General features: G+C 61.7%; 46 protein-coding genes (2 of these 46 cut by a window edge). 23 read left to right on the forward strand and 23 right to left on the reverse strand.

Annotated elements, in window-relative coordinates; genetic code table 11:
* The 5 genes from BSZ35_RS06580 to BSZ35_RS06600 form a co-directional block, all read left to right on the forward strand.
* Nucleotides 1-555: the end of a solute carrier family 26 protein gene (locus BSZ35_RS06580; RefSeq protein ID WP_105011691.1), read on the forward strand. Its footprint begins 1,176 nt before the window's first position; the window shows 555 of its 1,731 coding nt (coding positions 1,177-1,731); the start codon falls outside the window, past its left edge; its stop codon occupies nt 553-555.
* Between the two features lie 26 nt (nt 556-581).
* Nucleotides 582-1,199 carry a hypothetical protein gene (locus tag BSZ35_RS06585; RefSeq protein ID WP_258096103.1) on the forward strand — a complete coding sequence of 206 codons (618 nt, stop codon included), beginning with the start codon at nt 582-584 and terminating at the stop codon, nt 1,197-1,199.
* A 409-nt stretch (nt 1,200-1,608) separates the two neighbouring features.
* Nucleotides 1,609-2,055, forward strand: a complete 447-nt coding sequence (locus tag BSZ35_RS06590; protein WP_146110015.1) for a hypothetical protein — start codon at nt 1,609-1,611, stop codon at nt 2,053-2,055.
* 130 nt (nt 2,056-2,185) lie between these two features.
* On the forward strand, nt 2,186-2,392 hold the full coding sequence (locus BSZ35_RS06595) for a hypothetical protein (protein ID WP_105011693.1): 207 nt from the start codon (nt 2,186-2,188) through the stop codon (nt 2,390-2,392).
* Nucleotides 2,367-3,275, forward strand: coding sequence for a CPBP family intramembrane glutamic endopeptidase (locus tag BSZ35_RS06600; RefSeq protein ID WP_105011694.1), 909 nt, complete (start codon nt 2,367-2,369; stop codon nt 3,273-3,275). Before BSZ35_RS06595 ends, BSZ35_RS06600 begins: the two co-directional genes overlap by 26 nt.
* 993 nt (nt 3,276-4,268) lie before the next feature.
* Here BSZ35_RS06600 and BSZ35_RS19825 read toward each other — a convergent pair.
* A complete protein-coding gene (locus BSZ35_RS19825) occupies nt 4,269-4,682 on the reverse strand; it encodes a hypothetical protein (protein WP_258096104.1) in 414 nt (137 codons plus the stop codon).
* 541 nt (nt 4,683-5,223) lie between these two features.
* Between BSZ35_RS19825 and BSZ35_RS06610 the strand changes: the two genes are divergently transcribed.
* Nucleotides 5,224-5,646, forward strand: coding sequence for a hypothetical protein (locus tag BSZ35_RS06610; RefSeq protein WP_105011695.1), 423 nt, complete (start codon nt 5,224-5,226; stop codon nt 5,644-5,646).
* On the opposite strand, the gene BSZ35_RS19720 is transcribed toward BSZ35_RS06610, so the two are convergent.
* Nucleotides 5,628-5,912 carry a hypothetical protein gene (locus BSZ35_RS19720; protein ID WP_105011696.1) on the reverse strand — a complete coding sequence of 95 codons (285 nt, stop codon included), beginning with the start codon at nt 5,910-5,912 and terminating at the stop codon, nt 5,628-5,630. The two genes, BSZ35_RS06610 and BSZ35_RS19720, sit on opposite strands and share 19 nt — an antisense overlap.
* 40 nt (nt 5,913-5,952) lie before the next feature.
* Between BSZ35_RS19720 and BSZ35_RS19830 the strand changes: the two genes are divergently transcribed.
* Nucleotides 5,953-6,195 carry a DsrE family protein gene (locus tag BSZ35_RS19830; RefSeq protein ID WP_258096778.1) on the forward strand — a complete coding sequence of 81 codons (243 nt, stop codon included), beginning with the start codon at nt 5,953-5,955 and terminating at the stop codon, nt 6,193-6,195.
* Between the two features lie 537 nt (nt 6,196-6,732).
* Here BSZ35_RS19830 and BSZ35_RS06625 read toward each other — a convergent pair.
* From BSZ35_RS06625 to BSZ35_RS06635, 3 genes are read right to left on the reverse strand one after another with little or no spacing between them, the layout of a single operon-like run.
* Nucleotides 6,733-7,353, reverse strand: coding sequence for a methyltransferase domain-containing protein (locus BSZ35_RS06625; protein WP_105011697.1), 621 nt, complete (start codon nt 7,351-7,353; stop codon nt 6,733-6,735).
* Nucleotides 7,354-7,408: 55 nt separating this feature from the next.
* Nucleotides 7,409-8,023 (reverse strand): class I SAM-dependent methyltransferase, encoded by a 615-nt coding sequence (locus BSZ35_RS06630; protein WP_105011698.1) that lies wholly within the window; start codon nt 8,021-8,023, stop codon nt 7,409-7,411.
* Nucleotides 8,024-8,066: 43 nt separating this feature from the next.
* The gene (locus tag BSZ35_RS06635) at nt 8,067-8,867 is read right to left on the reverse strand and encodes a hypothetical protein (RefSeq protein ID WP_258096107.1); all 801 of its coding nucleotides are present in this window, start codon (nt 8,865-8,867) and stop codon (nt 8,067-8,069) included.
* Nucleotides 8,868-9,055: 188 nt separating this feature from the next.
* Between BSZ35_RS06635 and BSZ35_RS06640 the strand changes: the two genes are divergently transcribed.
* From BSZ35_RS06640 to BSZ35_RS06655, 4 genes are all read left to right on the forward strand, one after another.
* Entirely contained in the window at nt 9,056-9,658 is a 603-nt protein-coding gene (locus BSZ35_RS06640; protein WP_105011700.1) for a DUF3365 domain-containing protein, read from the forward strand.
* A gap of 125 nt (nt 9,659-9,783) precedes the next feature.
* Nucleotides 9,784-10,707: a DUF1641 domain-containing protein gene (locus BSZ35_RS06645; protein WP_105011701.1), complete on the forward strand. Its 924-nt coding sequence runs from the start codon at nt 9,784-9,786 to the stop codon at nt 10,705-10,707.
* Between the two features lie 64 nt (nt 10,708-10,771).
* On the forward strand, nt 10,772-11,971 hold the full coding sequence (locus BSZ35_RS06650; RefSeq protein WP_105011702.1) for an FAD/NAD(P)-binding oxidoreductase: 1,200 nt from the start codon (nt 10,772-10,774) through the stop codon (nt 11,969-11,971).
* 272 nt (nt 11,972-12,243) lie between these two features.
* Nucleotides 12,244-13,218, forward strand: coding sequence for a universal stress protein (locus BSZ35_RS06655; RefSeq protein ID WP_105011703.1), 975 nt, complete (start codon nt 12,244-12,246; stop codon nt 13,216-13,218).
* On the opposite strand, the gene BSZ35_RS06660 is transcribed toward BSZ35_RS06655, so the two are convergent.
* Entirely contained in the window at nt 13,170-13,976 is an 807-nt protein-coding gene (locus BSZ35_RS06660) for a GntR family transcriptional regulator (protein WP_105011704.1), read from the reverse strand. The two genes, BSZ35_RS06655 and BSZ35_RS06660, sit on opposite strands and share 49 nt — an antisense overlap.
* Before the next feature lie 330 nt (nt 13,977-14,306).
* On the opposite strand from BSZ35_RS06660, the gene BSZ35_RS06665 reads away from it, so the two are divergent.
* Nucleotides 14,307-15,248: a universal stress protein gene (locus tag BSZ35_RS06665; protein ID WP_105011705.1), complete on the forward strand. Its 942-nt coding sequence runs from the start codon at nt 14,307-14,309 to the stop codon at nt 15,246-15,248.
* 369 nt (nt 15,249-15,617) lie between these two features.
* Here the strand turns inward: BSZ35_RS06665 and BSZ35_RS06670 are convergent, their stop codons facing one another.
* Nucleotides 15,618-16,712, reverse strand: a complete 1,095-nt coding sequence (locus tag BSZ35_RS06670) for an FAD/NAD(P)-binding oxidoreductase (protein WP_105011706.1) — start codon at nt 16,710-16,712, stop codon at nt 15,618-15,620.
* A gap of 321 nt (nt 16,713-17,033) precedes the next feature.
* On the opposite strand from BSZ35_RS06670, the gene BSZ35_RS06675 reads away from it, so the two are divergent.
* A complete protein-coding gene (locus tag BSZ35_RS06675; protein WP_105011707.1) occupies nt 17,034-17,831 on the forward strand; it encodes a hypothetical protein in 798 nt (265 codons plus the stop codon).
* A 113-nt stretch (nt 17,832-17,944) separates the two neighbouring features.
* On the opposite strand, the gene BSZ35_RS06680 is transcribed toward BSZ35_RS06675, so the two are convergent.
* From BSZ35_RS06680 to rho, 4 genes are all read right to left on the reverse strand, one after another.
* Nucleotides 17,945-18,694, reverse strand: coding sequence for an HAD hydrolase-like protein (locus BSZ35_RS06680; RefSeq protein ID WP_105011708.1), 750 nt, complete (start codon nt 18,692-18,694; stop codon nt 17,945-17,947).
* A 104-nt stretch (nt 18,695-18,798) separates the two neighbouring features.
* Entirely contained in the window at nt 18,799-22,053 is a 3,255-nt protein-coding gene (locus BSZ35_RS06685; protein ID WP_258096111.1) for a S41 family peptidase, read from the reverse strand.
* Between the two features lie 150 nt (nt 22,054-22,203).
* Nucleotides 22,204-23,250, reverse strand: a complete 1,047-nt coding sequence (locus BSZ35_RS06690; RefSeq protein ID WP_258096112.1) for an AI-2E family transporter — start codon at nt 23,248-23,250, stop codon at nt 22,204-22,206.
* A gap of 312 nt (nt 23,251-23,562) precedes the next feature.
* Entirely contained in the window at nt 23,563-25,041 is a 1,479-nt protein-coding gene (gene rho / locus BSZ35_RS06695; protein ID WP_105011710.1) for a transcription termination factor Rho, read from the reverse strand.
* Nucleotides 25,042-25,706: 665 nt separating this feature from the next.
* On the opposite strand from rho, the gene recJ reads away from it, so the two are divergent.
* Both recJ and BSZ35_RS06705 read left to right on the forward strand, forming a co-directional pair.
* Entirely contained in the window at nt 25,707-27,473 is a 1,767-nt protein-coding gene (gene recJ / locus BSZ35_RS06700) for a single-stranded-DNA-specific exonuclease RecJ (protein WP_105011711.1), read from the forward strand.
* A gap of 241 nt (nt 27,474-27,714) precedes the next feature.
* The gene (locus tag BSZ35_RS06705; RefSeq protein ID WP_105011712.1) at nt 27,715-28,527 is read left to right on the forward strand and encodes an undecaprenyl-diphosphate phosphatase; all 813 of its coding nucleotides are present in this window, start codon (nt 27,715-27,717) and stop codon (nt 28,525-28,527) included.
* A 114-nt stretch (nt 28,528-28,641) separates the two neighbouring features.
* On the opposite strand, the gene BSZ35_RS06710 is transcribed toward BSZ35_RS06705, so the two are convergent.
* Nucleotides 28,642-29,031 carry a 2Fe-2S iron-sulfur cluster-binding protein gene (locus tag BSZ35_RS06710; RefSeq protein WP_105011713.1) on the reverse strand — a complete coding sequence of 130 codons (390 nt, stop codon included), beginning with the start codon at nt 29,029-29,031 and terminating at the stop codon, nt 28,642-28,644.
* 427 nt (nt 29,032-29,458) lie between these two features.
* Between BSZ35_RS06710 and idi the strand changes: the two genes are divergently transcribed.
* On the forward strand, nt 29,459-30,010 hold the full coding sequence (gene idi / locus BSZ35_RS06715) for an isopentenyl-diphosphate Delta-isomerase (protein ID WP_105011714.1): 552 nt from the start codon (nt 29,459-29,461) through the stop codon (nt 30,008-30,010).
* 192 nt (nt 30,011-30,202) lie between these two features.
* Here idi and BSZ35_RS06720 read toward each other — a convergent pair whose 3' ends face one another.
* The 3 genes from BSZ35_RS06720 to BSZ35_RS06730 are packed head-to-tail and all read right to left on the reverse strand — an operon-like array spanning nt 30,203 to nt 36,087.
* Nucleotides 30,203-31,333, reverse strand: a complete 1,131-nt coding sequence (locus BSZ35_RS06720; RefSeq protein ID WP_105011715.1) for an alkaline phosphatase D family protein — start codon at nt 31,331-31,333, stop codon at nt 30,203-30,205.
* A 42-nt stretch (nt 31,334-31,375) separates the two neighbouring features.
* Nucleotides 31,376-32,881: a SusD/RagB family nutrient-binding outer membrane lipoprotein gene (locus BSZ35_RS06725; RefSeq protein ID WP_105011716.1), complete on the reverse strand. Its 1,506-nt coding sequence runs from the start codon at nt 32,879-32,881 to the stop codon at nt 31,376-31,378.
* 53 nt (nt 32,882-32,934) lie between these two features.
* Nucleotides 32,935-36,087, reverse strand: a complete 3,153-nt coding sequence (locus tag BSZ35_RS06730; protein ID WP_105011717.1) for a SusC/RagA family TonB-linked outer membrane protein — start codon at nt 36,085-36,087, stop codon at nt 32,935-32,937.
* A 721-nt stretch (nt 36,088-36,808) separates the two neighbouring features.
* Between BSZ35_RS06730 and uvrA the strand changes: the two genes are divergently transcribed.
* Complete coding sequence (gene uvrA, locus BSZ35_RS06735; RefSeq protein ID WP_105011718.1) at nt 36,809-39,871, forward strand: excinuclease ABC subunit UvrA; 3,063 nt, start codon at nt 36,809-36,811, stop codon at nt 39,869-39,871.
* A 6-nt stretch (nt 39,872-39,877) separates the two neighbouring features.
* Here the strand turns inward: uvrA and BSZ35_RS06740 are convergent, their stop codons facing one another.
* Nucleotides 39,878-40,090: a hypothetical protein gene (locus BSZ35_RS06740; RefSeq protein ID WP_105011719.1), complete on the reverse strand. Its 213-nt coding sequence runs from the start codon at nt 40,088-40,090 to the stop codon at nt 39,878-39,880.
* Nucleotides 40,091-40,468: 378 nt separating this feature from the next.
* Here BSZ35_RS06740 and BSZ35_RS06745 point away from each other — a divergent pair, with 378 nt between their 5' ends.
* Together BSZ35_RS06745 and BSZ35_RS06750 are read left to right on the forward strand one after the other, a co-directional pair.
* Nucleotides 40,469-42,799 (forward strand): TonB-dependent receptor, encoded by a 2,331-nt coding sequence (locus BSZ35_RS06745; RefSeq protein WP_105011720.1) that lies wholly within the window; start codon nt 40,469-40,471, stop codon nt 42,797-42,799.
* The gene (locus BSZ35_RS06750; RefSeq protein WP_105011721.1) at nt 42,796-43,686 is read left to right on the forward strand and encodes a DUF4249 family protein; all 891 of its coding nucleotides are present in this window, start codon (nt 42,796-42,798) and stop codon (nt 43,684-43,686) included. The genes BSZ35_RS06745 and BSZ35_RS06750 overlap by 4 nt, the downstream gene beginning before the upstream one ends.
* A 34-nt stretch (nt 43,687-43,720) precedes the next feature.
* On the opposite strand, the gene BSZ35_RS06755 is transcribed toward BSZ35_RS06750, so the two are convergent.
* The 5 genes from BSZ35_RS06755 to smc all read right to left on the reverse strand — a co-directional run bounded on the left by BSZ35_RS06755 (nt 43,721) and on the right by smc (nt 49,546).
* Nucleotides 43,721-44,167: a VRR-NUC domain-containing protein gene (locus BSZ35_RS06755; protein WP_181149213.1), complete on the reverse strand. Its 447-nt coding sequence runs from the start codon at nt 44,165-44,167 to the stop codon at nt 43,721-43,723.
* A 452-nt stretch (nt 44,168-44,619) separates the two neighbouring features.
* Entirely contained in the window at nt 44,620-44,874 is a 255-nt protein-coding gene (locus BSZ35_RS19725; protein WP_219846598.1) for a DUF6122 family protein, read from the reverse strand.
* A 209-nt stretch (nt 44,875-45,083) separates the two neighbouring features.
* Nucleotides 45,084-45,440, reverse strand: coding sequence for a DUF5615 family PIN-like protein (locus tag BSZ35_RS06765; RefSeq protein WP_105011723.1), 357 nt, complete (start codon nt 45,438-45,440; stop codon nt 45,084-45,086).
* Nucleotides 45,441-45,443: 3 nt separating this feature from the next.
* A complete protein-coding gene (locus tag BSZ35_RS06770; RefSeq protein ID WP_105011724.1) occupies nt 45,444-45,686 on the reverse strand; it encodes a DUF433 domain-containing protein in 243 nt (80 codons plus the stop codon).
* Nucleotides 45,687-45,994: 308 nt separating this feature from the next.
* The gene (gene smc / locus BSZ35_RS06775) at nt 45,995-49,546 is read right to left on the reverse strand and encodes a chromosome segregation protein SMC (RefSeq protein WP_105011725.1); all 3,552 of its coding nucleotides are present in this window, start codon (nt 49,544-49,546) and stop codon (nt 45,995-45,997) included.
* 389 nt (nt 49,547-49,935) lie between these two features.
* On the opposite strand from smc, the gene BSZ35_RS06780 reads away from it, so the two are divergent.
* Nucleotides 49,936-50,178: a DUF6364 family protein gene (locus BSZ35_RS06780; RefSeq protein WP_105011726.1), complete on the forward strand. Its 243-nt coding sequence runs from the start codon at nt 49,936-49,938 to the stop codon at nt 50,176-50,178.
* Nucleotides 50,179-50,200: 22 nt separating this feature from the next.
* On the opposite strand, the gene BSZ35_RS06785 is transcribed toward BSZ35_RS06780, so the two are convergent.
* Nucleotides 50,201-50,728, reverse strand: a complete 528-nt coding sequence (locus BSZ35_RS06785) for an SgcJ/EcaC family oxidoreductase (protein ID WP_258096114.1) — start codon at nt 50,726-50,728, stop codon at nt 50,201-50,203.
* 815 nt (nt 50,729-51,543) lie between these two features.
* Here BSZ35_RS06785 and BSZ35_RS20195 point away from each other — a divergent pair.
* Nucleotides 51,544-51,918: a transposase gene (locus BSZ35_RS20195; RefSeq protein ID WP_146110016.1), complete on the forward strand. Its 375-nt coding sequence runs from the start codon at nt 51,544-51,546 to the stop codon at nt 51,916-51,918.
* Nucleotides 51,919-52,042: 124 nt separating this feature from the next.
* Here the strand turns inward: BSZ35_RS20195 and xseA are convergent, their stop codons facing one another.
* Nucleotides 52,043-53,293: an exodeoxyribonuclease VII large subunit gene (gene xseA / locus BSZ35_RS06795; RefSeq protein WP_105011728.1), complete on the reverse strand. Its 1,251-nt coding sequence runs from the start codon at nt 53,291-53,293 to the stop codon at nt 52,043-52,045.
* 252 nt (nt 53,294-53,545) lie between these two features.
* Here xseA and BSZ35_RS06800 point away from each other — a divergent pair, with 252 nt between their 5' ends.
* Nucleotides 53,546-56,470, forward strand: coding sequence for a SusC/RagA family TonB-linked outer membrane protein (locus BSZ35_RS06800; RefSeq protein ID WP_105011729.1), 2,925 nt, complete (start codon nt 53,546-53,548; stop codon nt 56,468-56,470).
* A 164-nt stretch (nt 56,471-56,634) separates the two neighbouring features.
* On the forward strand, nt 56,635-57,671 hold the 5' portion of the coding sequence (locus BSZ35_RS06805) for a RagB/SusD family nutrient uptake outer membrane protein (RefSeq protein ID WP_181149214.1). 358 nt of this gene lie beyond the right edge of the window; 1,037 of the gene's 1,395 nt are visible here — the first part of the coding sequence; its start codon is at nt 56,635-56,637; the stop codon falls past the right edge of the window.

Below are 57,671 nucleotides of genomic sequence, written 5' to 3' on the forward strand. Positions count from 1 at the left end.
GCGACACTTGCACTCGGCATCGAGCAGGGCATCCTGGTTGGCGTGATCGTCTCCCTCATTGTCGTCATCTATGAGAGCTCGACGCCCCACACGGCCGTCATGGGCCGCCTGCCCGACACGGAAACGTACCGCAACCTGCGCCGAAATCCGGAGGCGATGACCCGCAGCAACATCGTCATCCTCCGGATGGACGCAAATCTCTATTTCGCCAACGTGTCGACCTTCCAGGACCTGGTGCTCGACCTCGACGTGAACGATCCGGCGCTGCAGGCGGTGGTGCTGGACATGTACCCAGTCAACCAGATCGACTCGACGGCAACCCACGCCCTTCAAGAGGTGATCGAAACGTGCCGCCGGAACGGGATCGAGCTGTACCTGGCGGGCGTGAAGGGACCGGTGAAAGATGTTCTCGACGCCGCCGGCCTGTCTGACGAGCTGGGGGAGGACCGGTTCTTCCTCGAAGTGCACGACGCGGCGGAGGCGGCGGAAGCGAACATTGAGGAGGGGAAATCGGTCTCTTCCTCCTCCGCGGAGCCGGCATCGTCTCCCTCGTAGTTCGACCTCAATACTTCTTCGTCTTCGTGCTTGCCTTCTCTACCCGTGTCGCAGTTCTCGCCCTGGCAGCAGTTATCACCGTCGGCCTGAACGGTCCGGCAACGGCCCAGCCCCCCCCTTCCCATCACGCCGGGCAGGAGAAGCAGCAGCCGGCGACCGCCCCGACAACGGACAACACGGTCCTTCAGGCTCCGGGGCAATCCGTGTTCGGGGCCGTGCAGGAGGCCATCCGCCACCTGGAGGCCGACTCCACAACCGACTGGTCACAAGTAAACGTGGACCGGCTGCGTCAACATCTTCTCGACATGCATCACGTAGCGGTACACGTGGCAGTCGAGGAAAAAACCCCGATCGAGAACGGCCTCCGCCTTCGCGTTCGTCCGACGCGCGAGGCGGCCCGCGCCTCGCTCGACCGCGTGCTCGATGCCCATCCGCACATGCTTAAGCGGGAGACCGGCTGGACGATGGCCGTGGACGACCGGGAAAACGCGTACGTGCTCCGCGTCACGACGAGCGACGCAGACGACATTGCCAAAATCCGGGCGCTGGGCTACATGGGCCTGCTCGCCTACGGCCAGCACCACCAACGCCACCACTGGCACCTGGTAAAGGGCAAGCATCCACACCACCACGGAGAACAGTAGGAGATCTGTCTACTCCGCAAAGAACGGGCACGACAAATGTGTGCCAGCCCCTGAGGGGGACGAGCGCGATCCCACGTGCATCACACCCCACCTGTATCTTCACGGTCGAGAATCCCATTCCCTCTCGTCTCCCCCTCTCTGGGATTCTTTTCTCTTCCGATCGCCCCCTGCAACGGAGCCTCAGTCCTTATCCCTCATACCGGGACAAGCCAGCGTCGTGACGAAAACAAGCGAAGGGAGCAGCCCTTTCTTCCCTCCTCCTGTACGCCACACCCCTACAGGGCCTGTAGAGATCACAGGGCATGATGCCGGGCCGACTCTCCTTGTGTCCCGTCACTGACTGAACGATCTTACATATTACAGAACGACGGAATGGCAGCAGACGAGCCTACAGAAGGAGACGGTATCTATGACGGATCACAGAACGTCTAAAATCAGGTACGGGCTCATAGCGGCGCTTCTGGTGCAGGGCATCAGCGGCATCATCGGCGGACTGGGGCTCGTCGGCGACCCGAGCGGTCGCAGCATGCAGATTCCGTTGCACTGGCTTCAGGGGTCGCCGTTTGACAATTACCTAATTCCCGGCCTCGTGCTTCTTTTCGTGCTTGGGGTCGTCCCGCTGACTGTGTTGTACGGCCTTTTGCAGCGGTATTCCTGGGCACGGCTCGCCGCCCTCGGCGTCGGAGGAGCCCTCGTCGTGTGGATCGGGGTGCAAATCCTCATCATCGGTTACCACGCGCGGCCGCCCCTCCAGCTCATCTACGGGGCGCTCGGCATTGTCATCGCCGTGCTGGCATGGCGCTCCTCTTCGGAAACGGGCTCGTCATCGCGGTCGTTTGGCGGAGTCCTCTCCTGAGCGCCCTGGCCACGGAACAACCGCCGGAGCGGGGCGACATCCACACGAGCCGGGTTACCGACGCGCTGAACCTGGGCGTACCCACGCCGTCGCACTTGCGCTCTTCGTACCGGAAGCCTGCCTGCTCCCGATGATCGCCGTGCAGACGGTGAGCCAGATGGAAGCCGGCGTCGCATTCTTTGTGCTGGAGTTCATCGGCCCCATCGGCAGGTTCGTCGTCCTTGCAGGACTCAGCCTGCGGGTTCCGGCCTCCACCCTCCAACAGGTCCCCAGCCGGGACCAACCTCCCACTGATCCTCTTCGCCGCAGTAATGAACCGTCCGACCAAACCTACTGACCAAACGCCGACGACTTCTTCCGTTCAGCCCACGGGCACGGCGGACCTGTGGGGCTTCCTCGCCTTTTCGCACGGGTGGACATGGCTCTTCTGGGGAATCATTGTCTGGCAGGAGGTAGACGTATGGAGCACCCCGTGGGCGATGACTCTCTTCGCCATCGGGGGTCTCGGGCTTCCCCTCGGCGGCGCGGTGATGACGGCACGCGTGGCCGGGCGTGCCGGCTTCCGCGACCTTGGTCGGCGCATCGTGGATCCCAGTCGCATCCATGGGAAATTGTGGGTCGTTATCCTGCTGCTCTACCCTGCTGTAAAACTGGCCGCCGGAGGTCTTGCCGTCCTCTTCGGCAGCACGGACCTCCCGTTTTACCTGCACGAGGCGGCCGAACTCGCCCTCCAGCCCGTCGACCTGCTCCTCTACCTCGGGTTCGTGCTCCTGCTCGGCCCCCTGCCGGAAGAGATTGGCTGGCGCGGCTATCTGCTCGACCGTCTGCAGCTCCGGTTCAGCGCACTCGGAGCCAGTGTGCTGGTCGGCCTCGCCTGGTTCGCCTGGCACGGGCCGCTCTTCTTCATGGCGGGCTACTACGCGCGGGCCGGCGGTGCGCCCGATCCCCTCCAGTTCGGCGTGGCCATTCTGCTGGGGTCCGTGCTCTACACCTGGATCTACAACAATACGGGCAGAAGCGTCCTGGCGGCCATCCTCTTCCACTTCTCGGGCAACGTCAGCGGGGAGTTGCTCGACGCCCCGGCGTCTGTCTATGCCTACGAGACGTATCTAACGGCCGCCCTCGTGCTCGTTGTGCTGTGGCGATGGGGGACACAGACGCTGCGCAGACGTTCTGCCTCCGCTGACGCCGCTCCCCCGGTGCCCGACATGAGTCGATGACGGTCTTTCTGCAAAAGACCGAGATCAACGCGGTGGGCTTGGATCCGCACTTTCCCCTCTCCCGCACGCCCTCGGACCAACACTGTACCGAAAATGCAATACCGAATCCTATTGCAAGATTCGGGTATGGAAGTGTGGAGGTATCGTGACTCTCACATCCATACTGGTCTGTCGAGCCTGATTCTTTGGGTTTCAGAGCAATCTCAAAATCCCACAAAACCGGCACGTCATTTCGAATGAAGCCGAGAAATCTTCCTGGCGAGGCCGCCTACTTTTGAGGGCTCCTCGGTTTTGGCAATCTCTGTGCCTCTTTGAGATTAATCGCCGGACACCTCTCGAAGGAGAAATGCATACAAGGGTTGAAAAAACGCCCCTCCCGCCCTTGAAGAAAATGACGCCCGGACCTCTCGGAGGGAACGCGCTGGAAATTCTTCAAACTCGCTCGTGGTAATCCGGGATTGCCTGACTCACTCGGACAGTGAAGAATTTCCGCGTGACCGGAGACCGGGGATTTTTGATGCCCGAGGTCAGGCATTTTCTTCACTGGCGTGATCTTTATATTCCATTTTTGGATCCAGCCAAAAATGGCCCCCTCTTCTGGAAAAAAGCACAGGTGAATGAAGGGAGTAACATCGTACGGCGGTTGTTTTCATAATCCCACACATATTGCCACGCTCGGAGCGACCTGCCCTGGGATTTTGAGATCGCTCTACCCACAAAATGACAGTTGACACTGCAATAAGTAACTTCAATCGAGAACTTGGGGATTGGTGTCTAGAAAAACGGCTCGCAGTGGCTCTTGGAGCCGATTTTCAGCAAAGCAAATTCTAGATCCATGATTGAAGTCACTTACGTCCATACGTCCAAACTTACGAAGCTTGCAAAGTTGGTATCACGCGGTTTGAGGAGCTACGGTCGGAGCAAAACGGAGAGGATCGAGCACCTCGACGAGGTCCCAGGCATCGCGGCACGCCGGGCCACGTGCCTCCATCCTTACGCAGGAGCAGCGGGAGATCGTGATGATTCATCGCGTGCGGCTTCGGAAGACCCATCATCATGAAATGTCTCGGTAGAAGAATGAGACAAAGGATTTTTCCCTTCAGCCGGCGACGGCGGTCCCGACTCAGCATCGGGGCCGCTTTTGCGGTTGAGCCGGTACGAGTTGCCCGTCACGAGCAAGCTGCTTCCGGTCATAATGACGACGGCGGCGATGGGATGGAGAAGGCCGAAGACGGCAAGGCCCAGCCCGACGGCGTTGTAGCCGAACATCCACCAGAGATTCTGTCGGATGATGCGATCGGTGCGACGGGCCAGGCGGTGCAGCCAGGGGACGAGGCAAACGTCCAACGGATACAGGGTCACGTCCGCCGCCTCCATTGAGGGTCTCGGCCCCCATTCGACAGCCATGGCAACAGTACTGTGCGATCCCATCGATTCCATTGTGTGCCCCTTTCCTTTCCGAGACCGGGAGACCACAGTGATCACAGTAGATCCTCGAGTCGTGCAAAAGGCAGTCAAACAGGTAGTTGGGAATTCGCTTCTGACCTGGTTCGGATGAATTTGCTCCTCGAAGGCTCTAACGGCCTTGAACCAGACCGGTATGTCTGAAAAACGGGTGTTCTCGACGCCGATTCGCTCCGCTCGAACGGACCGTACCCCTACCATTCTGCTTGATCTCACTTCATGGACCGTCTCGAGGATCGATGTCCACTTGACCACTTCAAATTAAGACGGGATGTCCGTCGCAGGATGCATATCGAGGGCGTTCCACCTATGCAAGACCAATCAATCTGACAACTGGCATTATATTCTTTTCCGCTGGAATATAGTCCGATCATTACGTAAAGGACGAAACGTCTCCTAGACCTGCGCCCTATTAAAATGAGCCAAAAATTGCTCGTCTGAACAGATTGCACAGCTCTGCCCCCGAATTGCTCGCCACGTTGCAATGGCCTGTGCCTTCCACGTCAACCCGGATCACCAATTTGTTTTGTTGCGGCCAGCGGGTGAGTTTACGGAGTCCGAGTTTATTGCCCTTTCGAAAGCCGTTTGGACTCATCCCGATCGGGAGCCGCACTTTACCCACGTCTGGGACACCCGCCCGATCGAGAAGCTGGTCATGAATGCGAGCGTCATTCCAATGTACCGAACCTTTCGGGCCAAGCATGAGGAGCAAGAGACAGTGGGCAAAGTGGCCATCGTAACGACGCGCCCCAACGTTCGAACCTTCGCTCTGATGATTGTACAGATCGGGAAACTGGAACGCCTCACCCTCCAGCCGTTCTCCAACATGGAGGCGGCTGCCGACTGGGCAGATCTTCCCCTCCGCGTACTCAGGGAGATTCCAGACGCTCAGTGGATCACGCCGTAGCCCTGTCGCGCCCCGCGGGAATGACGGATCGCTTCCGGAAATGGTCGGACCCCCGCGAGCCGGTTATAGCGCCCTTGTCCAACCGATGGAACCGCCGCTTCGGACGCCTTTTCTCCCGTCGGCACGGTCTGATTCTCATCCACTTGCAACTTCTCGGCCGTCCACGGCTGTGCGCGCCCCTCGGTGGCCGAGCACACGGCCGCCACCTCTTCGCTCGTCCCCTCTCCGTAGTCGTTCTCCCAGGACTGCCGCACGTGGGTGATCACAGCCGCAATCTCACGGTCGTGACGAAGGTCACCACCCGCAATCAGGTGCTTCGGGGGAGGCGATCCACGGCGACGCCTCGCTGCGCGTCCTGAAAGAGGCGGCGCGCATCGCCCGAACGGGAATCCTCGCCCTGCCGGGGTCCGGGTCGTCGCCTGCGGACTCGCCATGGACAAGACGGGCGTGACCGGGAGCGAACTGATCGACGGCATCGACACCGCGCCGAACGGCTTCCACGAGCTCTTTCGTCTCCAGGACCAGGGCTACGAAACCCTGCAGCTGTAATCCTGAATGGAGCGGGGAGGCTCCATCGCTATGCTCCCACGCGAATGGGAGCGTGGGAACTGGAGCCCCCGCTCGGACACAGCAAATTCTCCGGACGGGTCGTTGGAGCTCCAACGGCGCGTCCGGTTCCATGACGTTGTACGGGCGTGTGAGGTGGTCCGATCGCCCCTCTGCGATGCGGCTCTATGCACCTTGTATTTCGCGGACCCCTCGACGGGTAGCCGGCCCTGACTAGTGGAAGCTGCCGTATTCGGAGACGCCGCCCCCACCTCTCAGACGGAGGAGGTGTTACTACGGCTGGTGCTATTGAATTCACTTGAAATAGCTCCCAGCCCCCTGAAAAACACTCCCTCGTCGCTCTGGACATCTAGATGGCCAGACTTGATCTAGGCAATCTAGATTGCCAGAACCCATCAAATCACCGACGAGGCCTCCCCGTCCGACTGGATGGGCTCCAAGTCAAGCTTGGAGCGACGTGAGAAAGAATTTCTCATGGTTGGAGGCAAATCCCAGACTGATTCAATAGCACCACCCGTATTACTTCTCCTGCTCCACAAAATCAGGCAACTCCTCCGGTATTCGCCAGAGAAAGATAAGACTGCTCCCCACCTTTTTCGTCGTGATCGGCGACCACTCTTCCATGTGGAAGTCGTGGGCCACGACCCGGGTCCCGGGCTCCAACTCCTGCAACAGCTTCGAGCGAAGCTTCAGATTGGCCGCAGGAAGGAGATAGAGAGTCACCACCGTCGCCTCACTGATGTCGACCTCAAAAAGGTCGGCCCGTCGAAACGCGACGCGACCGGACACCCCGGCCTCCTTCGCATTGGTCCGCGCCTTTGTCACGAGCGCCGAATCGATCTCAATGCCAACGCCCCGGGCCCCGTAGGTCTTCGCCGCCGCAATGGGAATCCGCCCATCCCCACTGCCCAGATCGTAGACGACGTCCTCCGACGTCACGCCGGCAAGCGCAAGCATCGAGTCGACGACAGGCTGCGGCGTCGCCACGTAGGGCGCTGCCTTTCCGTCGCCGGTCCGGTAGCGGTAGTTCAGAATGGAACCCTCGGTGGAGTCCGGCACCTGTGCAGCACTCCGGGCGGGAAGAGCCACAATCATCCCCAGAAGCACCACAAAGACGAGTCCTGAACGAAGACCGTACATGAAAAATGGAGAACGTCGGCTCGGATGCACAACGAAAAAGCGAGACCGGGAAGACCTATGCGGGACGCCGCCACACGAAGCGGACGGTCGCGCCGGGCCCCGTGTGCATCCCTTCATCCAGCATCGGCTCGGCACGCTCCAGCTGCTCGATGCCATCCACCGCGAAATGCGTGCGAAGCTCCTCGACCGTCACCATCATGTCCACGTCCGGCGGGCCGCCGCTCGTATAGCCCTCGGTCCGCTGTTCGGGCCGAAACCATTCGGCAATGAGGGTGCCGCCGGGCCGCAGGACATGTTGAAGCAGGGCATAGAGATCGGGACGTTCGGAGGGGGAAAGGTGGAGAAACGTGATTACCACTGCGTCCCAGGTCCGATCGGGATCCCAGTCCCGAACGTCCGCCCGGAGCGTCTCGACGGAGACCCCTTCCCTCTCGGCGAGCTGCTCGGTCTTGCGCAACCCTTCGGCCGAGTAGTCGACCGCCGTGACCGTATGTCCCTGTCGGGCCAGGTGAACGGCGTTTCGTCCCTCGCCGACCCCGAGGTCGAGCACGTCGCAGGGAGACGACAACCAGGTCGCAGCCGCTTCTCTAATGAAGTCGTTCGGCTGCACTCCGTACACGTACTCGTCGGCGGCAAAGCGATCATCCCAAAAAGAGGCCGGTTTCGGCATAGCAAAAGCGGTCTGTGAGTAGAATGAGAGCCCTAAACCTCAGTCAGTTCGCGGTCAGGGAAGTGTCGGCCATTCCGAAGTTTCCTCGTGCCGAATCGGCGGCCATGACGCGGACCGCCGAGGCCCCGTCCTCCGGCACCGAGATCGTTCCGGCGTACTCGCTGGTTGTACCCGTAAACGAGAGCGGCGCTTCGGCCACGACCGTCCCGTCGTTCAATAGCTGCGCCCGGATCGTGTACCGATTTGCGTCCCAGAGGCCTCCAGGCTCGGTCGGGCATCCGCACATCATCCGAACGCGGGCGCGAACGTTGACACGTGCCCCAGGCGATAGGTCGCCGCCCCCAGCCTCAAGGACCTCTACGATAAAGCCGTGAAGGATCAGCGTGATGCCGTCGCCCGTCACGTCCTGTCCCGGCACGAGCACAGTGGTCTTGGAGGCCGTCTGCATCGCCTGCGGATAATCGAGCGGCCCCTCCGCCGTGATTTCCACGCGGGTGGGACGCGTCAGGTCGAGGGTCGTCTTGTATTTTGCCGCTCCCGGCACGTCATAGATCGTGGCCCCCCGTTTGTGCGGCTGCTGCATAATCTTGGCCGTGCTTCCCGAATCGCCTGTCTGTCGTCCTTCTGCGAGAACCTCCCCGGTCTCGACCGCCCGAATGGTAATCTTGGCTCCGCCCACCGGGTCTTGAAGAAGTTTTGCGTCGTTGGATACGGCTCGTATTACAACCTCGGTCGGAACGGCCTCCTGAGCAACGGCCGGCGCGGCAAAGAGAAATACGAAGACGGACGCAAGAAGCAAGCAGAATCGACGGTTCACAGCACTACGGGATGTTTGAGAAGACATGTGAGCACGTTGTATTCACGGACGTCGCGACCGATCCCCCCTCCCTCATGTGGTCGGTTGACCCACACTCATCTAGGCGTTTTCTCCACAGAGGCCTATGCCACAGGTGGACGACGATTGCCCCCTTCTTTCGTACCCTTGAAGACGCATACCGGCCAGTTGTTCTTACATGTAACAACCATTTTGTTATGACCTTCCGCCGATTCCCGATTGGGCTCTTCCTCGTGCTCGCGGTGCTTATTGCCGGATGCGGAAGGGCGGACTCCAACTCCAGTGGCTCTGATGCCTCCGAATCCCCACCGGATTCCGTCCGCCCGCTCGTGGAGCAAAAAATCGCGGCGTTGAACGACATGCGCGAATCGCTGGCCACAACCATCGACACCCCCACCGTCGACAAGAGCACCTTCAAGCGCGTGTGCAAGCCGGTGGGACAGCGGGCAAAGCAAATGAGCGCGGAGGAGGGGTGGACCGTGCAGCAACTCGCCGAACGGTACCGAAATCCTGCTCACAAGCTGGATCCCGAAGCCCGGCGACTCTACGAGCAATTTCTCGTCTCGCCGACCCAGACGGACACGTGGATTCGAACTGAACGCAACGGCACCGACGGCTGGCGCTACGCCCGTCGCATTACGGTACAGTCCTCGTGCCTTGCCTGCCACGGTCCCAAAGAGCAGCGCCCCAAATTCGTGAAAACGGGCTACCCGGACGACCAAGCGTACGGATTTGAGCAGGGCGACCTGCGGGGCATCTACACCGTCTTCGTTCCCCAATCGTCGTCTGTTTCCAAGTAGTCTCCGTACTGACTCTCAGTCGTCTCTTGCTTTTTGGCTTCATGGGAACATCACATCTACTTGTATTTACAAGTTAATACAAACTGTTACCCTCCGCCGTTTTCTCCTCTAGACACCTCAGGGCCATGGAATCCACACAAACGAACGGCGCCGTAAATTTGGAAAAGCGCTTACAAGATCCCGAGACCCGTGCGGCGCTTGTCCACCTTCTCGACCGCCTCGACACGATCGAACGAGCCGTCGACGTTCTTGACCGTATCGAACACCAGTGGTCGCCCGTGCTCCAAACCACCGCCGACGTGGTCGACGACGAGTTGACGCGTGCGGCGAACCGGGGCGTCGTGCTGGACGAACGGGCCAGTGAAGCCCTAACCCTCGTCGAAAAGCTGACGGAGCCGGACACGGTGGAGGTGCTCACGGCCCTCATCGACCGGCTCGACCAGTTGGAGCAACTGGCCGCTCTGGCCGACCAGTTGCCGGATGCTACGATGATTGCGGTCGACACGATCGACGAGGCCCTCACGCAGGCAGCCGATCGGGGCGTTGTGCTCGACGAGCGAGCACGGGAGGGCCTGCAGTTGCTCGAAAAGATGACCGAGCCCGACACGGCACAGGCCCTGGGCGCCGTGCTGGACCGAGCGGAGCACCTGGAGCGACTGTCGGCTCTCGCCGAGACGGCCCCGGATGCGATCGCAACGGTCGTCGACATTCTGGATGCCGAGTACGCTCGCGCCGCCGAGCACGGATACGATCCGGAGCGTCTGCTGCGCCAGACGATCGAATCGCTACGCCGCCTGAGCGACCTGTTTCAGTCAGAGGAGTTTGAGGCACTGCTCGACTCCGGCGTGCTCGACCCAGGGGCCCTACAGGCGGTGGGCAGTCTCGGCTCGGCCCTCGTCGAAAGCCAGAAGGAGTCGCAGCGTGGAGAAACGCCCCGTCGCGGCTTCTTCGGTCTGCTTGGGGCCCTCCGCGACCCGGACGTGCAGCGTGCCATCGGGTTCATCGTGTCTTTCGCCAAAAAGTTTGACCAAAACCTCAACGGGAAGTAATCCCCCAGCGTCTTGCCCATCCCCCGACGCTCGTCGATTTCTCTCATTCTGATTCCGCATTCCCATGACCAACTCACATCAGGTTCTCATCGTGGGCGGGGGCACCGCCGGCCTCACGGTTGCCTCCCAGCTCGTCACCCGCGACGACGCACCGGAGGTGGCCGTCATTGAGCCCGCCGACACTCACTACTATCAGCCCCTATGGACCCTCATTGGGGGCGGCGTTTTTCCGAAAGAAGAATCGGCCCGTCCCATGGCCGAGGTGATGCCGAAGGGCGTGACCTGGATTCAGGATGCTGCTGCCTCCTTTGACCCGGACAACAACACCGTGACCACGGCGGGAGGTGACACGTACGGCTACGACTATCTCGTTATGGCCGCTGGCCTCCAAATCAACTGGGACGCTCTTCCCGGCCTGGCCGAGTCGGTGGGACAGCCCGGCACCGGGGTGGTCAGCAACTACTCCTACGAGACCTGCGAGACCACCTGGGACGCCATTCAACAATTTCCCAAGGGGGGCACGGCGCTCTTTACGGAACCGACCATGGGCGTGAAGTGCGGCGGTGCCCCGCAGAAAATCATGTATTTGACCGACGAAGCCCTGCGCCGGCGCGGCGTCCGCGACGGCAGCCGCATCGCGTTCATGAAAGCGAAGGGGGCGTTGTTCTCGTCGAAGCCCTACGAAGAGACGCTCTACAAGGTCGTGGAGCGCAAGGACATCGAGGTGAATTTGATGACGGAGCTGACCGAAATTCATCCCGACCAGAAGGAGGCCGTCTTCCGAAACTTGGAGACCGAAGAGGAAACGACCATCGGCTACGACCTACTGCACGTCGTGCCCCCGATGGGACCGCTCGACTTTATCGCCGACAGTCCGCTCGCCGATGAGGAGGGCTGGGTCGACGTGGACGCCGAAACCCTCCAGCACACCCGGTACCCGAACGTATTTGGCCTCGGCGACAACTCCAGCCTGCCCACCTCCAAGACCGGTGCGGCCATCCGCAAGCAGGCCCCCGTATTGGTGGATCACCTGATGGCGCAGATTCACCACACGACGCCCGTAAACGGCACGTACAACGGCTACACCTCCTGCCCGCTCGTCACCGGCTACGGCAAACTCGTTATGGCCGAGTTCGACTACGACAAGGAGCCGGACGAGAGCTTCCCGTTCGACCAGACGCAGGAACGCTACAGCATGTATGCGCTCAAGGCGTACGGCCTGCCTCGCATGTACTGGAACGGAATGCTGAAGGGGCGGATGTAGCCGCCGATGGGGGACAGAGTGATTGGTTGTGAGGCTCGCGGGCTCTCCTCTTTGAGAATGCCGGGATGGGCGTGTGGGTGGGGGCGTCCAAAATTCCCGGCCCCTCTTCCCGTAATCAAAGTGTCCCCGCACGAACGACTCTGCCGAACTGCAGAATCTGTCGTGGATCGTTCCTCGTCGAACGTTGGTGCTTTCTTCTCCCCCCCCGACTCCCATAGGCCCACACTCCCAAATTCCAATGCTTCTCCCCGACTAGCCCCTCTACAGACGCTATGGACACCTTCGATCGCATCCTGCTCCCGACGGACTTTTCGACGACGGCCCGGCAAGCGCTCTCGTTTGCCGCTCACCTGGCGGCCCGGCACGATGCGGTGCTCCACATCCTTCACGTGCGTACGCCGGCCGAGGAGCGGAAACAGCCCCCAGGGGTGGACGCCCCCACGACACAGGAGGAGCTGGCCGAGTGCGCCCGGCGGGCAGGGGAGGAGCTGGGCGCCCCCACGGCCCCGGCCGTGGACGTACTCTCTCTGGTGCGCGACACCGTCGCGGCGGACTCGGTGTCGGACGCGGTACTCGACTACGCCTGCGAGTACGAGATGGACTTGATCGTGATGGGAACGGCTCGCCGGAGCGGCCTTCGCACCCTCTTCCCGCAAAGCACGGCGTCGGCAGTGGTCCGGCATTCGCCCTGCCCCGTGCTCACGGTGCTCGACACTCCAGACAACGTGCCCGGCCCGATCGACCAGATTTTCGTGCCGTATGACTTTTCGGAGCCGGCCGCCAAAGCCGTACGCTACGGCAAAGCTCTCGCCGAAGGGTACGGCGCAACCGTGACACTCGTCCACGTGGTGCAAGACCTGACGGTCCCCATGGAGTACGAATTGAACGTACCCGACGTGAAGACGGCCGACGTGCAGGCCCGTGCCGAAGCGGCCCTTCAGGAAGAAGCGGCGGATCGGCACCGCGTGCTCGTTGCCACCGGCCATCCGGGCCGCCGCATCGTGGAGCTTGCGGAGGAGCGTGCGGCCGACCTCCTCGTGCTCGCAACGCATGGACGGACGGGCCTCCGGCGCATCCTTCTCGGGAGCGTGGCTGAGCAGGTCATCCGTCGCGCCTCCTGCCCTGTCCTCACCGTGAACGCGTTTCCCTCCTCAGACCAGAAGACCTCCGAACCGATCGACAATCCGGACCGAAGCGATCAGGTATCCGCATCCGCGTCGGTCTCGAACACCGGCTCAAAGTCGTGAAGAGGCATGCCGTGCGTGCCTGTGTCGCGCCGGGACGGATCGCGGGCGAGCTCCATTTCGTAGGCGACCCGATCACTCCGATAATAGCGCCGCTGATAATAGACCCGCTTCTCCCCTTCGGTAAGCGACAGGCGCTCGATGAGCAGAAGGGCCGTGCCCTCGTCCACCCCGAGTACATCCGCAATCGCCGGATCAGCATTGGCTGCCGTAATGCGGTAGCTGCCCCGCAGGATCGGAATGTCGTACTCCGTCTCCAGGATCTGGTAGATCGTCTCGTGCTCCAGATTGTGCCCTTCGAGGAGTTGGGCGTAAAACATGGGAAGCCAGGTGCGGTCGAACGCCACCGGTCGGTCGTCGCCGAGGCGCAGGCGATCGAGCCGCATCACCTTCTGCTCGTCGGTGTTCAGGTGAACAGTCACATCCGGGGGAGGCGTCTCCGGGGCGTGATGCTCTACCACAGAGCGAGCTTCGAGTCCGGCCTGCGCCATGTCCTGCGCAAAGTCAGTGAGCCGCACGAGTCCCTGCGCGGCCCGCTGTTCTTTAACGAACGACCCCAGCCCCTGCCGCCGATAGATGTAGTCCTCATTTTCGAGTGTCTGTAGGGCGCGCCGCACCGTCACGCGGCTCACATCGAACCGCTCGCCGATCTCTTTCTCCGAGGGCAGCTTTTCATCCGTGCCGTATGCGCCGTCGTCAATTTGCTCGCGCAGCCAGTCGCTGATCTGCTCGTGACGCGGGCGTCCAGATTCGAGGTCCATAGCGAAGATTCAGAAGATGTCTGCGGGAAGCGCAGCGAAAGAGAACATATTCACGGTCTGCACCAAGCGAAAAGCTCCTATCGTCGACGGTTCGCCTAGGATCCGTCCTGATGTTCGATCGTCGGCGGCCGACGCCGTTCCTTCGTTCACAGCCAGCGCGGCTCTCAAGGGGCCATTACATCGGGTTCAGGGAAACTCCTACAAACGAACCTCCAGGGGAGCGCTCTCTTTTGATGTGTAGTGAAGATGTTCGAATTCCGTAGACGTGGTCGTGGACCCCGTCGCGGAGGTACACCAAACGCACGTTCTTACACAACGGAGGATCCAGCCATGCTCAATATCCAACGAGTGTTGTTTCCTACTGATTTTTCCGATGGGTCAAAGCGCGCCTTTCCGCAGGCGGCGTTTCTCGCGGACTGGCACGACGCTGAACTCCACATTTTGAACGTGACGGGCCGCCACCGACACGACTACAAGGAGACGAAGAAAAACTTTCCGATCTCGCCCGACACCCTCACGGAGTGGCTTCGGCGCCCGGCGCAGTCGGTCGAAGGGACGACCTGGCCCGACCTGGAGGCCCTGCCGATCGAGCAGTCCCAGATCGAGGCGTCCACCCCCGCGGAGTCCATCGTCACGTACGCGGACGACAAGAATATTGATCTCGTGGTGATGGGCACCCACGGACGGCGCGGCGTCGATCGGATGCTCTTCGGCAGCGTAACGGAAGAGGTTGTACGGCGAGCCCCATGCCCAGTTTTCACCGTGCGGGCCGACGCCGACAAGACGCCCGGACAGGCAGTTCGACGGGTTCTCGTTCCCATCGACTTTTCCGACGCGTCCGAAAGCGCCGTGCAGCACGCCAAGGAGATTGCACTTACCTACGGGGCGGAGATCGATCTGCTACACGTCGTGGAACCGCCCTTCTACCCGTCGGCGTACGGCATTGATACCACCACCTTTCCCACACAAGAGGTGGTGGACCGAGTCGAGAAGCAGCTGGGAGACATGGCGCGCGAGGAAATTGGGTATGAGCACGTCATGGTGAGTGCCACTGTAGGACACCCCCCCAGCGAAATTTTGAACTACGTGGATGAGAACGAGGTAGATCTCGTGGTCATTGCCACGCACGGTCGTACGGGACTGGAGCGCGCCCTTCTCGGCAGCGTAACGGAGCGAGTGCTGCGGCGCTCCCCTGCCCCGGCCTTCGTGGTGAAGCCGACTCGTAAATCGCTGTTGCCCTCTGCCAAGACGGCGGCAACCCAGGAAACGTAACAGCTGTAACCGTCTACCTCACAGAGAACTCCCATCGTAAACGATATGGCCCGGAACGTGCCGTTGATGCCGAACGGCGCTTCTCGGGTCATTTGCGTTGGGGCGGCGCCTCCGGAGTGGGAATACCCTCATCTGCTAGATACGATACCAACTCCGGCACCTCTATTCCGGTAGGAAGCAAGCTTCCGTAGCGTCGTTGGAGTCCAACGACGCTACACGGGTGTCCTCTGCCCCGTCCGACGGACAATCTCACAATCCTACAGTCCAACGGCGCTTCTGGAGGCCTCCTTGACGACACCGACGATACGATAGGGGTTTGCGTATTGCACCGCCGCACCTCCTACCTGAAGTCTGCAGTAGGATTCAGTATTACGACTCCTGCATTCGGGCGTGCCGTATCGCTCGCGCCACTTCTTCTGCCTGCTGCCGCGCCCGCTCCGCGGTCTTGACACCCTCCACCCCAATCACATCGCCAACCCCAAACACGGTCTCAAACCGCGGGTGCCGAAACGTTTCAGGATCTACCTCTAAGTACCCCCGCATCGGCCCCCTCTGATAAGATAGATCACTCTGTTCGAGAATGGCAGGCGGCCGCATGGGCGGCACCACGTGTAGGAGATCATACCGGAGAACGTCCTGACTCTGCGACTCTCCCTTCGACACGTTGAACACGGCCTCTCGGTGGTCGGGGCGCACGTCGACGAGATCGTATCCGGAGAAGATGCGGATGTCCTCTACGTGCTCACTGCGATCAAGGAGATCGCCATACTCCGCCCCCATTGCCTCGGACGAGGCGGCGGTCGCAAAGTACAACTCCGTGCGGTCCCGAACACCAGTTTCTTGCCATAGCGCCTCGGCCCGGAAGAGAAGACGCAACGGAGCGCTTCCGCTTTTGTGTGGTGTGGACGGGGCCGTAAACAGGGCCCTCCCTCCGTCAAATGTACGGATCAAGTCCCAGGCCTGACCGGCCGACTCGTAGCTGTACACACTGCAGATGCCGGCTTTGCCAAGATTCGCTTTCAGATTTCGAATGCGGTCCCATTGAACGTGAGTGCCGATGGCAACAACAAGATGCTCATAGTGCACCTTCCCTCCGTTCTCCATCATCACGACTCGCTCTTCCGGGTGAATTTCCGCTGCCCGGGCCTGAATCCAGCTCACCTCTTCTGGAATTTGCAGGTGCTCCGGCGAACGCGTCTGTTCTTTTTGGATGCCTTCTGTTCCAACACGCATCCACGCCGGCTGATCGTAGTGGGTCATCGACGGCTCAATGAGGGCGATGTCCGCAGCTAGCCCCATTTCACGCAAGGACTGGAGAACGGCAATCCCCCCCACCCCGCCGCCGAGTACAACAACGGGATACGAGGACGCAACGGGGGCGTCCGTCTGCGTAGGTGACCCCACATTCGATTCCGATGGAGGCGAATCGGAGGAACTGTCAGAAATAGAAAGGCGCGTATTCATGGAGAAGTGGCCCTGCGGCAGGAGATGGCTCGGGATTGCACAAGTTCGCAGTTCACTCCCCAAGACACAAAGGAGAACTGGCGCAACCCTTCCCGCGAACTTCCCCCTTTACCCGTAAGGATTTGGAGCCTCCTCCGACCTCCTCTTGTCTGAATGGCGTCTGTGCCAATCGTTTCTCGTTTGGGGTGCGTGAGGATTCGCCCCACAGTCGTTTGCGTGAATGCTACAACGTTGGCCAACGCTGTATCCGCTACGATGTGTTTCCCTCTTGGATGTCTTCTTCTCCTGGTGCAGACGGCTCTCGAATTGTGCTCCCTCCCCATGCATACGCTCAAGCAGTCCCTCCCTACGACCGGCTCCCATCCGATTCTCGATGAACTCCGGTCGTCGCTATACCACGCCCTTACGATCCTGAACGAGAAGTGGGAAGAAGTATCGCTGTCCGTAACCGCCCCGTCGTTCTCGTCAACGAAGGGAACCGAACGCTCCTTTCGAGTAGAAACCCCCACCGAGCGGATTGTGCAGATTCAATTCGGAGTGTATCCGCTCGGTCCTGGAACGTACGAGGTGTACATTTCACTTGCCGATGGCCCCACGCGACGCCTCACCTACGATTCAAACCGGGGAGACACCACCGACGCCGAGCAGGCATGGCTTGGGCAAACAGCCACCATCGCCCTGATGGAAGAGATCGAACCGCGACTTAGCCGGATCGAATCGCCCCCGCCCGAGCCATCTCCCGACGCCTCCGTTCCCCAACTGGACATTGAATGCGACGGGACCATTCGGAACCTCAACCCAGCGGCCCGCACCATTATCGATGTGTCCGGCGACTCCTGCGAGGCCCCGAGCTTTTTTACCTATGTCCACGGCCGCAATCTGCGCCAGGTGATCCGCGACCTCACCCGCATGGAGCAGGGAACCATTCAGCGCGCGCGATGGCTCCTGCGTCTCCAAACGGGAGAACCTCGGGAACGCTGGTACCGCGGACGGGCAACGAGCCAGCTCGACTCGAAGGGGACGGTTCGCCTTCGCCTTCACCCCCTGAGTCCTCCGAAAACACCGCCCTCCGAAGGCGACGCCGCGCCCGCTGAACACAGAAAAGCCGACAGGACGTAAGCGGCCCTGCCGGCTCATATGCATTGCGTGTCGAAGAGTGGGGTCCGGTCGCGTCGACCTCAGGTCAAGAGGTCAAGGCGCCCTTCGGGCCAACCCGCCCAGGGAGCAACCCGCTATCGGGTCGCCGCCTGCGAAACGGCGCGCGTGTCAAGCGAATCGAGCACACCGGGGAGCTCGTTCGGATCCTCGATGACGAGGTGAGCCCCCCGCTCCTTCAGCAACGGTTCGTGCTCCTCGGCATCCACGTAGGGTGGCACGACCCCGATGGCCCACATATTGGCGTCGCGAGCGGCCTTCATGTCATCGACCGAGTCGCCAACGTAGGCAACCTCCTCCGGACTGAGGTCACAGCCGGCAGCGGCGAGCATGGTGAGGGAGTGCTCGAGGGGAAACGGATCCGGCTTCTGCCGCTCGCCCTGCTTTTCCTTGCCTACGAGCAACGGGAAGTAGCTCGACCAATTCTGATGATTCAGGGTCCATTCGGCCTCCTCTTCGGGCCGTCCCGTAACGATGCCAAGAATGCGGCCATCGTTGAGCGTGTCGAGAGTCGTGTCGTCGATGAGGGCCGGCTCCTCGTTGATGAAGCCGTCCCAATCATCGCCCCGGTAGCGATCCTGAAACTCTTCGATCACACGACTCAGCGGCACCTCCATCGCCGTGTCCGTAATGATGGCGTGGGTGAGCTTCCAGTCGTCCTCGAACCCGCCGTAGTTCTTATACCGCTGAATGGCGTTTTCGCCAATTTTGCGGCCGGTGAAGTGCTCGACCGTTTCCTCGATGGCGCGGCGGTACGAGCGAGACACGTCCACCAGGACGCCGTCCATGTCAAACAGCAACGCGTTGACGGATACGTTTTCGGGCATGAAGCGTGCGGGTCTACGTTCGGGTGATAGCGGCCAATTTGGTTCCACCGTACGACGCCGCCACAGTTCCGGCGCCGTGTGTCCTTTTGTCCATCCTTCGTCGCTTACTCCTCTCCCTCCGATTGTTCCTCCAGAAGGGACTCCACCGCCCGGCGGAGCTGCGGATCTTCGCCCTCGGCCTTGATCGCAGGAGGGTTCTGAACCGAGATGTCGGGACGAGCCGGGCCGTGCTCCATGTTCTCGTCCGTCTGATAGACGTACCAGGCCCGGAACGGCATGCGCACGTACGACCCATCGAGAAGACCGGTGCCGCCGGTGGAGATGACGGCGCCGAACGTCGGCTGGCCCACGAGCGGGCCATGTCCAAGGTTCTTAAAGGCGTGAGAGAAGATCTCAGCATTCGAGTAGCTGTTCTCGTTGGCGAGGGTCGCCGTGGGCTTTGTCCAGGCCGCATAGGGCAAACGTTCGCCGAACGGATAGTGCTCGCGGAACTGCTTGTGGTTCTGTTGCAGATTGTCCGTAGCCCCGCGCGGAACGGTGTATGCGTGACGACGCACATTGAGAACCGTCATCAAGTAGTCCGTCGTCCATCCGCCCCCGTTAAAGCGCACATCGATGATGAGTCCCTCTTTGTCGTGGGCGCTGGCGTAGAGTTCGCGCTCGAAGTGTTCGAAGCTCTCCCAGTTCATGCCCTCGACGTGGATGTAGCCGAGGCGCCCGTTGGAATACTCCTCCACCAATCGCTTGCGCTCCTCTACCCACTCGCGATAGAGTTCATCTTGCAGGTCGTCGGTGGGCCGGATGCGAACGGTTCGCTCCTCCCCGTCCGGACCGGTCACGCGGAGAAGCACCTTTTCTTTCACCGTCCCCTCCATGAGGGCGTAGAAATTGCCCGCTTCCGCCACGGACGTACCGTTTACCGTGGTAATCACGTCTCCCTCACGGAGCGTACTGGTCTCGCGGGCAGCGGGGGACCGCGGCACCACGCGCTGCACCTCCACGCCGTTGTCCACCGGATCCACCTCAACGCCAATGCGACCGGTCCGCTCATTTTGCGTTTCGGCCCGATCTCCCCCGTAGTAGCCCATGTGGCTAGCGTTGAGCTCCCCCAGCATCAGATTTACCGCATCCTGGAAATCCTGTGTGGTGGATGCCTGCAGCGCCCAGGGACGGTACTTCGTCCGCAGCGAGTCCCAGTCGTCGCCGTGGAAGTTGGGATCGTAGAAGCCTTCCTGCAGGGCACGCCCCACCTCCGTGAAGATTTGCTCCCGCTCCTTCTCATGATTGACCTCCATCGTCGCCTGGAAGGCAAGGCGCTCCAGGTCCGGCTTCTCGGTAGGCACCCGAGCAATCTGCCCGTTCGAGTGCGTGAAGGTCACCTGCGTTCCGGTCGGGGCCAGGCGCACGTTTGACGGTTCCACACCGCCCTCTGTAATGCGCGTGCGCTCCGATCCGTCCCACTGGATGCTGTAGAGGTCGACCTCGGTGTCATAGTCGGCCGCCCAGCCGCTCCCGCCAGCCACGAAGTAGAAGGTCTCCCCATCCTCGCCGATGACGGGCTCTCCCTCATTGCCCGGAAGGGCCGTCACGCGCTCCAGGCGATCATGAATGTTCTCAAAGTCGATCTCGACCGACGGCGTCTCGCTTTCATCCGAGTCCCCGGCGTCCGCCGCACCGTTCTCTGCCTCATTTTCCTCAATCTCTTCCCAGTCGCGCTCGGTCTTTTCCCAGTCCTCCTCCTGAAGCCACACGAACCACACGTCCGATCCGGCAGCGCTACGCTCGGAGACGAAGCCAAGCTTTGACCCGTCAGGGCTCCACACCGGTGCACTATCGCCGCGCGGGTGCTGACTCACGTTCACCGGTTCGCGCGACCCGTCGGCAGCGTGAATGTAGATGTCCGAATTGAAGTTTAGATTGCTCTTGCTGTAGGCCAGCCACTCGCCGTCGGGGCTCCACGAGACGTCCGTAGGGGCGTTCCAGCCGTCCACGAGCACTGCCTCATCCGTGAGGCCGTCCGCCGAGAGAGTGGCGGTGAGAAGCTGCCCTTCGCCGTAGCTCGTCATCGAGCCACGCCGGAGCGCGATTCGAGAGCGGTCGGGTCCCATCGACAGGATTCGTTCATTCTCAGGCGTGTCCGTGAGGCGCGTAACCCGATACTGGAGAGCATCGTACAAGTCGCCCGGATGCTCGGAATCGGCCGACTCGAGGCGGTAGAGGTCGTATTGTCCACCGTTGCGATCCGAAACAAAGACGAGCGTGGAATCGCTGGTCCAGGTCACGTCGCGGTCGCGGTAGGCGTGCTCCGTAAGTCGGGTTGTCCGCGGCTCATCCGTTTCGTTTTGCATGAGGAAGAGCTCTCCGCGAAGCACGAGGGCCACCTGCTCGCCGTTGGGCGATACTGCGTAGTCCCGCACCCCGTTACTCATTTCCATTTGTTCGGTGGGATCGAAGCGATAGTCCGCCGGCACCGTCACGTCCAGTTGCCGCGGCTCGCCCCCATTCTCCATTACATAAATGTCCGTCTGCCGCTCAAAGGCGATCACCCGCCCATCGGCACTGGCACTGAGGGCTCGCACCCCATCGTCCTCAAACGACGTCACGGCCTCGGGTGCCCCATCGGTTCCTCCCTGATCGGTAATGGCCTGCCGGTGGACGTTGTAGGTGCCGCTCCGCTCACTGATGTAGAGGAGCGTCCGTGGGCCCGTCCACACCGGGTGGTGATCGTTGCCCCCATAGCTCGTGATGCGGGTAAAGCGGTCATTTTCCGTATCGTAGATCCAGACCTCGCGGTCGGCTGGTCCCTGATAGCCTTTTTTGCTGGTGTCATTGTAGCCCTGCTCAAAGGCAATGAAGCGCCCGTCCGGCGACATGCGGGGCGCAGCGCCCACCGCGTCGAGGCGCCGGTTCGGCGTGCCGCCCTCTGCCGGCACCTGATAAATCTCATTCAGCCACTCGGCCTGTGCGTAGGTGCGACGGGTCGTGAAGAGGAGATGTCCATTCGGGGTCCACCCGCTCAGGGCATCGTCGGTGGAGTGATACGTGAGGCGCTGCGGCGTGCCCCCCTCCGCGTCCATGAGGTACACGTCGTCGTTGCCGTAGCGATCACTCGTGAAGGCAATCTGCTCCCCGTTCGGGCGCCAGCGGGGGGTCCCCTCGTAGGCCTCGTGGATGGTTAGGCGCTCGGCCCGCCCCCCATCGACCGGGACCGTCCACAAATCCCCCTGGTAGGAAAATGCGACCTGATTGCCCTCCGGATGCACAGCAGGATGCCGCATGAACGGATCCGTCGTTTGGGCCAACGCAGGCCCGACGAAAAGAGCGAGCAGGAAAACGGCAGTAGCAAAACGGAGTTGCATAGAACGTAGGTTGGGAGCAATCATGCGGAAGCGCTTTCCTTCATACATCAAGGATGGAAACGGGTTCAGGGCCCGTCGTTCTGTGGCATGGGGGGCTCGGACACGGCCACAGCGACCCATGCAGGTTGCCCTGAAGATGCGTGCCCCTTCTCACTGTCCAAGTATACGCACCGAGTCGCCCAGTACGTCCTCCACGTAGAGCATCTGCAATAGAACGATGACCACAATGGCGAGCGGGGCAGCAAGCAGAACGCCAGCCGCTCCGGCCAGCACCCCCATCGCAATCTGTGCAGTGATGAGAATCACAGGCGGCATCGACACGGCGCGCTGCTGAACGAGGGGGGTGATGACGTAGCTTTCGAGCGTTTGTACGGCCCCGAAGACCAGCACGACGTAGAACACCTTCGTGAGGCTCACCATGAGGGCCACCAGCACCGCGGGAATGAAAGAGAGGATGGGCCCCACGTATGGCACGAAGGAAAGTAGGGCCGCCAGCAGGCCGAGCGCGAGGGGCGTGGGCACCCCGGCAATCCAAAGGCCAAGCATCGTCAGGGCCCCGACGACGCTCATCATGGTGAGGCGCCCCACCAGCCACCACCGGAGCGCGTGGGCCAGCGCATTTATCACTTCGTGGGCCCGCTCGCGGTGCCGCTTGGGCGTGAGGTGCACGATGCCGCTGACGTACGAGCTGGGGGCTGCTGCTCCGTAGATGCCGATGAAGACAATCACGAAGACATTGGCCACCACGCCCAGGGTTCGCGAGAATGCGCTCGTGACTCCTCCCATCACTTCTTTGGGAGACGGCATGAGGTCGCGCAGGGCATTCGGATCGGCCAGGAGCCGCTGCGTCCAATCCAGGTTTGCAATTCGCTCTCGGAAGCGCGCCACCGCCTCGGGAAGCTGTACGATCAGGTCGTTAATCTGGCCGGTGAGGGGCGGCCCCACCATGCCCGACAAAATGAACGGCACAAAGATCGCCGTCGTGATCACCACCGCCAGTGCACCGGGGCGCTCCAGAGGCGTTCGCCGCTGCAAAATATCCGCGCCTCCCCCAAGCCCCACTGCTACCAGCACCCCCGCAAATACGATGAGCAGAACGCGCGAGAGCACCACGAACAGATACAGCAGCAGGATCGACGCGGCCACAATGCCTACCGCAATCATAACCCGATTCGGAAAGGGACGCCGAGAGGACATGGTAGAAATGGAGGAAGCACTGAAGAACGGCAGACACAATACTATACACTCGCCCCCTCGACGAGCCTGGCACGGCATGGACGGCTATCCCCCATCCTCTCTCCCCGACAGACACTGGAAGGGGCAAGAGGAAGACAGAATCGAACGAAGGCCCGTCCCAAGAGGAGATCTCCCTCACTCCGCCCCGCCTCCACGGGTGTGCTCCCTAAACTTGGAGCAGAACGCATGCGACGCAAGCGTGAGAAAACTCGTTCGGGAAGGGGCAGCAGGATGCTTCCATGCCGAGAACAAGATCAGCGAGCAATCGGAGCCCTACGAATTCATCATCTCCAGGAATTCGTCGTTGCTCTCGGTGTCTTTCATCTTGTCGAGCAGGAATTCCATCGCCTCGATCGGCTCCATGTCCGCCAGAATCTTGCGCATCACCCACACACGCTTCAGCTCCGGCTTTGTCAGCAGTTCCTCTTCACGACGGGTGCCGGAGAGGATGAGGTCGATTGCCGGAAACACACGACGGTCGGCCATTTCCCGATCGAGCACAAGCTCCATGTTGCCGGTGCCCTTGAACTCCTCAAAGATGACCTCGTCCATGCGGCTGCCGGTGTCGACGAGGGCCGTGCCGATAATGGTGAGCGAACCGCCCTCCTCCACGTTCCGCGCCGCGCCGAAGAAGCGTTTCGGTCCCCGAAGCGCACCGGCCTCAATACCGCCGGACAAGGTCCGGCCCTGTCCCGGATGCACAGCGTTGTGCGCACGCGCAAGCCGCGTGATGGAGTCGAGGAGCACACACACATCCTGCCCCGACTCGACGAGGCGTTTCACCTTCGCGAGCACCGTGTCGGCCACCTCTACGTGCCGCTCCGGATCTTTGTCAAATGTAGAAGCAACCACTTCTCCGTCGACGTTGCGGTCCATGTCGGTCACTTCTTCCGGCCGCTCGTCGATGAGAAGCACCAGGAGATGCGTATCCGGATGATTCGTCGTAATCCCGTGGGCGATCTTCTGCAGAAGCACCGTCTTCCCCGCCTTCGGGGGCGAGACGATAAGGCCACGCTGTCCTTTTCCAATGGGCGCAAACAGATCCAGAATGCGGGTGCCATACTCCTCCGCTTCCGTCTCCAGCGTGAGCCGTTCGTCCGGAAAGATGGGCGTCAAATATTGAAACTCGCCTCGCTCCTCCACGTCCCCCGGATCGCAGCCATTAATCTCGTCGACCTGAATGAGGGCAAAGAACTTCTCCCCCTCCTTCGGGGGGCGGACTTCGCCGCGTACCGTATCGCCCTGCTGAAGGCCAAAGCGCTTAATCTGCGACGGCGACACGTAGATGTCGTCCGGACTCGACTCGTAGCTGTACTCGTCGGATCGGAGGAAGCCGTAGCCGTCCGGCAGGATTTCCAGGAGTCCCGTCTTTTGAATCATGCCCCGCAGCTCCGTCTCGTCGGGGTCGTACGTGCGCATGTACTCGGGCCGGCCGGACGCTTCGGCGTTCTGCCCGGAGGAGGCCTCTTCCTCCTCTTGTGCAGACGGAGAGGCCTCCTCCCCAGTGGCTTCCGACGCCTCCCGTTCATCGTCCGGGGAATTCGAGGCCGTTCCGTTCTTTTCCGACGAAGAGGCCGAATCCGAAGCCTCATCCAGGGGCGCATCGCCAGTAGCGGCGCCTTCGGCCTGCGCCTCCAGGATCCGGTAAATGAGATCTTGCTTGCGCAGGTCGGAGTAGCCCGGCAGATCCAGCTCGCGGGCAATGTCGCGCAGCTCGTCGAGCTTCTTTTCTTGCAGTGTGGAAATCTTCATGCGGTTACGCTGTGCGGTTCGGATGCGTGCCGCAACGACCTGTGTAGGAGGAGGACAAAAGACACAGGAACGAATGGCGGCGAGTGGACCAGATGGAATCGTAGGCGTTCATGCTCCTCAGTCCCTCCTCGACTGAGTCTCGTTCGCGGCCTTCAGTCAACCCGTCGTGCAGAGCACAGCTCGATGCGAGGCGCCGACTCGAACACAACGGCGCATTCGGAGCGGAGGGCAACGGTGGGGAATCGCCCGCTCCCTCGCCTGGTGTGTGCGAACGGCAGGTCCCTAAAGGTCGCTGTAGAGGAAAGTGCAGATGCGATCATACATCAACGAACCTCACAAAGGCTTGATCCGTCTACGACGGTCCGTTACTCAAAACTCTACTTCCCCCTACGAACGAAACAATTCGTGTGCCACGAGAACAGTCTCCTCCGGCAGATTTGTTCGGTTCTCGCCGAACCTCCGTGCAATCTTTACCCTTTTGCCCGATCGCATCGGAATATCGTTTTGCCCCGCCCCGCTCCGCCTCCGCCCGAGTGATCTTCATGGATTTCTTTCCGGATTGCTCGCCCGAATGAGCCTGCAACGTTACGTGTACGGGCCTGATATGTCTTATACATACCACGTTCCGTTACGCTCCTTTCCTCCGTGCGACGTTCGTGTCTGCTATGACCTATCGCTGGACCTATCGTTCACTCGACACCCCCGAGGTCGTTTCTGAGCTTCAGGACGCGCTCAACGATCTGCCGGCGGCACTGGCTCGCGCGCTGGCCCTCCGGGACGTGTCGACGTTTGACGAGGCCCGCCACTTCTTTCGGGCCGACCGGGCGGATCTGCACAACCCGCTCGGCATGGCCGACATGAAGAAAGCGGCGGATCGCCTGAGCACCGCCATCGACGACGGTGAGCGCGTGCTCGTGTACGGCGACTACGACGTGGACGGCACGACGGCCGCCGCCCTAATGACCGACTTCCTTCGCAAACAGGGCGTGGAGACCTCTTTCTTCATTCCCGACCGGTACGATGACGGCTACGGCCTCTGTGCCCGCGGGCTCGACGCAGCAAAGGAGCTTGGGGCCTCGCTCGTCGTGGCGCTCGACTGTGGCATCACGGGCCATAAGGAGGCGACCTATGCCCGCGAGCAAGGACTCGACCTCATCATCTGCGACCACCATACGCCAAAGGAAACCGACGACGGCGTGGATCTGCCCGATGCGTACGCCGTCATCGATCCCAAACGGCCGGACGACGACTATCCCTTTACGGAGCTTTCCGGGTGCGGTCTTGGCTTTAAGCTTGTGCAGGCTACCCTCGACCGACGAGGGCAGAACCCCGACGCTGCGTTCGACTACCTCGATCTGCTCGCTGTCTCCACCGCCAGCGACATCGTGCCACTCTACGGGGAAAACCGCGTCCTCATGGCTGAGGGCCTGGCCGCCCTCCAACAAAGCGACCGTCCCGGCCTTCGCGCACTGGCCGACGCTGCCGACCTCAATCTCGAAACTGTGACGTCGACCGGAAACATCGTCTTTACGCTCGGCCCGCGCATCAACGCCGCCGGGCGAATGGCCCATGCCTCCACGGCCGTGGATCTCTTGCTTGCTCAGAGCTACTCGGAAGCGGAGCCCCTCGCCGCCGAACTGGAGCGCCTCAACAAGAAGCGCCGCACGATCGACGATGCGACGGAAGAAGCTGCCGTGGAAAAGGCCGAACGGCAGATCACCTCCCGCAGCCCACACGCCCTCGTGCTCTACGAAGAAGACTGGCACCTCGGCGTCATTGGCATTGTGGCCAGTAGCATCGTCGAGCGCTTCCACAAGCCGACGATCCTGCTTACGCATAACGGCGACGAGGTGAAAGGGTCGGCCCGTTCGATCGAAGGCATCAACATCTACAACGCCCTCTCGGACTGTGCCGACGTGCTCACCCAGTTCGGCGGACACGACCACGCAGCCGGCCTCTCGCTGGACGTGGACGACATCGAGGCCTTCCGGGACCGGTTCGACGCTGCTGTCGGAGAGCGGGTGACTCCGGAACTCCTGACCCCGTCGATCAATGTGGACGCTGAGCTCGATCTCGGGATCATTGGGACCGTGGAGGACCGATTCTGGGCTGTGCTCCAACAGTTTGGGCCGTTCGGTCCGGCGAATGCCCGCCCGGTCTTTCACGGCAAAGACCTGGCCGTGGCCGGCACGCCCCGCACCGTGGGAAGCGACGACAGTCACCTCAAGTTCGAGGTCCGGCAGCGCGACGACGAGCGCGGACGCAACGTGTTCGACGTCATCGGCTTCGGAATGGGCGAGAAGCTCTCAGTGCTGGAGCAGAGCCAGAACGAGGGACGCCCAATTGAGTTGCTGTTCTCACTGGAGGAAAACACCTGGAACGGACAAACCAATCTTCAACTGAAGGCGCGCGACGTACGACTGGAGGAGTAACCCACACGCGCTGGGCGTTTTGGACTGGCGGATAGAGCGTGGAGCGTGTGCGCATTCGACGTCAGCGGGGAAAGGAGACAAGTTGCGGAGATCTCTCCTTCTCCCCCTCGCTCATCCCCCACGCTCCCATTCCCTCATCCCCTTCCACGCCCCATTTGACGATTCCTTCGCAACCGTCCCCCGGTCCGCGGATTCACAGTGCGCGGTCCCTGCTTTCTCGCCCAATTTCCCTGCGCATGCCATGACCTGGTGGGAAGCCCTCCTCCTTGGACTCGTCCAGGGCATCACAGAGTTCGTCCCCGTCTCCTCGTCCGGCCACCTGGTTCTGAGCCAGCATCTGCTGGGACTCGGCGCCGAAGAATCCGACATCACCTTCGAGGTGTTCGTCCACTTCGGTACGGTGCTCAGCATCTTCACCGTGTACGGCCAAGAGGTGGCCGACCTTCTGGCAGAGGCGTGGGCTGGTCTCCGACACCCAACCCTCGTCCCCGAGCGCTACCGGGAAAATGACACGTTTCGGCTCGGCGTGTTCATTCTCATCACGCTCATTCCCACGGGCCTCGTGTATGTCCTCTTCAAGACTCAGTTGGAGCAGGCCTTCGGAAGCCCGCGCTTCACGAGTGCCATGTTGCTCGTCACGGGGGTACTCCTGCTGCTCACCCTGCTCCGCCCCCAACCGGAGGGGATGCTGAGCCCAATCAAGTCGTTCGTCGTCGGCGTTGCCCAGTCCGCCGCCATGATTCCGGGAATCTCCCGGTCAGGGTCCACCATCTGCACGGCACTTTACCAGAACGTCCGCCCCGAGCGAGCCGCGAACTTCTCGTTCCTCATGCTGCTACCGGTCGTGCTGGGCGCCACGCTTCTGAAGGGACTCGAACTGGCAGAGCAGGGACTGACCACCGAATGGGTTCCTCTCTTCATCGGCACGGTTGCCGCCTACGTCTCCGGCATTGCCGCCATCTACATCGTGATCGACTTCGTCCGGCGGGGCAACCTGCAGTACTTTGCCTACTACTGTTTCCTCGTCGGCGGACTGGGGCTGTGGCTGCTGTAGGACGACCGCTCCTCCAAAAAGCACCCTCCGCTCCCTGAAGCAACCTCGGTCGACAGTCCGCGGTCGCAGGCCATGTACGCACGCGGTCGCCCGTTCTCACTGGCCGTGCAGTGCCTACGCGTCCGATTCGTCTTCGGCGCTGAGCGTATCGATCGGATACCACTCCGGCTCCGGCTCCACGGTGATGGACGGTTCCGGCCCGGCATCGTCCCACCCCTGATCGCTCACCGTCATGAGCGGCTTCACCGTCATGTCGCGGTCCACCACGATTTGGCACGAGAGTCGCATCTCACCCATCTGCCCGATGTCGCCGAGCTTCTCGTGCTCGGCCTTCGTCATCACGGAGGGCTCCCCCTCCTCAAACTGGACGCGACAGGTCGTACACTGGGACTGTCCTCCGCATCGATGGCCCACATCGACACCGGCATCTTCGATCGCCCGAACCAGCCGGGTGCCCTCTTCGACCTCGACTGTTCCAACCCCTTCAATCGTTAACTCGTGCATAAACGGATGTCTGATCTGTGCAAGTAGTGTATTGTGAGTGACGACGCATAAAAAGACGAATCGGCGGCGAGTCCGTCAACCCCTCGCGCCTCCCGAAATAAACATGTGTGCGTAATTTTACCGGGGCGCGAAGGTCTGTGGACTGCCTTTTCTCCTTGCCAGAACGGCAACGGTCGAGGCGCTCCACGGAGCGAGCATTGGCGTACCCACACGTACACCGTCCGACGGCCGTGCCTCCTCCTTTGGATCAGATCTGTTGATCGTGGGAGCATTTGCCGGGGCGAGAGGTGTCATATTTGCACACACCCGGGTGGCGCCCAGGCCTTTGCAATAAAGCCGTAATATGCTTCATTTCCTCTCCCGATTGTGCCAGACGTTTCGCATCATCAACGTACCGTAGATTCTCGCCCCACCCGTCCACGCTCTTATGTCTGCTCACGTCGTTCTCGTTGACGAAAACGACCAGTCTCTGGGAACGGCCGAGAAGCTGCGTGCCCACACGGAAGGCTGGCTCCACCGGGCCCTATCGGTCTTTGTCTTTGACCGGGCGGGCCGCCTCCTCCTCCAGCAACGGGCCAAAAGTAAATACCACTCTGGGGGCCTATGGTCGAACACCTGCTGCAGCCATCCGCATCCCAGCGAAGCCCCCGGAGCTGCGGCCCGCCGCCGGCTCAACGAGGAAATGGGCTTTTCCTGCGATCTATCTCCGGCCTTTCCCTTCACGTACCGCGCTCCCGTAGGGCAGGCACTCACAGAGCACGAGTACGACCACGTGTTCATTGGGGTCGTAGACGAGATTGCGATCCGTCCTCACCCCGATGAAGTGGCCGACTGGGCGTGGGTCACCCCCGAGTCGCTTCGCATGGATATGGAGTCCCACCCGGACCGCTACACGGTTTGGTTTCGTCGTCTGCTCGACCGCGTCTTGACGGAGGCCCCGGTGTCCCAGACTGCCTCTTCCGTGCCGTCCTCTTCGTAGGGACTGTTTTGATTTTTGACCGTCGGGCGGTCGGGACGTCTGTACGTCAGCGCTAGGGTCCTCCGCAAGGTCCCGAAAGCGACCTAGGGGCGGAGATGAACGCCCCGCAATCGTCAACGGCATCCGGGCCCATTCCTCCGAACTCTTCGGAACGAAAGTGTCGCGAGGCGAACCGCCCATCTCAGACACGCGCTACTCGGACGTCGGTTGGAGCTCGCTCAGCGCCACTGTGTGGCTGAGTACCGAGGCCCCTTCCTTGTCGTGCAGGCGCATCCGAATCCGCGGATCTTCCCGTGACCAGTCGATCGTGACCGAGCCATAGTTGGGATAGGGATAAATCGTGTCTCCCACGCGGAGGGGATTGGGCAGATTTTTCGCCTGCGGCCACTCCTGGTTCAGGGCACTGGACGTAAAGTCGTACAGCGGATACGGGCCGCCGGTGTAACGAGACAGCTCGCCCCAGTGCACGTCTCCACTCAGAAAGAGAACGCCGCCGGCCCCCGTCTCTTCGATCATCCGAAAGAGACGCGCCCGCTCCAGGGGCATCTGCGACCAGATCTCCCATCCGTGGTCGGGCGAGACCACCTGAATGCTCGACACGATGAGACGCACCTCGGCGGGCTTCTGGAGCTGCGCCCGCAGCCACTCCCACTGCGCCGCTCCCAGCATCGTCGCGTCGGGATCGCGGTTGGGCGCGTATGGCCCAAACCCACGCTCCTCGGCCTCCTCACTGAGCTCGACCGTCTCGAAGCGGTCCCGGAAGTACCGCGTATCGAGCAGAATTATCTGCACACGTTTGCCGGGTGGACCGTAGCGATGAGCCCCATACACACCGGGTCGCTGGCGACGCGGCGAGTCCTCCGGCACGTCGAAGAAGTCCAGAAAGATCTCTTCGGAGGTCTCTTTCTGTTCGTACCAGCCGCCCATGTCGTTAGCCCCGAAGTCGTGGTCGTCCCACGTGGCAAGGATCGGGGTCGTTTGCCGTAACTTCTGGTAGCCCGGCTTGGCCGCCAGCCGGCTGTACTCGTGGCGGAGGGTGTCCATGTTTGCGGTATCCCCATAAATGTTGTCCCCTCCAAAGATGAAGAGGTCGGGATCCTCCGCGAGAATGGGCGTCCAGATGGGCTGCGGCCGGTCCTGCACCGCACACGAGCCAAACACGATGCGCTGGAGAGGCTCGTCGGACGAAACGGTGGGCCGTGCCTCCTGCGCCTGTGCCGGTACGACGGCAATCGTCAAAAGGAGAATCGAGAGAACAATGACCGACGCCCCGCCTCCACGAGGAAGCGGGGCGCCGGGTGTCGGAATCGAATCAGCGATCATTATGCAATGGGAATGAGAAACAACCAGTGACGGGACAAGCCCCTACTCAAGAAGCCACATCTCCGTGTTGATGGTATTGGGCCCCTGGCGTTCCACCGCCTCCCGGTAATTTTCTGCATTGAGCGACTGCTCGCTCTCGGGGTACCGGAAGCGGACGGGAATCTGATCCTGATTCACGTTCTGGGCCGACGGGTCGATGTCCGGCGTGCCGGTGCGGCGCCAGTTGAACCACCCTTCCATCCCGGTGTAGAAGAGCGCGATCCACTTCTGCGTGTTGATCTGCTCCAGGGCCCGCGTCTGGTCGTTGGTGGCATACGCCACTCCGGACTGGCTAAGATAGCCACTGGGCACGGACTGGCCGTACTGCTTCATCGACGCCTCGATGCCTTTCTCATAGAGCGACTGTGCATCGCCGCTGGTCCAACCCCGCTCGGCCGCCTCGGCCTTCAGGAAGAGCACCTCGGCATGGGTCATGATGAGCCCCTTCGCGGCGTTCGGCGACTCGAAGTAGCGGGTGGTGTTGAGGCTCGACTGAAATCCTCGTCCCCCGTTGTACTCGTTGGACTCACTGTCGCTGAGGCCGTTCGGGACCCCGACGTACGTGTCGAGCGAGTCCGGCAGGTCGGCAAACACCGACAGGCGCGGGTCGTCGAACTGCTTCAGCGTTTCCGTGAAGGTCTGGCTCATACGGTACGTGCGGAACGTACCGACGCGCGACGTGTGGCGGGGCCACTCGTTCGGGCGCGAGGTCTGGTACTCCAGCGCCGCGTTGTCGACGTTGTCCTCAAACACCGGGTACTCCGACGGATTATTGACGATCGTGCGGAACTGCTCCTGCACGTTCACGCCGTCGATGGCCCCCTGCTTCTCCGAAAGCCGCATCAGAAGGCGGAGGCGCAGCGAATTGGCGAGCTTCTTCCACTTCATCACGTCGCCGCCGTACAGGATGTCGCCCTGAAGGGACTGCCCATCTCCGGGCTGAAGCAGGTCGTTGGCCTCTTCCAGGTTGGTAAGGAGGCTGTCGTACACCACCGATTGTCGGTTGTACACGGGCGTCGCTTCGCCCTCCGGCACCTGGTTGACCTCGCTATACGGAATGTCGCCGTACGCATCGGTGAGCATCGAGAAGATCCACGACTTCAGGACGAGCCCAGCCCCTTCGTACGCCGGGGTATTGCGCTCTTTGGCCACCGTCATCAGGGCGTCCACACTCCGAAGATCGTCGTAGAGGGGACCCCAATACCCGACCCCCGCCCAATTGTACCGGTCAATCTCGGTCGCGAACGACACCTTCGAGGCGTACTGGAGCACGAGATTGCCCGTCGTGTGGGCAGTGTTGACGGACGTGTTCACCGAGCTGCGGATGATGTTCGGCAGCAGGAGGTCCGGCGAGACGGCCTTCGGCTCATTCGGATTGGTATTCACGGTCTCGAAGCGGGAGTCGCACCCCATCGCAAAGACCAGCACCGCAAGGGTGGTGGCCACGGCGAAGAGGCCCGTGCGAAACCGAAGAGAACGAAGCGAAAAGGAGGTTGAAGGTATAAACATACGTATCAGTAACTGCAGGCAAGAGGGGACTCAGAAAGCGAGCGGGGGTTGGGTTAGAAGTCCAGCCGCAGGTTCATGCCGAAGCTGCGCGTAGACGGCAGCTGCTGCACCTCAAAGCCCGGCGTGCGCTGGGCCCCGTTGACCATGGTCGTCTCGGGGTCGATGTGCGGCACGTCGGTCCAGAGGAAGAGATTGCGGCCGACCAGCGAGACCCCGATGTTCTGGATTCCCGTCTCGCCCAACCAGGACGGCGTGAAGTTGTACTTCAGCGTCATCTCGCGGAGCTTCACGTAGGACGCGTCGAACGAGTTTGCCTCGACGTTCGGCCGGGCGTAGTAGCTGCGAAGCCACGTGACGTACTGGGCCGATTCTGTATTCTCCGAGTAGGTGCCGTCCGCGTTCTGCACCACCCCGTCGCCCGTCACGGTCTCGCCCCGGCAGCAGGTGGTCCCTTCGAGGGTCCCGCCCTCAATGCCGGTAGCGTGGGTGTTGGAGTAGATGAGACCGCCCTGTCGCACGTCGAAGAGGACGTTGAGATTCAGGTTGTTGTAGCTGAGCGTGGTCCCAATGCCGCCCTGCCAGTCGTGGTTGTAGTTCCCCACCTTCTGCACCTCGTCGGTCAGCTGCGGCAGCCCGTCCTCGTAAATGATCTCACCGGTGTGCGGGCTGTTCGGGTCTTCGACGCGATCAAAGACGCGGCCGTAGATGTCGCCCATGCGACCGCCTTCCCGCGCCTGCACGGACCCGCCGAACGGGCCTTCGCCGAGCACAAACGTGTCGATGCCTTCTGCCAGCTCGACGATCGTGCTCCGGTTGCGCGCCCAGTTTAGGGAGACGTCCCATCCGAAGCCGCCGATGTTCTCGATCGGCGTCAGCTCCAGGCGCGTCTCCACGCCGGCGTTGCGCACCTCTCCTGCGTTCAGGAGACGCGTATCATAGCTGGTAGAGCTGGCCAGCGGCACTCGGAGAATCTGATTGCGCGTGCTGCTGCGGTAGTACGTCGCATCGAGCTGGACTCGTCCCTCGAAGAACCGAAGGTTGGTTCCGACCTCGTAGGAGGACGTAATCTCCGGCTGGAGGTCCGGGTTGGCCAGATCCGACTCCGCAACCACATTCGCCGTGCTTCCCCACGTCGGCTGAAAGGTATACGTATTGGTGAGGCGGTAGGGCTCCGTGTCGTTTCCGACCTGTGCCCAGCTGGCCCGCACCTTCGCAAAGGAGAGCGGCAGTGCGTCCGGCACCTCGAACAGATCCGTCGCAATCACACTCAGCGACGCCGACGGGTAGAAGTAGGAATTATTGTCGGACGGCAGGGTGCTCGACCAGTCGTTGCGGGCCGTCAGGTCGAGAAACACCATGTCTTCGTAGCTGATCGTGCTGGACCCAAAGACCCCGAGGATTTCCTCCTCCTGATTGAATTCGCTGGTCTGGGGCGACGAGCGAGCATTGCCGATGTTGTAGACGCCCGGCACGCTGAGGGCCTGTGCCGTCAGCTCCACGTTGCGGCGCGTTTGTCGCATAAAGTTGGCGCCCACCGACGGCTCCACCGTGAAGGCCCCGAGCTCGCGGGTGTAGTTGAGCAGCACATTGGAGTTCCACTCCAGGAAGTTGCGGTCGGTCTCCTGCATCCATCCGTTCGGCGCCGTGATGGTGCTGAAGGCCTTCCGCTGCTTGGTGAACTCGTCACTGTAGTCAAGACCGGTGCGGGCCCGCAGGTCAAGGTTCTCCGTGAAGTCGTAGCGCGCCGTCACGCCGCCGTACAGGCGATCCCGATCCAGACTGTTGGTGTTTTCGTTGACCTGGAAGTAGGGATTGTTCGTCCAGTTCAGGTCGTAGTGCGCCTGCTGGATGCCCTCCTGTCCTTCCCGCCAGTAGTCGCGAAGTCGGTCCATTTCAACGTCCCGTGCGCCCCACGTGAAGTAGTACATGATCGACTCCGATCCGTACCCGGAGGTCGGGAGATTGTCGCTGGTCGACTTTGCAAAGTTGGCGTTGGCATCCACCGTCAGGTCCTCGGTGATGTCGTAGCTGGCATTGATCGCCGCACTGGTCCGGTCAAGGTCCGTGTTCGGCACAATGCCCGAGCGGTCGCTCCGCGAAAGAGAGGCCCGAAATGAGCCCTGTTCATTTCCGCCCCGGACGGCCACATTGGTCGTGACGTTCATGCCCGTGTTGAAGAAGTTTCGGACGTTGTTCGGCGCGGAGTCCATCGGCGCCATTCCACGACGGAACTGGTTCCGCTCAATGCCTTCATCGAGGGGTACGCCCCAGTTCCAGCCCGGAGCACCCGTGCCGTCCACGTAGCTGAATTCGTTGCCGTTGCCGTAGCTGTACTCGTTCTGGTAGTCCGGCAGTCGCAGCACGCGGTCGGCCATCACCCTCGTGCTCACCGTGGCCCCAATGCCGTCCGTCTCGGAGCCGTCCTTCGTCTCAATCAGAATGACCCCGTTGGCGGCGCGAGAACCGTAGAGGGCAGCGGCACTCGGCCCCTTCAGCACGCTCATTTCCGCGATGTCGCTCGGGTTGATCTGGCTCAGACCATTGCCGAAGTCGACCTGGGTGGTCTGAGCGTCGGTGGCCTGCGTGTTTGGCGTATTGTCGATCGGAACCCCGTTCACGACGATCAGGGGCCGCCCCGATCCGGTGAGCGAGGACTCTCCGCGAATCGTCACGCGCGGCGAGCTGGCGAGACCGGCCGAGCCCCCAACAACGTTGAGGCCCGCCACCGTTCCGGAGAGACTGTTCATGACGTTCGTCTCCTGGGCGTCGGCAAGCTCCTGACCCGAGACCCGATCGACGGAGTAACCGAGCGATCGCTCCTCCCGATCGACCCCGAGCGCCGTCACCACCATCTCATCGAGCCCCACTGCGCCGGAGGTGAGTGTGAAGTCGACGGTGCGCGTCTCTCCGGCCTCCAGTTGAATGGTACGAGAGGCGTTCTGGTAGCCGACGAACGAAACGACGACCGTGTGCTGCCCCGGCGACACGGCGGTAATCTCGTAGCTTCCGCTTGCATCCGTCGAGACCCCTTTATCAAGGCCGCGGATGCGAACATTCGCCCCTGGAAGCGTCGCCCCCGACGTGTCCGTGACAACGCCACGGACCGTGGCCGGCGCCGACTCTTGCTGGGCATGTGTGGGCGGCACAAGTACGAGCGCCCAGAGCAGGCTGAATAAGGCAAATGCGAATTGTGACAATCGAGTCATGGAATGACAGACCATTTCGAAGATATCGACACCAATAAACAACGGATTGTGCTGAATCCGTTTGTAATAGAAAGGTTATAGAACTAGAGGTTTGTGACTTCGCCAATAATAAAGTTGAAAGATTTAGCAAGCCCCCGCGATATGCAATTATGGAAAATTATGTAGGGGTCAGAATAGGTGTCCTATACCTTAAAATAATGGTTTATTTATGCCTCTTTAATAAGGGCGACACATTCTTCGAAGTTAAGACGAATGGGTTGACACTATACTTCTCGCCTCCCTCCTACCCATGCCGAAAAAATCAATCTCTTTTTCCAAATTCGCCCCTAATGTCGACGCCGCTCCTCCACTCATCGTATATGGATCGCCCCTTGAAAAAACGGGGGCTTCTCCATCAGGGGGCGCCGTCGGCGGAGGTGTCGCTCCCTCGACGTTGGGCATCGAAGGGCGCGCGCAAAGAGACCTGCAATCGAAGCTCCCTCTGCCGCACAATCGTGAACGCGCGCCCAAACGGATCCGCAACGCCTCCGCAACATCTCCGTCACAATGGGGCTGCCCCCACCGCCACCGGGAAACGCCCGCCCGCCCCGGCGGTGTAATTCCTCATGTATGAGCTGACGCCCCCGGTTTTTACGGGTCACGCAACACGAAATACGCAATACGAGACCCCACCGGCAACGCTCGCTCCAAGCTCCTCCTCACGAAAGCTGCTGTCCCCCGCATGCCCGAGCACATCACGATCCGCGGTGCGCGCGAGCACAACCTCCAGAACATCGACCTCGACATTCCGCGCAATCGGCTCGTCGTGATCACCGGGCTGTCGGGGTCCGGCAAGTCGAGCCTTGCGTTCGACACCATCTTTGCCGAGGGGCAGCGGCGCTACATGGAGAGCCTGAGTGCCTACGCCCGCCAGTTCCTGGAGATGATGGAGCGGCCCGAGATCGACTACATCGACGGCCTCTCCCCCGTCATCTCCATTGAGCAGAAAACCGTAAGTGGCAACCCGCGCTCCACCGTCGGTACCGTCACGGAGGTGTACGACTTCCTGCGCCTGCTCTACGCCCGCGCCGCCACGGCGTACTCCTACGAGACCGGCAACCGGATGCGGCAGCAGAGCGACGATGAGATCGTGGACGGCATCCTCGACTTTCCCGAGGGCACGCGCCTGCAGATCCTCGCCCCCGTCGTGAAGGCGCGCAAGGGGCATTACCGTGAGCTCTTCGAGCAAACCTCCGCTCAAGGCTTCGAGCGCTTCCGGGTGGACGGCGAGATGCGCATCTACGAGGAGGGCATGAAGCTGGAGCGCTACGAAACGCACGACGTGGAGGTGGTGGTGGACCGGCTCAAGGTGAAGGACGGCATCCGCTCGCGCGTGAGTCAGTCCGTGGAGACCGCGCTGGAGATGGGTGGCGGCACGCTCATAGCGAATGTGGTGGACGGCCCCGACGTCGAAACCGGCGACCACCTCTTCAGTCGCCACCTCGTGGACCCCGAGACGGGCCTCTCCTACGAGGAGCCCTCGCCCAACATGTTCTCGTTCAACACTCCGTACGGCGCGTGCCCCAACTGCGAGGGGTTGGGCACAACGAACGAGATCGACCCGCAGCTCGTCATCCCCCATCCTGAGAAGACGATCAATGAAGGGGCCCTCGCACCGCTCGGCAAACCCCGCGACATCTGGATCTTCAACCAACTGGAGGCGGTCGCGGAGGCGTACGGCTTCGACTTCGACACGCCGATTGAGGACCTGACCGACGAGCAGCGGCGCGTCATCCTCGACGGGGCGGGCGACGAGCAGTTCGACATCACCTACGGCTATAAGGGCCGCGAGGTGAAGTACAAGCACCGCTTCGGCGGCCTCTACGAGCACATCTGGCACACCTACGAGGAGACGAGCTCCTCCAAGAAACGGCGACGGGCGGAGTCGTTCATGCGTGAGATGGACTGTCCCGAGTGCGGCGGGGGGCGCCTCAAACAGGAGAGCCTCCACTACCGCATCGCCGACCAGTCGATCGCCGACCTGGCGCAGATGGACCTCACCCAGCTGCGCGAGTTCGTGGAGGACGTGCCGTTCGAAACCGAGCGGCAGAAGCGCATCGGCGAACCGATCGTGAAGGAAGTGCGCGAACGACTCGACTTTCTCGTCGGCGTGGGCGTGGGCTACCTCACGCTCGACCGCCCGGCCCGCACGCTCAGCGGCGGCGAGAGCCAGCGCATCCGTCTCGCCACACAGGTGGGCACCCAGCTCACCGGCGTCCTCTACGTCCTCGACGAGCCGTCGATCGGCCTGCACCCGCGCGACAACAACCGCCTCATCCAGTCCCTAGAGTCGCTGCGGGACCTCGGCAACTCGGTGCTCGTGGTGGAGCACGACCGCGACATGATCGAAGCCGCTGACCACGTGGTCGATCTTGGCCCCGGTGCCGGCATCCACGGCGGGCACGTCATCACCACCGGCCCGCCCTCCGTGCTGACGGTGGACCCTGCCTCAACGAACGGCCAGGGCAACCCGCAGGCCCGTTCCGCCGGAACGGCCAATGGAAAAAATACCGAAGCGGGCGATATCGTCATCGAGGACAACGGCGTCGCCCGCGAACAGGTGGCCGAGCGCGCCGCCGCTTACGACAGCGCGCACTACGACTTCAAGAGCCTGACGGCGGCCTACCTCCAGGGCAAACGCGTCATTCCTCTTCCCAAGAAGCGTCGCGAAGGCACGGGGGATTCCATCACCCTGACGGGCGCCACGGGGCACAACCTGAAGGGACAGGAGGTCGACTTTCCGCTTGGCAAATTCATCTGCGTGACGGGCGTCAGCGGCTCCGGCAAGTCGACGCTCGTGAACCAGACCCTCTTCCCCATCCTCCACCGCGAATACCACGACGCGAAGACGGTGCCCCTTTCCTACGATAGCGTGGAGGGCCTCGACAACGCCGACAAGGTGATCGAGATCGACCAGCAGCCCATCGGCCGCACGCCGCGCTCCAACGCGGCCACGTACACGAAGCTGATGGATTACCTGCGCGACCTCTTCGCCAAGCTGCCGGAGGCAGAGATCCGCGGCTACGACAAGAGCCGCTTCAGCTTCAACACCGATCCCGGCCGCTGCGAGAAGTGCGGCGGCACCGGCACGGTAACCCTCGAAATGAATTTCCTGCCGGACGTGGACGTCACGTGCGACGAGTGCGACGGCAAGCGCTACGGTCCCGAGACGCTGGAGGTGGAGTACAAGGGCAAGAATATCGCCGAGGTGCTGGACCTGACCGTCGCGGAGGCGCTCGACTTCTTCGAGAACCAGCCGCGCCTCCTGCGCACGCTCAAGACGCTCGACGCGGTGGGCCTGGGCTACCTCACGCTCGGCCAGCCGTCCACCACCCTGAGTGGAGGCGAGGCGCAGCGCGTCAAACTGTCCAAGGAGCTCTCCCGCCCCGGCACGGGCGACACGATCTACATCCTCGACGAGCCGACGACCGGCATGCACTTCGAGGACGTGCGGCACCTGCTCAACGTCCTGCACGGCCTGGTGGACGAGGGCAACACGGTGATCGTCATCGAGCACAACATGGACATCATCAAGCAGGCCGATCACCTCATTGACCTCGGCCCGGAGGGCGGGCGCGAGGGCGGCGAGATTCTGTTTGAGGGGACGCCGGAAGCCCTGGCAGCGGCCGACACGCACACGTCCCACTTCCTGCAGGAGGAACTGGAGCGCACGCAACAGGCACAGGACGCAGGCGGTGAGATCGCGGCGGTAGGAGCTACAAGCGAGGCGGAGGTAACAACCTGAACGTGTCTACTCGCTCTGCGAGACTTCCTGTTGGGCTGCAGCATATCCTTCCTGGAAGCCCCGTTGAAAGTCGTCAAGCATGTCGGGCCCGGCCACAAACAGGGACACCGCGATTCCAATCCCGCCAATCAGGGCCCCTGCTTTCCCCCATTGTTCGTCCCTCTTAACGATCCCAAGGATCAGCAAAGCAAGTCCGGCAAAGAGCACTACGGTCCACATTTCAACCTAATATTTTTTACTACCGAGAACGTATTTCTTTGACTGAACATAATCAGAAAGCTCAAGGAAGGAAATCAAACGGCAATCGGCTCCGATTCTTGCAGGGCCATGTACATGCACCCGTCTGCCGGGTTGATGGGCCTCGGCGCCGGACCTTCGGTCTGACCTAGCATCAATTCTGCTCAATCACGGACTGCGTAGGCCTTTTCCCAATGTCATTGGAACGCGCCGCGGTCTCCCCTCCCACAGCACTGCTTCTCTATCCACCTCCTTTTTTTGGAAGGGGTTCCATTCTTTTATTTTCCTTTATGATAAAGTAGGACCTATATATACTTCAAGGGCACATTCCTGCCTCCTGGACCGACCGTTCCGGCACCAATGGTGACGCTGAATGCCCAGCAGCGCGCTCCGGGCGTCTCTCCCCAAGTAGGAAATCCAACGCTGATCTTTTTTGGGCAGCTCCTGCTGCTCATCATCCTCTGGCTGTCGTGGCCGGGACCGTCAGCGCACGCCCAGGACGCGTTGCTCCAAGGATTTGTGACCGACGCAACCAGCGGAGAGGCCCTGGCGGGAGCGAACGTTGTCGTGTACGGTTCCGGTCAAAAGCGGCAGGGGGCGGTCACGAACGAAGAAGGGTACTTTCTCGTCGACGAGCTTTCGCCTGGCCGGTATCGGGTTCGGGTGAGTTTCGTGGGCTACGTTTCGCATCTCGATACCCTCTACCTCCGGGACCCGCGCCGGTACAGCGTGCAACTCTCGCCTCGCCAACAGGCCCTGGACGAGGTGGTCGTGACCTCACGGAAAGGAGCGGCGGCCCTGAACGCGGGACGTCAAGAAATTGAGCCAAGTGACCTGCGCCGAATTCCAACGCCGGGTCCGGGCGGCGGTGATCTGGCAGGCTACCTGAAAACTCTTCCGGGGGTTGTGTCAATGGGCGACCGTGGAGGACAGCTCTTTATTCGAGGGGGAAAACCGTCTCAAAATCTCATTCTGATGGACGGAATACGCATCTATCGGCCGTTCCACGCCGTTGGTTTCTTTTCGGCCTTTCCGGAAGATCTCGTGTCCGAGGTGGAATTGTACGAAGGGGGCTTTGGTGCCCGGTATTCGGGACGGATCTCTTCCGTGATGGATGTGTCGATGCGTGGCGGCAACAACCGGCAGTTCGAAGGCCGATTGGCCCTGAGCCCGTTCCTCACGAGCCTGCGCGCCGAAGGGCCGGTCCAAAGGGGATCCCTCTCTTTCCTCGGGTCGGTGCGGCGATCGACGATCGAGCAAACGGCCCCTGCGCTCATCGGGCAGGAGGTCCCCATGAAGTTCAGCGACGCGTTTTTCAAGCTGCAGCACGCAGGACAAAACTTCCGATGCTCAGGGTCGACGATGCATACGTACGACCGCGGCCGCGTCGACGCCACCCGGGACCGATCGGTACGCTGGGGCAACCTGGTTGTGGGAGGACGATGCGCCGGCTTCACCCCGGGCTCTGGGAGTTTTTCCGAGGTCAATGTCGGACTGACGCATGCCTTCAATGAGATTGGGACGAAGGCCCGAACCCGATCGGCCCACACGTGGGGACTCGGTGTAGACATGCACCTCACGCACTCGCTTGGCGAAACAGCTCTGATTCCCGGCGACGACACGAAGATACAATGGGGTGTGTACGGTCGTCGGGACGTGTGGACGTACCACTTAAAAGAGAAATTCCAGCACCTGCGGGACGGATCCTCGATCGTACTAAACGTGGGGGGACACCTCGGAATGGAGATGTCGCCGATCGACAATCTCGATCTGAAACCGAGTGTCGCGCTCACCCAGCCGTTCGACTATGGCGTCAGCGTCGAGCCCCGATTCCGCATGGCGTGGCGCCCCTGGGGCACCGAGGCCCGCCAACTGAATGCGGCCCTTGGCCTGTACCGGCAAACGATTGCGGGGATCAGCGACGAACGAGACGCCGGGGCCTCCTTCACCGCGTGGGTGCCCGCTCCGATCAACGAACGACGGGTCCAGGCGCTTCATGCCTTGACGGGATGGCGACAAGACATGGGTCGCCTTGGCCTATCGGTCGAAGGATACTACAAGCGACTGACCGACCTCCCCGTCCCCCGCTGGAGCCCACGCCCTCGATTTACCACTGAAATGCGTTTGGCCGACGGCCGGGTCTACGGTTTCGACACCCGTGTCGAACTTGAGCAAGGACCTTTCTATCTGTACCTCGGCTACGGGTACATGTGGATGCAATACACCGCGCCTGACGGGAATTTCGGTGAGTGGTTCAGTGATCCTCTGCAGTCGTACCATCCCCCTCACGACCGACGCCACCAACTGAAGGGCATCGGAAGCCTCGACGTGGGACGCTTTACAACGCAGATCCGCTGGCAGTACGGGTCGGGGCTGCCCTTCACCCAGCCCATTGGATTTGATACCCTGATTCACTGGTCCGGCCTCAACGAACACCCGGCGTCTGACGCCGGGACGGGTCGGGTACTGTTCCAGAAGCCCTATCGCGGCCGCCTGCCGACCTATCATCGGTTGGACCTCTCGGTGGAATACGTCATCCCGCTCTCGCTCGGCCAACTCACGCTCCGGGCCGGCGGCATCAACGCCTACAACCGGCAAAATCTGTTTTACTACGACGTGTTCACCCTGCAACGCGTTGACCAGTTGCCTCTTATGCCCTTCGTTTCAATCGAGCTGGAGACGTCCCGATGATCTCGCTCCTTTCCTCTACCAAGCGACGGTTCCTTGCAGGAGTTGCTGTTTTCTTCCTTGGCAGTGTCACGTTCGGATGCAGCGACGTCGCGTTCGATCCCTTCACGGAGACGCATCGGCACTACTCTATGAGTGGATACCTCAACGCTCGCGCCGACACCCAGGTCGTGCGTGTTGAGCGGCTGCGAGACTCGCTGCTTTTCGGCAATACGTCCCTCAACGCTACGGTCACGATGGCCCATCCGGCCTCCGGACAGAGCTGGACACTGCGAGACTCTCTTTTTCGACTGGGCTCAGGGCGAACGGTGCGAAATTTCTGGACGACGGCCCCGGTGCACCCGACGGAGACGTACCGGATCTCGGTTCAGCCCCCGGACAATCGGGGCGCCTCTGCAACGGTGACACTCCCCGATACCTTCGCCGCCCCTAAGGTGCTGTCCCATCCCGTCTGTTTGCGTCCTCTCACTCGATGCGGAGGCGCCTTTCGCGTCGAGATTACGGGCATTGATCGCCTCGCAGCGGCACAAGCGGTGTATCATCACGGCCACTCGTCGACAGTCCGGATCGATTACCTAGACCGCGCTCGTCCGACCGACGATGGCTTTATCGTGGAGTTGGACTGGCGTGAAGCGATCAAGCGCCTCGATAATGTGGAGGCCTTCACGTGTGTTAACGTCTTCGTGGCGGCGGGCGGGCCCGACTGGCCGAAAGCGGACACGCTTACTGACGAGAACGCTCCTTCGTACCTACAGCCCGGCGTCTGGTCGAACGTGGACGGGGGCATCGGCTTCTTGGGCGGAATTGCCACGATGCTCGTGGACGTGTATCCCCCTCGCGACTGCACCGTGAACGAGGAGCGCTTCGGGCGCACACACGCCGTACGATAGCACTGCCCCTTCCAAGCAGCAGAGGGATCGCGCGCTATTCAGCGTCGGATAAAAACTCCCACTCCACCACAGAAGCGGAAGCGCCATGCTCCTCGGCCGCATCCAGAAACCGGATCTGCTCGTCGGAAAGCTGATCCCAGTGCGGGCATTTTGCTTCGACGAGCCGAACGGACGCGCCCCCAGAATCCCAAAGCACGAGATCCGGAGCCCCCTTCGACAGGCCCGTGGCCTCGTAGATCATGCCCAGCAGTTCGGACACAAAACCAGGAAGCTCTGTTCGCTCGGTCTCGAAGGTGCCGTCGGGCCCCTGCACGAGATCCACGACGCCAGACGTTGTGCTCCTGGAGTTGAGCCACGCTCCCGTCTCCCCCAATCGGAGCTCAAGGTGCAGAACAGCCAGCTCAGCAGGCAGACATCGGCCCGACATCATGGCAAGCGGCTTTTGCCACCAGCGCCGGGACGACTTCCGAAATCGAAACATGCTTCCCTCGGGAGGGTGATGCTCAGTATGTACACGCATTACCGCGAGTTATCTCAGCTCAAACAAGCACGAAACGGCCGATAGACTCCGACACGGACGATCGATATTGGCTCGCGAAGTATCCAACCACTAGCGTGCCAGAGAAGCCCTCTCCGTCCGGCAGCGCTCGCCTGAAAACCGCCCGCGCCTATTTTCAGCGGCACGATCTGAGCCCCCTCTGTCCCTCCTGCTCAACACTGCCGATACTCGTCCGCTACGGCAAGACATACGCCCCTGCTACTTGCCCCTGGCATAATAAGAGCGGTGGGTTCTGCCGCCCCGTTTGCATTCCCTGGTATACTGTGCTCATCGCCGCCTCTTCTTATCCCATGCAGTCGATCCCGTCGAGCGCCATGTGAATCAGCAGACCCAGGCCGACTAGGTGCAGGACGCACGCAGTGAGACGCAACTTCTTACGATCGTTCTCCCCCCCCCACGATGAGCGGAAGAACGAACAGAGCCGCGTAGATCACGATCGCGGGCGCGGTGTGCAGTGGGTGAAACCCGATAGAACACCGATTCGGATCGTAGATCGGGGTGGCCAGCAAGTGGTCGACATCGACGATCATGGTCGCCATCATGATCACCGCCGCGTTGCGCCAGCGGCTCCGGTAGAACGCGAGCGCGACCAGCAGCGGGACAATGAAGTGCAGAGCGACATGAATCATTTCTGCGCGTGGGGCAGCGACGGTGGCATAACGTAGACGCTCACCTGACCTGGGCGGGAGCCGTTCAGTTGCAACCGGAACTGTTCGAGAGGTGTCCATTCGTTTGGATCGTCACTCTCGGTCAGCAAAGACGAACTGCTCTACCGTAACCGCAAGAGAGCGGCAGCAGCCCGGGTTCAGGGGTAGTGGACGTGCTTATGGCGCGCCGTTTACTCTTCCTTGCTCGCGAACCGTACCTGCTCGGCCGCAGCAACCACAAATTGATCTGGGAGGCGACCTGCATATTCCTCCAAGAGACGGCGCAGGACGGAAATCTTATTTTGACCCCGTTCGTTACCGAGTCGAAGAAGCACAATACCGCAGTGTGGGGATCGTTCACGGTAGACCTTACCGCCGAAGTCCTTGTCGTTCGTGATCAAAATTCGTCCCTCCTCGTGCGACCGTCGAATAATCTTGCTATCCGCAATACCCGGTGCATCGTCGTACACTGAAAAGACATCGTGCCCCTTTTCCTCCAGCCACCGTGCAACGGCTGGCCCCGTGCATTCATCTACCAGAAATCGCATGAGCTACGCTGCTTTCAAGGGCATGAAGCTCGAATCGGAGAGCGATTTCGCACTGAACAGCAGACACGCCCGGATGTCCTCCCGCTCAAGTCGATGATACTCTTCAAGAATCTCTTCCTCGGTCGCTCCGTGGGCCATGAGATTCAAGATGTGGTCCACGGTAAGTCGGGTGCCCTGAATGACGGGCTTTCCAGTCATCACGTCGGGATCGACCGTAATTCGTTCCAGCAGCTCTTCATCACTCATAAAATCAGAGAAGCAAGAGGGGGCTCCGATTTGGTTCGATAGATACAGCCGCAGGGTTTCAAGGTTGCACCAGAGCGCCATGCCACGCAATTATGCCAAACCGCTGGGCATAGTACGCGCTGGCAATCCTCTCTAACCATTTGGGCAACGGGCAGTTACGCCAAACCGTTGCGCACAATATCAATAGGTTTGACATAGTACAATACCGGACCCAGGATCTCAGCGGACCCATACTTCTGCTGATCGACGGAAGGACTCCTCTCTCAAGAACCAGGAAGCCCGCTGTACGTCCGCCGCCAACAGTACTGCTACTCCGTCAGCTCCATCGCCTCGTCGAACTCCACGCCCACGAGCGTCGAGACGCCCTGCTCCTCCATCGTCACGCCGTACATGCGGTCCGAGAGGGCCATGGTGCGCTGGTTGTGGGTCACGAGCACGAACTGGGTCTCGTCCTCAAAGCGGCGGACGAGGCTCATGAAGCGCTCCACGTTGGCGTCGTCGAGCGGGGCGTCCACCTCGTCGAGCACGCAGAAGGGGCTCGGCTTCACGAGGTAGATCGAAAAGAGAAGTGCGGTGGCCGTGAGGGCCTTCTCGCCGCTGGAGAGCTGGTCGAGCGTCACCGGCCGCTTGCCGCGCGGCTTGGCGATGATCTCGATGGGCGAGTCGATGGGGTCGTCCGGGTCCTCCAGCGCAAGCTCCGCCGTGGCGCCCTCTCCAAAGAGCTCCGTAAAGATGTCGCCGAAGCTGTCCTTGATCTGATCAAAGGTTTCGAAGAAGCGCTCGGCGGCGGTCGAGTTGATCTCCTCGATCGTTTCGAGCAGCGTCTCCTCCGCCTCCTCCAGGTCCGCTTTCTGCTCCTGCAAAAAGTCGAGGCGCTCCTTCTCCTCCTCGTACTCCTCCAGCGCCAGCGGATTCACGTCCCCCAGCGCGTTGATCGTGCCGCGCAGGCTCTTGACCTCGGACTGGGCCTCTTTCTCGTCGAAGTCCTCCGGCACCTCCACCGGATCGTCGGCGAGGTCGCGCTCGAAGTCCTCCGCCACGCTCCCCACCACATCCTCAATGCGGGTCTCAATCTCGGCGAGGTGGACGGCGGCCTCGTTCTTTTCGTTGAGGGCCGACTCTCGGTCCTGCCGGAGGGACCGCAACTGCGACTCCACTTCCGCAATCTCCGACTTGGTGTTCTGTAGCGCCTCTTCGGCCTCTTCGACCTTCTCGTCGTGCGCCTCCCGCTCGCTCCGGATGGCCTCGATCTGCTCGTCGAGGTCCGTCTGCTTGTCGAGCGCCGCCTCAATCGTCTCCTGATACTCCTCAATCTTCTCCGCCCGCCTCTCGGTGGCCTGGTCGATCTCGGCAATCCGCTCGCGGGCGCGCTCCAGGTCCTGCTCCAGGTTCTCCAGCCGGTTGCGCGCCTCCACGGCGGCCACATTGGCGTCGCTGAAGGCGTCCACGGCCTGTCGCTCGCGCTCTTCGGCTTCCTCAAGGGCTTCTTCGGCCTCTGCCCGTTTCTGCCGGAGGGCATCGACCCGCTCCTGTCCTTCTTCCACCTGCGCGCGCAGCGCCTCCGCCTGCTCCCGGTGCTCGGCCCGCTCGGCCTCAATTTCGTCCGCCCGCTCGCGAAGCTCCTGGCGGCGCTCCTCCACCGACTCCTTTTCGTACTCCAGCCGCTCGACCGTCGACTGCACGTCGGACAGCGCCTCCTCGGCCTCTCGCACTGCCGCCCGGCGGGCGTCCAGGTCGATCTCGTGGAGGGCCTGCCGCGCCTCCTCAACGGTCGTTTCCTGCTTCTCGCACTTCTGCTGAAGCTCGTTCATATGCTCGCGGGCCCGGTCCAGCTGCTCGCGGCGGCCCAGCCGACTGGCGGCGGGGGAGACGTTTTCGGTCTGGCTCCCCCCCTTGACCACACCGCGCCCATCCACCCACTCGCCGGTGCGTGCGAAAATGCGGATCGGCCCCTCGGCCTGGTCGGCGGCGGCCTCTACGTCGTCGAGCGTGTCGGTGAGGTAGCAGTCGTGCAGCAGGGTGTCGGCGAGGGCGTCGTAGGCCGTGTCGGTAGTGCGCACCACGTCGCGGAGCGGGGTGGTGCCGGCGGGGGCCTCCCCGTTCGGGACCGACGCGGGAAGATGGTCGAGAATGAGAAAGGAGGCCTGTCCCTTCTCGGCCTCCCGCAGCTGAGCGATGGCGGACCGAGCGTCCTCGGGGGTGCGGACGACGATGCACGAGGCGAGGTCGCCCAGCGCCGCGTCCAGGGCCACACGCACCTCGTCGTCGCAGGCCAGCACGTCGGCCACCGTTTTCAGATCGTCCAGCGACCCGTCCGTGGCGAGATACTGCACGGCGTCCGACAGCTCGTCGTAGCTCGACACCAGGCCGTCTAGCAGCTCCACCTCGGCCTCGGCGGCGTCGCGCTGCCGTTCCAGTTCGCGGAGCCGGTCGGTGGCCTCGTCGAGGTTCTGTTCTCTATCCTCGTGCTCCGCTTCCGCCCGGTCGAGCTGAGTCTGCGCCTCCTCCAGTTTCTCCCGGAGGTCGGCCCGCCGGCTCTGCGCCTCTCGGAGCCGGTCGTCAAATCCCTCGGCCTTTGCCTGAAGCTCGTCCTCTTGCTCGGCGACGCGATCCTGCTCCTCCTCCAGCATCTCAAGCCGGTTCGTGTGCTGGTCCAGCCGGCGCCGGCGCTCCCCCTGCTCGTCCGCTGCCGCCTCGGCCTTCTCCCGAAGGTCCTGCACCCGCTCGCGGAGGTCGGCCGCGGCGGCCTTGGCTTCGTCTCGCTCGGCCTCCGCTTCTTCCAGCGCCGCTTCGGCCTCGTCCAGCGCTGGACGCGCCTGCTCAATCGTGCTCTCCAGCCGCTGCACCTGCCCCGAGAGCTCCTCCCGCTGCTCTAGGGCCTCCTCCTGCGCCTGCTCGGCCTCGTCGCGGTCGCTGCGCGCTCGGTTCAGGCGCTCGCGCTGCAGTCGCTGCTCGGCCTCCAGGTCACGCACCTGCGCCCGGTGCTCCTGCAACTCTTCGCGGCGCTCCTGAAGCGTGGCCTCTCGCGCCTCAAGCGTGTCTCGCAATTCCTCCAGTCGCTCCTCCGTCTCGGATTCTTTTGCCTCCAATGCTTTCGCCCGCTCGGTCTGCTCGTCCTCTTTTTCCTGCAGCTGTTCCTGTTTGTGAATGAGGCGGTCGTACTCCACCTGCGAGAGCAGTAGCTCCAGCCGGTGCAGCTCCGCCTCCGCCTCCTTGTACTTCTGTGCCTTCTCGGCCTGGCGCTGCAGCCGCTCCACCTGCGTGCTAATCTCGTCGGTCAGGTCGCGGATGCGCTCCAGGTCGGACTGCGTGTTGTCGAGCTTGCGGAGGGCCTGGCGCCGGCGCATCTTGTAGCGCGTAATGCCGGCGGCCTCCTCAAACATGCGACGGCGGTCCTCGGTGGAGCCGGACACCAGCTCGTCGACCATACTCAGCTCAATCACCGAGTAGGCGTCCGCCGCCATCCCCGTGTCCATGAACAGGTCGGTGATGTCCTTCAGGCGGCACTGCGTCCCGTTCATCAGGTACTCCGACTTGCCGTCGCGGAAGAGGCGCCGCCCGATCGTCACTTCGGAGTACTCCGTGGGCAGCACCCCGTCGGTGTTCTCAATCGTGAGCTCCACCTCGGCCATGCCGAGCGGGCGCCGGTCGGAGGTGCCGTTGAAGATGAGGTTTTCCATCTTCTCGGAGCGGAGTACGGTGGGCCGCTGCTCACCGATCACCCAGCGGATGGCGTCCACAATGTTCGACTTGCCACAGCCGTTGGGGCCGACGATGGTGGTGACGCCGGGATCAAAGGCCAGCGTCGTCGACTCGGCAAAGCTCTTAAAGCCCTGCAGCTCCAGTTTACTCAGATACATGCACCCAGTACGTCATCAGAATAGAGTGTCCGCGGCCCGGCGTCGTCCACGCGGGCAAAGCGGAGGCGTCGGTAGATTGGTTCAAAGAACAAACCGAATTGCCGTTTTGCAAGTGTCCGACGGTTCCCGAAAACCCCGCCAACACGCCGCAGACGGGCGACACACGTCTTCACGCTCCTCTGATTCTGTTATTGTCCACACTCTTTTCTTACCAAACCGAGGATCCCACCCGTCCATCGCAGATCCATTCGCATTGAGTGTAAATATATCTCTGCCGCGAGAATGAGGACGCATCCGTTCGACTCAAAACCGAATCAGGATCACCTCTCCAAGCGTACGTCGGGACGGATTAATCAGTGACGTATTTTTCTGGATCGTCGTTTCCTTCCATGAAATCGAAGGTCACACTCCGAATCGACGAGGACGTCAAACGGGTAGCGAAAGCCATTGCCCAGAAGCCAGGAGAAAGCGTCTCCTCGATGGTAGAGACCTACTTCCAACTTCTTGCGAGTGAGGCAGGAGAGACAAAGCGCTCTGATGGGCGGGATCTCGGCCCCATCACCCGCCGGATTGCCGGGGCACTCGATCGTACCGATGCCTCCGACGAGGAATCTGATTCCGTTGATTTGTGATCTGCGTCGCATACTTGACCGCTCACGAGTCGTCGGGTCCCGACCGGTAACTGACCGACCGCATCGTCCCGTCGGGGCCGACGACGTTCGTTTCCGAGCCGGGCACGACGTCGGTGTTGTGGGCGGAGATGCAGATCCACGTGCCCTCGGTCCGGCGCACGACAAACGAGAAGAGATTTCGCCGCACGCCCGGGCGCTCGACCTCGCCAACGGGCGTCTGTCCCTCCAACCGCATCTTCGCGTGCACCACGCAGGCTGCCGGGCCGTGCGCCTCCGGGTCCCCGCTGATTTGCGTCACCCGTTTCTCCAAAAGCGTTATTGTCGACTCGCTGAAGATCGTGTCGAACCCGTAGGCATGAGCGCGTCGGATGGCGTCACGGTCGTGCCACCAGAGCCCGGTGACGTTCACGAATTCGGCGTCCTCTGCGAAGAGAGAGGCCAGCCGGTCGGCATCTCGGTCGTTCCAGGCCTCCACCCAGAGTGCTGCGATGCGCCCGGGCTGGTGGGCAGGGCCGTAACCAATATCGTTTGTCGCAGGACGTTCGGGCACGAGTCGTCGAGGACCTTGCGAAAGAGTCTGTCCGTAGAGTTTTTGCTATTTTGAAGTTCTTCATCTCCGTCGCTCCAAACTTGATGGGACATCTCAACTCGACTTTGGCCATTTGACTTCGACCAATCGTCGTTTCTAGAAGATGGAGGCCGGTAGGCGTAGTATTTATTTGATGTCGGGGGCAAACCGCGACATGGAAATAATCAAAAAGTGCCTCAATCCGCTGGAATAGGCAGTTTTTCGGTCATTCGAAAGCGCCAAAGTCGAGCCCAGAACGCGTTGTGCTATGGGGCAAGGCATGTGCGCGGCTTTGGAAGACTGCTTCTTCCGAAGGAAAACATCACACCCGTCGCTCCAGGGAATCTGGGATTCCCAGCATCTAGATGTCCAAACTTGATTTGGAGCCCATCTACCGATTGCGGAGGCCTCCTCGTCCAGTCGGATGGGTCCCAAATCAAGTTTGGGACGACAAAAAAGTTTCTTTCTGACGTTTGGAGAGGGGCACACATACCGTCGACATATAGCACAAGCCGTTCTCAGATGTCCGGGAGCCTTGTATGTTGGAATTCGCTACATGATTATCGATTTCGGGGGCCGCAGCTCGTTGGAGCCTTGGTCCAAGGAGGGTTCTACTTGAGACCGATGGATAGCTGGAGCGTTGCCTCCTCTTGTTGCTTTGAAGCCCGAACCGTTGCCTGAACCGAAGCTGGCGATGTCCGCCTCTCGCTTCGAGTTCGTATCCTGCAAGGTTGGCCATCTTGATGGCCTGGGCCAAAGCGACATTTGCGATCTCGTTCATCGCTTCCATTTCCGCTATGACATGCGCTGGTATCGATGTAGCCAAAAAGCATCTGGACCTGGCAATTCGGTTCGGTTCTGAGGAGGTCGAGACCCACCATTTTGAAAACGATTCTGAGGGCATCACTCAGCTTGAAGAGCTGCTCCGCGAGGCCGATCCGGAACGGATCGTCTTGGAGGCGACCGGTGGCTACGAACAACCGGTCAGCGCCGCCCTCTCGGCCACTCGATGCAACCAGAAAATTCGGGCGTTTTACGACCGATTAACCGATCGAGGGAAGGCCAAGAAGACGGCGCTCGTTGCTTGCATGCGGAAGCTTCTGGTGATCATGAACACGATGATGAAAAACGGAACCCAGTGGAATTCGGAATACCAGACCTCTTCTACTTGACAATTAACACCGTTGCTATCCAGAAGACCAGAGAGGCCTCAACGTCCATCGGGCTTGGCAATCTTGACCGGAGTCAAGCTTGCACATCTCCGATGTCCCAGAGTGACGAAGTGAGACAGTGCTCCTACGTCTCGTCTCGGTCGCCCGTGTCCGACTGCACCTCCGCCACCCGACTCCCGTCGTGAAAGCGAAGACGGAGGAGATCGCCGTCCTGAAGCGATTCGGCCGAGGGCACCGGGTCGCCGTCACGAGTCGGGTAGGCGTAGCCGCGGCGGAGGGGCTGTTCGGGATCGAGGGCCTGCAGGCGGCTCTGGAGTCGGTCGAGGCGGGTGCGGGCCTGCTCCGTGATGCGCTCGCCGCTGCGCTCCAGGCGGTCGACGATCGCGTCGAGGTGCTGGCGATGCTGTTCGAGGCGGCGAATCGGAGAGTGGAAGGCCCGGGACGACACGAGGGCGTCGATACGCTGGCGGGCATCCTGCAGCTGGCGAGTCACGCGGTCGCGGAGACGGTCATGGAGGTCCCGTACGCGATGGGCCACGTCCCGCCGGTCCGGCACCACAATCTCAGCGGCCATCGACGGCGTGGCGGCCCGTTCGTCGGCCACAAAGTCGGCTATGGACGTGTCACTCTCGTGCCCCACCGCACTCACCACCGGCAGGTCCGACGCGTCGATGGCCCGCGCCACTACCTCTTCGTTGAAGGCCCAGAGGTCCTCCGTAGAGCCGCCGCCCCGTCCCGTAATGATCAGATCCGGGCGCTGATCGTCGTCCGCCGGAAGATCGTTGAATGCCGCAATCGCATCGGCGATGGCCTGCGGGGCGTCGAGGCCCTGCACGGGCACCGGGCAGAGCACGACCTGGGCCGGGGGGAAGCGCCGCTCTAGCACCGACAGGATGTCCTGCAAGGCTGCCCCTTCCCCAGACGTCACGACGCCGATCTTCTCAGGAAACGTCGGCAGCGCCTTCTTGCGCTCTCGGTCAAAGAGGCCTTCATCCTTCAGCTTCTGCTTCAGTTGCTCGTAGGCCTCCTGCTGTGCCCCCTTCCCCGCCTGCCGCATCGCCTGCGCCATGATTTGCAGGTCGCCCCGCCGCTCGTAGACCGACGCGTGGCCGTTCACGCGCACCTGCATGCCCTCCTCCGGCTCAAAATAGACGTACTGCGTGAGGTGCTTCCACATCACGCATCGGATCTGAGCGTCGGCGTCCTTCAGCGTAAAGTAGCAGTGGCCCGACGCTGCGCGGGTAAAATTGGACAGCTCGCCCTCCACCCACACGTCATCGTAATGGCTCTCCACAAGGTCGCTGAGACCGCGGGTGAGCTCGGTGACGCTGAGGATCCCACCGTCAGAGATAGAATGATCATTGGAGGTCGGCATAAAACGCAACTGGGTGGGTCGTGAAGAGGCAGAACAAACGTACGTTGGCGCACGCCAAAAGGTGTGCGACCTGCGGGGCATTCCGCCATTCTAAGCATCCGTCATGAGTGGCGCAGATGCAACTAACGGGCGCTTTTCCACGTGCGCCTCACGAATCCAGTATGTTCACGGGAACTTCGCTTTTTGAAGATGTTAGGCTAGCGGAAGCGGCCGTTCTGGCGGTATCCCTCCCTCCTCTACTCGCGTGCTCTCATGACCCGTACTCCCCGTGCTGTATTCTGCCTGATCACCGTTCTCCTGGGACTGACACTCGCCGGGCCCGCGTGGGCGCAGCGGACGATCACCGGCACGGTCACTGACGTTGAGGAGGCTCCCCTTCCGGGCGTGAACGTGCAGGTGGAGGGGACCACGCGGGGCACCACCACCAACATGGACGGCAGCTACGCCATCGAATTGCCGGCCGAGCGCAATCAGCTGGTCTTTACGTTCGTCGGCTTCCGATCTCAAACCGTTATGGTCGGGGACCAGTCCACGGTCGACGTGCAGCTCGAAGAGGACGTGCTGGGACTCGACGAGGTGGTGGTGACGGGCCTCGCCACCAGCGTCAAGCGGCGCAATCTGGCCAATGCCGTGGGCACGATCAGCGAAGAGGACCTCGTGCCCGTCCCGGCGCAGACCCTTGAGCGGGCACTCAGCGGAAAGATTGCGGGGCTCAACGTAAGCCAGAACACCGGCGCGCCCGGCGGCGGCATCAACGTCAACCTGCGCGGCACCTCCACCATCACCGGCTCCACCCAGCCGCTCTACGTCGTGGACGGCGTCATCATGGACAACTCCGACATCCAGCCCGGACTCGACTTCGTCACGGAAGCTGCGTCAGCAGGAAGCGACAATCCCCAGGGCCAGCCCACCAACCGCATCGCCGACATCAATCCGAACGATATCGAGTCCATCGAGGTGCTGAAGGGCGCGAGCGCGGCAGCCATCTACGGCTCAAAAGCCACGAACGGGGTCGTTATCATCAGTACGAAGCGAGGGCAGGCCGGCGAAACCCAGATCAACATCACCCAGCAGACCGGTTTCTCGACCATCCTCAACAAGATTGGGACGCGCGACTTCACCGACAATCCGGAGGCGGCGGGCGACGATGCGGATCTCGTGCGGCAGAACGGCTTCATCGACTACGAGGAGCTGGTGTACGGGCGCGAGGGGCTGACCTCCGAGACGACCGTGTCCATTTCGGGGGGCGACGCGGACACGCGCTTCTATGCCAGCGGCCTGGCCCTCACGGAGAATGGGATCGTGGACAACACGGGCTACGACAAGTATTCGGCCAAGCTGAACCTGGAGCAGAAGGTGAGCGACCGGCTCCGCGTCCAGCTCAACTCGTCGCTCGTCCGGTCGGAATCGGACCGCAGCGTGACAGGGAATGAAAACCAGGGCGCCACGACCCTCGGCTTCTCGGTGGCCTTCACGCCCAGCTACGTCGACATCCGGCAAAACCCCGACGGCACGTATCCGGATGGGCCGGCGGGCTCGAATGCCCTGCAGACCGTGGACCTACTGAAAAACAACGAGCTCAGCTATCGGGGTACGCTCTCGGGGCTCATCAACTTCAATATTTTCCAGAATGAGACCCAAAACCTCGACTTCATCCTTCGCGGCGGCGCCGATGCATACTCGCTGACGAACGAGATCGTCTCCCCCCCGACGCTCCAGTTCGAGCAGGCAAAAGATCTGGCCGTGCGGGGCGTGTCGGTGGCGGGCGAGACCACAAGCCTCAGCACCAACATCTGGGCGAACCTCGTGCACCGGTGGGCGGCCACGGATGGCCTCAATTTTACAACCACCGGCGGCATTCAGTACGAGACCCGCGATATCGACAACGTGCAGGCACTCGCGGAAGGCATCATCGTCACCCAGGAAAACATTGACCAGGCCACCAGCCTGCGGGGCTTTGAGGACGTGCTCCGACAGCGCGAGGTGGGCTTCTTCGTGCAGGAAGAGGCCGACATCAACGAGCAGTTCTTCCTGACGGCCGGCCTGCGCGCCGATGCCTCCAGTCGCGTGGGCGATACCGACCAACTGTATTTCTATCCCAAGGCATCGGCCTCGGTACAGCTGGCCAACTTTGACTTTTGGGACGGTTTTCGCTCGACCCTTCCGCAGTTAAAGTTCAGAAGCGCCTTTGGGCGTACGGGCAACCTCCCGCGGGCCGACGCCAAGTACACGTCGCTCGACGCCGAAAACATCGGGGGCGTGGGGGGCGTGATCGTCCCGACGCGACGAGGCAATCCAGACATCGAGCCGGAGACCACGCAGGAGTGGGAGTTCGGGGTGGACGCGGCATTTCTGCAGGAGCGCGGGACGGTTGAGTTCACGTATTACCGCCAGAACATCCGCGACCTGATTCTGGAGAACGAGCTGCCGAAGTCGTCCGGGTTTGCGACGGAGTTCATCAACGCGGGCGACATGCGCACCAGCGGCATCGAGGTGGCCCTGAACGTCGTCCCGGTCCTGGCCGACAACGTGAACTGGCGCTCCACGGTGACGTTTGCCCGAGATCGCTCCGAGATTACGTCGCTCGACGTCGACCCCTTCCAGGTCGGCGGCTTTTCGCTCTCCCTCGGCCAGTTCCAGATCGAAGAGGGCCGCTCGCCCACGACCATCGTCGGCCAGAACGAGGCCGGCGCGCTCACGACGTTCGGCAACTCGAACGCCGATTTCCAGATCGGATGGAGCAACTCGCTTCAGGCGTACGGCTTCCAACTCGGCTTCCTGTGGGACTGGAAGGAAGGGGGCGACGTCATCAACCTCGGCAAGCTCATCACCGACCTGGCCGGCACCACGCCGGACCTCGGCACGGAAGAGGGACAGGCCCGAGCAGCGGGCGCGGGCGGCACGGGACGCTACGTGGAAGACGGCACCTACCTGAAGCTGCGGGAGGCCAGCCTGACCTATACCGTTCCCGCTGCAACGCTCGGGCGATGGTTTAATGAGGGTGTCCGTTCGCTGAACGTGGGGGTGGGCGGCCGCAATCTGCTGATGTTTACGCCCTACGACGGCTACGACCCGGAGGTGAGCCAGTTCGGCAATGTGGCTGTGGGACGGGCGGTGGACGTGATCCCGTTTCCCTCCTCGCGCCACTTCTACTTCAAGGTCGGCCTCGGCTTCTAGTACAGCATCGATGCCTCGCTTGAACGGAAGGTCTCCTGCCCTGAAGCGTGGACGCCGTGATGCCTGAACGCATGATGGGTCGCTCCACCCGCCTCCCGAAGTTACACATCACGAACTCACGCTTCAATTTTTCCTCCCCCGACAATCTCACTGCTCTCATGACGATGGTTTCTCGATGCACTTCCTCCTTCCAACGGCACGTCCTCCTCTGGGGGCTCGCGGTCGCTCTCATTGCGGTGCTTCTCACGGGCTGCGACACGCTCGACTTCGAGGATCCGAATGCCCCCCAGGCCGACGTGGTGAGCATCCAAAATCTGGCGACGGGCACCGAGGGCGCGATGCGCGATGAGTTGGACATCTATCTCCAGACTGTCGCCATCTTCGGCCGGGAAGGGTACTTCTTCGAGCCTGCCGATCCCCGCTACACCGGCGAGCTGTACGTAGGACCGCTGGACCCGAACGGCTTTCTCGTCACCGACCCGTGGTCCGGCCGCTATCGCACCATCCGCAACGCAAACGAGCTCCGCGACCGCGCCGCCATTCAGCGGGCGGAGACGCCCGAGCAGTTCAGCGAGGACGACGTTCTGGCCGTGGAGGGCTTTGCAAAGACCATCATCGGGTACCAGCTGCTCCTGGTGCTGAACTCGACCTGGGACAATGGGCTCAAGATCGAATTCAATGACGACGTAAATACGCCGGTGGTGTCTCGCGCCGATGCGTTTGCCGAGATCGAGCGGTACCTCGACGAGGGCTTTGCGGACCTCGACGGCGTTGAGGCCTTCCCCTTCACGCTGTCATCCGGATTCGACGACGGGGGATTTGGGACCCCCGACGGCTTTCGGCAGTTCAACCGAGCCGTCCGGGCACGGGTGGCGGCCTACCAGGGCAAGTACGGCGACGTGCTCGACGCACTGGACGACTCGTTCATCAACCCGATGGGGGATCTCGACCGCGGCGTGTACCACGTCTACGCCACCGGCATCGGGGAGCGCACGAATCCCCTCTTTGAGGTGCCTACGTCCTCCGGCGTCAAGCTGCGGGCGCACCCGTCGTTCGGTACCGACGCCCGCCCAAACGATGAGCGGTTTGCCGAGAAGGTGCTGGACCGCACCGCCGACGCGAACAATCCGGAGAATTCATTCTCTGCCTCTCCGTCTGCCGCCAACGGCCTGTCGAGTGCGCTGGTCGTGACGCTCTTCGA

This window comes from Salinibacter sp. 10B, from assembly GCF_002954405.1.
Classification (GTDB): Bacteria; Bacteroidota; Rhodothermia; order Rhodothermales; family Salinibacteraceae; genus Salinibacter.

What these genes read in the sequence shown, in the direction of transcription:
- smc (WP_105011725.1), bottom strand. Translation starts at nt 49,546, where the DNA reads ATGTATCTGAGTAAACTGGAGCTGCAGGGCTTTAAGAGCTTTGCCGAG.
- BSZ35_RS06765 (WP_105011723.1), bottom strand. Translation starts at nt 45,440, where the DNA reads ATGCGATTTCTGGTAGATGAATGCACGGGGCCAGCCGTTGCACGGTGG.
- BSZ35_RS06670 (WP_105011706.1), bottom strand. Translation starts at nt 16,712, where the DNA reads ATGAATACGCGCCTTTCTATTTCTGACAGTTCCTCCGATTCGCCTCCA.
- BSZ35_RS20195 (WP_146110016.1), top strand. Translation starts at nt 51,544, where the DNA reads ATGACATGCGCTGGTATCGATGTAGCCAAAAAGCATCTGGACCTGGCA.
- BSZ35_RS06745 (WP_105011720.1), top strand. Translation starts at nt 40,469, where the DNA reads ATGGTGACGCTGAATGCCCAGCAGCGCGCTCCGGGCGTCTCTCCCCAA.
- xseA (WP_105011728.1), bottom strand. Translation starts at nt 53,293, where the DNA reads ATGCCGACCTCCAATGATCATTCTATCTCTGACGGTGGGATCCTCAGC.
- BSZ35_RS06720 (WP_105011715.1), bottom strand. Translation starts at nt 31,333, where the DNA reads ATGATCGCTGATTCGATTCCGACACCCGGCGCCCCGCTTCCTCGTGGA.
- BSZ35_RS06685 (WP_258096111.1), bottom strand. Translation starts at nt 22,053, where the DNA reads ATGCAACTCCGTTTTGCTACTGCCGTTTTCCTGCTCGCTCTTTTCGTC.
- BSZ35_RS06730 (WP_105011717.1), bottom strand. Translation starts at nt 36,087, where the DNA reads ATGACTCGATTGTCACAATTCGCATTTGCCTTATTCAGCCTGCTCTGG.
- BSZ35_RS06660 (WP_105011704.1), bottom strand. Translation starts at nt 13,976, where the DNA reads ATGGACCTCGAATCTGGACGCCCGCGTCACGAGCAGATCAGCGACTGG.
- BSZ35_RS19825 (WP_258096104.1), bottom strand. Translation starts at nt 4,682, where the DNA reads ATGGCTGTCGAATGGGGGCCGAGACCCTCAATGGAGGCGGCGGACGTG.
- BSZ35_RS06740 (WP_105011719.1), bottom strand. Translation starts at nt 40,090, where the DNA reads ATGTGGACCGTAGTGCTCTTTGCCGGACTTGCTTTGCTGATCCTTGGG.
- BSZ35_RS06590 (WP_146110015.1), top strand. Translation starts at nt 1,609, where the DNA reads ATGACGGATCACAGAACGTCTAAAATCAGGTACGGGCTCATAGCGGCG.
- BSZ35_RS06610 (WP_105011695.1), top strand. Translation starts at nt 5,224, where the DNA reads ATGGCCTGTGCCTTCCACGTCAACCCGGATCACCAATTTGTTTTGTTG.
- BSZ35_RS19725 (WP_219846598.1), bottom strand. Translation starts at nt 44,874, where the DNA reads ATGATTCATGTCGCTCTGCACTTCATTGTCCCGCTGCTGGTCGCGCTC.
- BSZ35_RS06645 (WP_105011701.1), top strand. Translation starts at nt 9,784, where the DNA reads ATGGAATCCACACAAACGAACGGCGCCGTAAATTTGGAAAAGCGCTTA.
- BSZ35_RS06705 (WP_105011712.1), top strand. Translation starts at nt 27,715, where the DNA reads ATGACCTGGTGGGAAGCCCTCCTCCTTGGACTCGTCCAGGGCATCACA.
- BSZ35_RS06665 (WP_105011705.1), top strand. Translation starts at nt 14,307, where the DNA reads ATGCTCAATATCCAACGAGTGTTGTTTCCTACTGATTTTTCCGATGGG.
- BSZ35_RS06780 (WP_105011726.1), top strand. Translation starts at nt 49,936, where the DNA reads ATGAAATCGAAGGTCACACTCCGAATCGACGAGGACGTCAAACGGGTA.
- rho (WP_105011710.1), bottom strand. Translation starts at nt 25,041, where the DNA reads ATGAAGATTTCCACACTGCAAGAAAAGAAGCTCGACGAGCTGCGCGAC.
- recJ (WP_105011711.1), top strand. Translation starts at nt 25,707, where the DNA reads ATGACCTATCGCTGGACCTATCGTTCACTCGACACCCCCGAGGTCGTT.
- BSZ35_RS06800 (WP_105011729.1), top strand. Translation starts at nt 53,546, where the DNA reads ATGACCCGTACTCCCCGTGCTGTATTCTGCCTGATCACCGTTCTCCTG.
- BSZ35_RS06675 (WP_105011707.1), top strand. Translation starts at nt 17,034, where the DNA reads ATGCATACGCTCAAGCAGTCCCTCCCTACGACCGGCTCCCATCCGATT.
- BSZ35_RS06595 (WP_105011693.1), top strand. Translation starts at nt 2,186, where the DNA reads ATGATCGCCGTGCAGACGGTGAGCCAGATGGAAGCCGGCGTCGCATTC.
- BSZ35_RS06750 (WP_105011721.1), top strand. Translation starts at nt 42,796, where the DNA reads ATGATCTCGCTCCTTTCCTCTACCAAGCGACGGTTCCTTGCAGGAGTT.
- BSZ35_RS06770 (WP_105011724.1), bottom strand. Translation starts at nt 45,686, where the DNA reads ATGAGTGATGAAGAGCTGCTGGAACGAATTACGGTCGATCCCGACGTG.
- BSZ35_RS06655 (WP_105011703.1), top strand. Translation starts at nt 12,244, where the DNA reads ATGGACACCTTCGATCGCATCCTGCTCCCGACGGACTTTTCGACGACG.
- BSZ35_RS06710 (WP_105011713.1), bottom strand. Translation starts at nt 29,031, where the DNA reads ATGCACGAGTTAACGATTGAAGGGGTTGGAACAGTCGAGGTCGAAGAG.
- BSZ35_RS06755 (WP_181149213.1), bottom strand. Translation starts at nt 44,167, where the DNA reads ATGTTTCGATTTCGGAAGTCGTCCCGGCGCTGGTGGCAAAAGCCGCTT.
- BSZ35_RS06690 (WP_258096112.1), bottom strand. Translation starts at nt 23,250, where the DNA reads ATGTCCTCTCGGCGTCCCTTTCCGAATCGGGTTATGATTGCGGTAGGC.
- idi (WP_105011714.1), top strand. Translation starts at nt 29,459, where the DNA reads ATGTCTGCTCACGTCGTTCTCGTTGACGAAAACGACCAGTCTCTGGGA.
- BSZ35_RS06725 (WP_105011716.1), bottom strand. Translation starts at nt 32,881, where the DNA reads ATGTTTATACCTTCAACCTCCTTTTCGCTTCGTTCTCTTCGGTTTCGC.
- BSZ35_RS06680 (WP_105011708.1), bottom strand. Translation starts at nt 18,694, where the DNA reads ATGCCCGAAAACGTATCCGTCAACGCGTTGCTGTTTGACATGGACGGC.
- BSZ35_RS06630 (WP_105011698.1), bottom strand. Translation starts at nt 8,023, where the DNA reads ATGCCGAAACCGGCCTCTTTTTGGGATGATCGCTTTGCCGCCGACGAG.
- BSZ35_RS06635 (WP_258096107.1), bottom strand. Translation starts at nt 8,867, where the DNA reads ATGTCTTCTCAAACATCCCGTAGTGCTGTGAACCGTCGATTCTGCTTG.
- BSZ35_RS06625 (WP_105011697.1), bottom strand. Translation starts at nt 7,353, where the DNA reads ATGTACGGTCTTCGTTCAGGACTCGTCTTTGTGGTGCTTCTGGGGATG.
- BSZ35_RS06650 (WP_105011702.1), top strand. Translation starts at nt 10,772, where the DNA reads ATGACCAACTCACATCAGGTTCTCATCGTGGGCGGGGGCACCGCCGGC.
- uvrA (WP_105011718.1), top strand. Translation starts at nt 36,809, where the DNA reads ATGCCCGAGCACATCACGATCCGCGGTGCGCGCGAGCACAACCTCCAG.
- BSZ35_RS06640 (WP_105011700.1), top strand. Translation starts at nt 9,056, where the DNA reads ATGACCTTCCGCCGATTCCCGATTGGGCTCTTCCTCGTGCTCGCGGTG.
- BSZ35_RS06600 (WP_105011694.1), top strand. Translation starts at nt 2,367, where the DNA reads ATGAACCGTCCGACCAAACCTACTGACCAAACGCCGACGACTTCTTCC.